General features: G+C 69.2%; 53 protein-coding genes and 1 riboswitch (1 of these 54 running past the window's edge). Of the genes, 25 read left to right on the top strand and 28 right to left on the bottom strand.

Annotated features, from left to right (window positions below):
- The 4 genes from recF to dnaA all read right to left on the bottom strand — a co-directional run.
- Positions 1-386, bottom strand: partial view of a DNA replication/repair protein RecF gene (gene recF, locus ACFYZ3_RS35210; protein ID WP_388526543.1) — the 5' end (the start) only. 736 nt of this gene lie to the left of the window's left edge; 386 of the gene's 1,122 nt are visible here — the first part of the coding sequence; the start codon lies at positions 384-386; the stop codon falls past the left edge of the window.
- A 30-nt stretch (positions 387-416) separates the two neighbouring features.
- The gene (gene gnd / locus ACFYZ3_RS35205) at positions 417-1,292 is read right to left on the bottom strand and encodes a phosphogluconate dehydrogenase (NAD(+)-dependent, decarboxylating) (RefSeq protein ID WP_388526540.1); all 876 of its coding nucleotides are present in this window, start codon (positions 1,290-1,292) and stop codon (positions 417-419) included.
- Positions 1,293-1,502: 210 nt separating this feature from the next.
- Entirely contained in the window at positions 1,503-2,633 is a 1,131-nt protein-coding gene (gene dnaN, locus ACFYZ3_RS35200; protein ID WP_003975054.1) for a DNA polymerase III subunit beta, read from the bottom strand.
- Positions 2,634-3,513: 880 nt separating this feature from the next.
- On the bottom strand, positions 3,514-5,523 hold the full coding sequence (gene dnaA / locus ACFYZ3_RS35195) for a chromosomal replication initiator protein DnaA (protein WP_388526537.1): 2,010 nt from the start codon (positions 5,521-5,523) through the stop codon (positions 3,514-3,516).
- A gap of 377 nt (positions 5,524-5,900) precedes the next feature.
- Between dnaA and rpmH the strand changes: the two genes are divergently transcribed.
- From rpmH to ACFYZ3_RS35150, 9 genes are all read left to right on the top strand, one after another.
- The gene (gene rpmH / locus ACFYZ3_RS35190) at positions 5,901-6,038 is read left to right on the top strand and encodes a 50S ribosomal protein L34 (protein ID WP_003975051.1); all 138 of its coding nucleotides are present in this window, start codon (positions 5,901-5,903) and stop codon (positions 6,036-6,038) included.
- Between the two features lie 21 nt (positions 6,039-6,059).
- The gene (gene rnpA / locus ACFYZ3_RS35185; protein WP_388526534.1) at positions 6,060-6,431 is read left to right on the top strand and encodes a ribonuclease P protein component; all 372 of its coding nucleotides are present in this window, start codon (positions 6,060-6,062) and stop codon (positions 6,429-6,431) included.
- Positions 6,428-6,802 (top strand): membrane protein insertion efficiency factor YidD, encoded by a 375-nt coding sequence (gene yidD, locus ACFYZ3_RS35180; protein ID WP_003975049.1) that lies wholly within the window; start codon positions 6,428-6,430, stop codon positions 6,800-6,802. Before rnpA ends, yidD begins: the two co-directional genes overlap by 4 nt.
- A 3-nt stretch (positions 6,803-6,805) precedes the next feature.
- Positions 6,806-8,101, top strand: a complete 1,296-nt coding sequence (yidC, locus tag ACFYZ3_RS35175) for a membrane protein insertase YidC (protein WP_388526531.1) — start codon at positions 6,806-6,808, stop codon at positions 8,099-8,101.
- A 15-nt stretch (positions 8,102-8,116) separates the two neighbouring features.
- Complete coding sequence (locus tag ACFYZ3_RS35170; protein WP_003975047.1) at positions 8,117-8,629, top strand: R3H domain-containing nucleic acid-binding protein; 513 nt, start codon at positions 8,117-8,119, stop codon at positions 8,627-8,629.
- A gap of 124 nt (positions 8,630-8,753) precedes the next feature.
- Positions 8,754-9,473, top strand: coding sequence for a 16S rRNA (guanine(527)-N(7))-methyltransferase RsmG (rsmG, locus tag ACFYZ3_RS35165; protein ID WP_115743095.1), 720 nt, complete (start codon positions 8,754-8,756; stop codon positions 9,471-9,473).
- 273 nt (positions 9,474-9,746) lie between these two features.
- Complete coding sequence (locus tag ACFYZ3_RS35160; protein WP_388526661.1) at positions 9,747-10,820, top strand: ParA family protein; 1,074 nt, start codon at positions 9,747-9,749, stop codon at positions 10,818-10,820.
- Positions 10,817-11,917: a ParB/RepB/Spo0J family partition protein gene (locus ACFYZ3_RS35155; protein ID WP_388526527.1), complete on the top strand. Its 1,101-nt coding sequence runs from the start codon at positions 10,817-10,819 to the stop codon at positions 11,915-11,917. Before ACFYZ3_RS35160 ends, ACFYZ3_RS35155 begins: the two co-directional genes overlap by 4 nt.
- 298 nt (positions 11,918-12,215) lie before the next feature.
- Positions 12,216-12,833 (top strand): GNAT family N-acetyltransferase, encoded by a 618-nt coding sequence (locus tag ACFYZ3_RS35150; RefSeq protein WP_361013814.1) that lies wholly within the window; start codon positions 12,216-12,218, stop codon positions 12,831-12,833.
- Positions 12,834-12,922: 89 nt separating this feature from the next.
- Here ACFYZ3_RS35150 and trxA read toward each other — a convergent pair whose 3' ends face one another.
- The 7 genes from trxA to ACFYZ3_RS35115 all read right to left on the bottom strand — a co-directional run bounded on the left by trxA (position 12,923) and on the right by ACFYZ3_RS35115 (position 22,731).
- Positions 12,923-13,255 carry a thioredoxin gene (trxA, locus tag ACFYZ3_RS35145; protein ID WP_003975042.1) on the bottom strand — a complete coding sequence of 111 codons (333 nt, stop codon included), beginning with the start codon at positions 13,253-13,255 and terminating at the stop codon, positions 12,923-12,925.
- Positions 13,256-13,293: 38 nt separating this feature from the next.
- The gene (trxB, locus tag ACFYZ3_RS35140; protein ID WP_109029157.1) at positions 13,294-14,262 is read right to left on the bottom strand and encodes a thioredoxin-disulfide reductase; all 969 of its coding nucleotides are present in this window, start codon (positions 14,260-14,262) and stop codon (positions 13,294-13,296) included.
- 159 nt (positions 14,263-14,421) lie between these two features.
- Entirely contained in the window at positions 14,422-15,273 is an 852-nt protein-coding gene (locus ACFYZ3_RS35135) for an anti-sigma factor family protein (RefSeq protein ID WP_388526658.1), read from the bottom strand.
- A 17-nt stretch (positions 15,274-15,290) separates the two neighbouring features.
- Positions 15,291-16,016 (bottom strand): RNA polymerase sigma factor SigM, encoded by a 726-nt coding sequence (gene sigM, locus ACFYZ3_RS35130; protein ID WP_388526523.1) that lies wholly within the window; start codon positions 16,014-16,016, stop codon positions 15,291-15,293.
- A gap of 28 nt (positions 16,017-16,044) precedes the next feature.
- Complete coding sequence (locus ACFYZ3_RS35125; RefSeq protein ID WP_388526520.1) at positions 16,045-17,736, bottom strand: protein kinase family protein; 1,692 nt, start codon at positions 17,734-17,736, stop codon at positions 16,045-16,047.
- Between the two features lie 139 nt (positions 17,737-17,875).
- Positions 17,876-20,305: a murein biosynthesis integral membrane protein MurJ gene (gene murJ / locus ACFYZ3_RS35120; protein WP_388526517.1), complete on the bottom strand. Its 2,430-nt coding sequence runs from the start codon at positions 20,303-20,305 to the stop codon at positions 17,876-17,878.
- Between the two features lie 44 nt (positions 20,306-20,349).
- Entirely contained in the window at positions 20,350-22,731 is a 2,382-nt protein-coding gene (locus ACFYZ3_RS35115; RefSeq protein WP_388526514.1) for a DUF6049 family protein, read from the bottom strand.
- Between the two features lie 224 nt (positions 22,732-22,955).
- Here ACFYZ3_RS35115 and ACFYZ3_RS35110 point away from each other — a divergent pair, with 224 nt between their 5' ends.
- Entirely contained in the window at positions 22,956-24,407 is a 1,452-nt protein-coding gene (locus tag ACFYZ3_RS35110) for a CCA tRNA nucleotidyltransferase (RefSeq protein ID WP_388526511.1), read from the top strand.
- Between the two features lie 102 nt (positions 24,408-24,509).
- Here ACFYZ3_RS35110 and ACFYZ3_RS35105 read toward each other — a convergent pair whose 3' ends face one another.
- The 4 genes from ACFYZ3_RS35105 to ACFYZ3_RS35090 all read right to left on the bottom strand — a co-directional run bounded on the left by ACFYZ3_RS35105 (position 24,510) and on the right by ACFYZ3_RS35090 (position 28,296).
- Entirely contained in the window at positions 24,510-25,103 is a 594-nt protein-coding gene (locus ACFYZ3_RS35105; protein WP_388526508.1) for a hypothetical protein, read from the bottom strand.
- Positions 25,104-25,134: 31 nt separating this feature from the next.
- Positions 25,135-26,412: an MFS transporter gene (locus tag ACFYZ3_RS35100; RefSeq protein ID WP_388526505.1), complete on the bottom strand. Its 1,278-nt coding sequence runs from the start codon at positions 26,410-26,412 to the stop codon at positions 25,135-25,137.
- Positions 26,413-26,491: 79 nt separating this feature from the next.
- On the bottom strand, positions 26,492-27,574 hold the full coding sequence (locus tag ACFYZ3_RS35095; RefSeq protein ID WP_361013789.1) for an inositol-3-phosphate synthase: 1,083 nt from the start codon (positions 27,572-27,574) through the stop codon (positions 26,492-26,494).
- Between the two features lie 44 nt (positions 27,575-27,618).
- Complete coding sequence (locus ACFYZ3_RS35090; protein WP_361013786.1) at positions 27,619-28,296, bottom strand: helix-turn-helix transcriptional regulator; 678 nt, start codon at positions 28,294-28,296, stop codon at positions 27,619-27,621.
- A 664-nt stretch (positions 28,297-28,960) separates the two neighbouring features.
- On the opposite strand from ACFYZ3_RS35090, the gene ACFYZ3_RS35085 reads away from it, so the two are divergent.
- Positions 28,961-31,348: a transglycosylase domain-containing protein gene (locus tag ACFYZ3_RS35085; RefSeq protein WP_388526501.1), complete on the top strand. Its 2,388-nt coding sequence runs from the start codon at positions 28,961-28,963 to the stop codon at positions 31,346-31,348.
- Between the two features lie 120 nt (positions 31,349-31,468).
- Positions 31,469-32,977: a glycosyltransferase family 87 protein gene (locus ACFYZ3_RS35080; protein ID WP_388526655.1), complete on the top strand. Its 1,509-nt coding sequence runs from the start codon at positions 31,469-31,471 to the stop codon at positions 32,975-32,977.
- Between the two features lie 74 nt (positions 32,978-33,051).
- On the opposite strand, the gene ACFYZ3_RS35075 is transcribed toward ACFYZ3_RS35080, so the two are convergent.
- The 3 genes from ACFYZ3_RS35075 to ACFYZ3_RS35065 form a co-directional block, all read right to left on the bottom strand.
- On the bottom strand, positions 33,052-34,083 hold the full coding sequence (locus tag ACFYZ3_RS35075; RefSeq protein WP_003975028.1) for an alanine racemase: 1,032 nt from the start codon (positions 34,081-34,083) through the stop codon (positions 33,052-33,054).
- A gap of 61 nt (positions 34,084-34,144) precedes the next feature.
- Positions 34,145-35,266, bottom strand: coding sequence for a peptidoglycan bridge formation glycyltransferase FemX (gene femX, locus ACFYZ3_RS35070; RefSeq protein ID WP_003975027.1), 1,122 nt, complete (start codon positions 35,264-35,266; stop codon positions 34,145-34,147).
- A gap of 137 nt (positions 35,267-35,403) precedes the next feature.
- Positions 35,404-35,709, bottom strand: coding sequence for a hypothetical protein (locus tag ACFYZ3_RS35065; protein WP_388526497.1), 306 nt, complete (start codon positions 35,707-35,709; stop codon positions 35,404-35,406).
- A 275-nt stretch (positions 35,710-35,984) separates the two neighbouring features.
- Between ACFYZ3_RS35065 and rpsF the strand changes: the two genes are divergently transcribed.
- From rpsF to rplI, 4 genes are all read left to right on the top strand, one after another.
- Positions 35,985-36,275 carry a 30S ribosomal protein S6 gene (gene rpsF / locus ACFYZ3_RS35060; RefSeq protein WP_003975025.1) on the top strand — a complete coding sequence of 97 codons (291 nt, stop codon included), beginning with the start codon at positions 35,985-35,987 and terminating at the stop codon, positions 36,273-36,275.
- A gap of 77 nt (positions 36,276-36,352) precedes the next feature.
- Positions 36,353-36,949, top strand: coding sequence for a single-stranded DNA-binding protein (locus ACFYZ3_RS35055; protein ID WP_109029143.1), 597 nt, complete (start codon positions 36,353-36,355; stop codon positions 36,947-36,949).
- Between the two features lie 46 nt (positions 36,950-36,995).
- Positions 36,996-37,232: a 30S ribosomal protein S18 gene (gene rpsR / locus ACFYZ3_RS35050; protein ID WP_003949403.1), complete on the top strand. Its 237-nt coding sequence runs from the start codon at positions 36,996-36,998 to the stop codon at positions 37,230-37,232.
- An 18-nt stretch (positions 37,233-37,250) separates the two neighbouring features.
- Complete coding sequence (gene rplI / locus ACFYZ3_RS35045; RefSeq protein ID WP_388526493.1) at positions 37,251-37,697, top strand: 50S ribosomal protein L9; 447 nt, start codon at positions 37,251-37,253, stop codon at positions 37,695-37,697.
- A 101-nt stretch (positions 37,698-37,798) separates the two neighbouring features.
- Here rplI and ACFYZ3_RS35040 read toward each other — a convergent pair whose 3' ends face one another.
- The gene (locus tag ACFYZ3_RS35040; RefSeq protein ID WP_388526490.1) at positions 37,799-39,136 is read right to left on the bottom strand and encodes an MATE family efflux transporter; all 1,338 of its coding nucleotides are present in this window, start codon (positions 39,134-39,136) and stop codon (positions 37,799-37,801) included.
- Positions 39,137-39,595: 459 nt separating this feature from the next.
- On the opposite strand from ACFYZ3_RS35040, the gene dnaB reads away from it, so the two are divergent.
- Both dnaB and ACFYZ3_RS35030 read left to right on the top strand, forming a co-directional pair.
- Complete coding sequence (dnaB, locus tag ACFYZ3_RS35035) at positions 39,596-41,071, top strand: replicative DNA helicase (RefSeq protein ID WP_388526487.1); 1,476 nt, start codon at positions 39,596-39,598, stop codon at positions 41,069-41,071.
- Positions 41,072-41,123: 52 nt separating this feature from the next.
- On the top strand, positions 41,124-42,509 hold the full coding sequence (locus tag ACFYZ3_RS35030; protein ID WP_388526484.1) for a serine hydrolase domain-containing protein: 1,386 nt from the start codon (positions 41,124-41,126) through the stop codon (positions 42,507-42,509).
- Positions 42,510-42,590: 81 nt separating this feature from the next.
- Here ACFYZ3_RS35030 and ACFYZ3_RS35025 read toward each other — a convergent pair whose 3' ends face one another.
- Both ACFYZ3_RS35025 and ACFYZ3_RS35020 read right to left on the bottom strand, forming a co-directional pair.
- On the bottom strand, positions 42,591-43,043 hold the full coding sequence (locus ACFYZ3_RS35025) for a GNAT family N-acetyltransferase (protein ID WP_388526481.1): 453 nt from the start codon (positions 43,041-43,043) through the stop codon (positions 42,591-42,593).
- A gap of 58 nt (positions 43,044-43,101) precedes the next feature.
- A complete protein-coding gene (locus ACFYZ3_RS35020; protein ID WP_388526478.1) occupies positions 43,102-43,566 on the bottom strand; it encodes a MarR family winged helix-turn-helix transcriptional regulator in 465 nt (154 codons plus the stop codon).
- Positions 43,567-43,704: 138 nt separating this feature from the next.
- Between ACFYZ3_RS35020 and ACFYZ3_RS35015 the strand changes: the two genes are divergently transcribed.
- Both ACFYZ3_RS35015 and ACFYZ3_RS35010 read left to right on the top strand, forming a co-directional pair.
- Positions 43,705-44,919 carry an MFS transporter gene (locus ACFYZ3_RS35015; protein ID WP_388526475.1) on the top strand — a complete coding sequence of 405 codons (1,215 nt, stop codon included), beginning with the start codon at positions 43,705-43,707 and terminating at the stop codon, positions 44,917-44,919.
- A 119-nt stretch (positions 44,920-45,038) separates the two neighbouring features.
- A complete protein-coding gene (locus tag ACFYZ3_RS35010) occupies positions 45,039-45,458 on the top strand; it encodes a heme-binding protein (protein WP_003975016.1) in 420 nt (139 codons plus the stop codon).
- 55 nt (positions 45,459-45,513) lie between these two features.
- Here the strand turns inward: ACFYZ3_RS35010 and ACFYZ3_RS35005 are convergent, their stop codons facing one another.
- The 6 genes from ACFYZ3_RS35005 to ACFYZ3_RS34980 form a co-directional block, all read right to left on the bottom strand.
- Positions 45,514-46,380, bottom strand: coding sequence for a GNAT family N-acetyltransferase (locus tag ACFYZ3_RS35005; protein WP_388526472.1), 867 nt, complete (start codon positions 46,378-46,380; stop codon positions 45,514-45,516).
- A gap of 78 nt (positions 46,381-46,458) precedes the next feature.
- Positions 46,459-46,941 carry an NUDIX domain-containing protein gene (locus ACFYZ3_RS35000; protein WP_388526469.1) on the bottom strand — a complete coding sequence of 161 codons (483 nt, stop codon included), beginning with the start codon at positions 46,939-46,941 and terminating at the stop codon, positions 46,459-46,461.
- A 71-nt stretch (positions 46,942-47,012) separates the two neighbouring features.
- Positions 47,013-47,918 (bottom strand): LysR family transcriptional regulator, encoded by a 906-nt coding sequence (locus tag ACFYZ3_RS34995; protein ID WP_388526466.1) that lies wholly within the window; start codon positions 47,916-47,918, stop codon positions 47,013-47,015.
- A 218-nt stretch (positions 47,919-48,136) separates the two neighbouring features.
- Positions 48,137-49,315, bottom strand: a complete 1,179-nt coding sequence (locus tag ACFYZ3_RS34990) for a cystathionine gamma-lyase (protein WP_388526463.1) — start codon at positions 49,313-49,315, stop codon at positions 48,137-48,139.
- Positions 49,312-49,806: a low molecular weight protein-tyrosine-phosphatase gene (locus ACFYZ3_RS34985; RefSeq protein ID WP_388526459.1), complete on the bottom strand. Its 495-nt coding sequence runs from the start codon at positions 49,804-49,806 to the stop codon at positions 49,312-49,314. Before ACFYZ3_RS34985 ends, ACFYZ3_RS34990 begins: the two co-directional genes overlap by 4 nt.
- 5 nt (positions 49,807-49,811) lie before the next feature.
- Positions 49,812-50,189 (bottom strand): phage holin family protein, encoded by a 378-nt coding sequence (locus ACFYZ3_RS34980; RefSeq protein WP_127891969.1) that lies wholly within the window; start codon positions 50,187-50,189, stop codon positions 49,812-49,814.
- Positions 50,190-50,248: 59 nt separating this feature from the next.
- Between ACFYZ3_RS34980 and ACFYZ3_RS34975 the strand changes: the two genes are divergently transcribed.
- The 4 genes from ACFYZ3_RS34975 (at position 50,249) to ACFYZ3_RS34960 (ending at position 52,514) form a co-directional block, all read left to right on the top strand.
- Complete coding sequence (locus ACFYZ3_RS34975) at positions 50,249-50,566, top strand: cupin domain-containing protein (RefSeq protein ID WP_003975009.1); 318 nt, start codon at positions 50,249-50,251, stop codon at positions 50,564-50,566.
- A 153-nt stretch (positions 50,567-50,719) separates the two neighbouring features.
- Positions 50,720-50,932 carry a DUF5326 family protein gene (locus tag ACFYZ3_RS34970; RefSeq protein ID WP_003975008.1) on the top strand — a complete coding sequence of 71 codons (213 nt, stop codon included), beginning with the start codon at positions 50,720-50,722 and terminating at the stop codon, positions 50,930-50,932.
- Between the two features lie 318 nt (positions 50,933-51,250).
- On the top strand, positions 51,251-51,976 hold the full coding sequence (locus ACFYZ3_RS34965) for an IclR family transcriptional regulator (protein WP_388526454.1): 726 nt from the start codon (positions 51,251-51,253) through the stop codon (positions 51,974-51,976).
- A gap of 100 nt (positions 51,977-52,076) precedes the next feature.
- Entirely contained in the window at positions 52,077-52,514 is a 438-nt protein-coding gene (locus ACFYZ3_RS34960) for an SsgA family sporulation/cell division regulator (RefSeq protein ID WP_003975006.1), read from the top strand.
- A 49-nt stretch (positions 52,515-52,563) separates the two neighbouring features.
- Here the strand turns inward: ACFYZ3_RS34960 and ACFYZ3_RS34955 are convergent, their stop codons facing one another.
- Positions 52,564-54,117 (bottom strand): YibE/F family protein, encoded by a 1,554-nt coding sequence (locus ACFYZ3_RS34955; RefSeq protein ID WP_388526451.1) that lies wholly within the window; start codon positions 54,115-54,117, stop codon positions 52,564-52,566.
- Between the two features lie 71 nt (positions 54,118-54,188).
- Positions 54,189-54,378: riboswitch (TPP riboswitch) on the top strand.
- On the opposite strand from ACFYZ3_RS34955, the gene thiC reads away from it, so the two are divergent.
- Positions 54,371-56,144, top strand: a 1,774-nt coding sequence (gene thiC / locus ACFYZ3_RS34950) for a phosphomethylpyrimidine synthase ThiC (protein WP_388526448.1), incomplete at its 3' end; no start/stop codon positions are given. Its footprint overlaps the riboswitch before it by 8 nt.

The following is a 56,144-nucleotide window of genomic DNA, read 5'->3' as shown; positions in this document are numbered from 1 at the left end:
GGGTCGCCCTTGACCAGGGCGAGGTCCTCCGGCGCGAACAGCACGGTGCGTACGATGCCGAGCACGTCACGCGGTCTGACCTGCGTGGACCTGTTGATGCGGGCGCGGTTGGCCCGGCCCGGGTTCAGCTCCAGCTCGATCAGCTGCTGCCGCTCGCCCTGCCGGACCTGAGCCCGGATAACGGCACGCTCGGCGCCCATGCGCACCAGGGGGGCGTCGGAGGAGACCCGGTGGCTGCCGAGGGTGGCGAGGTAGCCGACCGCCTCGACCAGGTTCGTCTTGCCCTGCCCGTTCGGGCCGACGAATGCGGTGACGCCCGGGTCCAGGGGCACCTCGACCCGGGCGTACGAACGGAAGTCGGCCAGCGACAGATGCGTGACGTGCATGGTCGTGCGCCGACCTCCCCAGCCTTCCGGTTACTTCTTCTCGACCGCGTGGCCGCCGAACTGGTTGCGCAGCGCCGCGATCATCTTCATCTGCGGCGAGTCCTCCTGCCGGGACGCGAACCGCGCGAAGAGGGAGGCCGTGATCGCGGGCAGCGGCACCGCGTTGTCGATCGCCGCCTCCACCGTCCAGCGTCCCTCACCGGAGTCCTGTGCATAACCCCGGAGGCCGTCCAGGTGCTCGTCGTCGTCGAGCGCGTTGACGGCCAGGTCGAGCAGCCAGGAACGGATCACCGTGCCTTCCTGCCAGGAGCGGAAGACCTCGCGGACGTTCTCCACGGAGTCGACCTTCTCCAGCAGCTCCCAGCCCTCGGCATAGGCCTGCATCATCGCGTACTCGATGCCGTTGTGGACCATCTTCGCGAAGTGGCCCGCGCCCACCTTGCCGGCGTGCACGGCACCGAAGTCGCCCTCCGGCTTGAGGGCGTCGAAGACCGGCTGCACCTTGGCGACGTTCTCCGCGTCGCCGCCGTACATCAGCGCGTAGCCGTTCTCCAGGCCCCAGACGCCTCCGGAGACGCCGCAGTCGACGAAGCCTATGCCCTTGGCCGCCAGCTCCTCGGCGTGCCTCTCGTCGTCCGTCCAGCGGCTGTTGCCGCCGTCCACGACGACGTCGCCGGGCTCCAGCAGCTCGCCCAGCCGGTCGACGGTGGCCTGGGTGGCCTCGCCGGCCGGGACCATCACCCACACCACGCGCGGCGCGCTGAGCTTGCCCACAAGCTCTTCCAGGCTGTGGACGTCGGCGAGGTCCGGATTGCGGTCGTATCCGACGACGGTGTGGCCCGCGCGGCGGATCCGCTCGCGCATGTTGCCGCCCATCTTGCCGAGGCCGACGAGACCGAGCTCCATCAGTTGCGTTCCTTAGGTGTGCGAGGTGGCAAGGCGGCACCTCCGAACCCGCCGGACGGGTGCCGCGGCACTTTCGTACCCGCGTCGAGCCTAAACCCGCACGCCCGTGCACAGCTGTGGGCATACGCGCTCAGACGTACGCCCCCACCTGCGGGTTCGTCCCCACCTGTGGACAGCCACCTGCGGCGCACCACCGGCCGGACGCACGGCTCAGCCGCTCAGCCGCACCGGCATGATCAGGTACTTGTAGGCCTCGTCCGCCTCGGCGTCCACCGCGGGCCTGCCGCTGAGCAGCGCAGGCTTCGTGGAGGTCGTGAAGGACAGCTGGGCGACCGGGGAGTCGATGGCGCTCAGACCGTCCAGCAGGAAGGTCGGGTTGAAGGCGATCGAGATGTCGTCGCCCTCCAGCTGGGCGTCAACCCTTTCCACAGCCTGTGCGTCGTCGCTGGAGCCGGCCTCCAGGATGAGCACGCCCTGCTCGAAGCTGAGCCGCACCGGCGTGTTGCGCTCGGCGACCAGGGCCACGCGCTTGACGGCCTCCACGAAGGGGGCGGTCTCGATCACGGCGACGCTGTTGAACTCGGTCGGGAACAGCGTCTTGTACTTCGGGAGGTCGCCCTCCAGCAGACGCGTCGTCGTCCGGCGGCCCGCGCCCTCGAAACCGATCAGTCCCTCGCCCGCGCCCGAACCGGACAGCGCCAGGATCACCTGGTCACCGCTGGTCAGCGCCTTGGCAGTGTCCTGGAGCGTCTTGGCGGGCACCAGGGCGACCGCGGAGATGTCCGGGTTCTCCGGCTTCCACAGGAACTCGCGGACCGCGAAGCGGTAGCGGTCGGTGGAGGCCAGCGTCACCGAGTCGCCCTCGATCTCGATGCGCACACCGGTCAGGACGGGGAGCGTGTCGTCGCGGCCGGCGGCGATCGCCACCTGCTGCACGGCCGAGGCGAAGACCTCGCCGGGGACCGTGCCCGTCGCCTCCGGCATCTGCGGCAGCGCCGGATACTCCTCCACCGGCAGGGTGTGGAGGGTGAACCGCGAGGAGCCGCAGACCACCGTCGCCCGTACACCGTCTGTGGAAATCTCCACCGGCCGGTTGGGCAGGGCGCGGGAGATGTCGGCGAGCAGACGGCCGGAGACGAGGACCGTGCCCTCCTCCTCGATCTCGGCCTCCACCGACACCCGCGCCGAGACCTCGTAGTCGAAGCTGGACAGGCTCAGCTGCCCCTCCTCGGCCTTCAGCAGCAGGCCCGCGAGGACCGGCGCCGGCGGACGGGCCGGGAGGCTGCGAGCCGCCCAGGCCACTGCCTCCGCGAGTACGTCGCGTTCCACCCGGATCTTCACTGTTGCCGCCTCCTGCTGTTGCCGGCGCTGCTCGCCCTGCTTCGCCTTCGTCGTCTGACCGGTGTCGCCCGCCGCTGTGAGGGGCAGAACACCGGGGACCAGTCTGACGCACCCCACTGACAGTAGGTGCCGTTCGGGGTCAAGTCGTGACGAGGCGCGGTCGGGCCCGAGAGGCCGAGTTGTGCACAGGACCCGCTTCGAAACGAATTCCGCTCTCTCTCTAGTCGTCAGTAGTAGTAGGGCCTGTGGATACCGTGGATAACCTCGTTTGCCCAGGTCAGAGCAGGAATTTTGTCCACGGGGCCTGTGGGCGGAGCCGGTGGACAACTCGCCGTTTCTGTGGAGAACAGAAAGTTCTGCACACACCGTGCACAGGGAGGGGCGACTTCTCCCCAGCGCCGTCCCCAGCTTTACCGACGTTTCCCACAGCCCAGCCAGGCAGCCTGGTGTGACGGCTTTCACTCGACGCGGTGACAGGGCGCGTCACGTTGCCGAACAGTGGACAGGCTTGTGGAGAAGCCAGCGATCGCTGGGGACAACACTGTCCAGCCTGTGGGTTGCCCGTGGACAACTGAATGCACAGCCTGTGGATCATTTCTTCGTCCACAGCCTGTGGAGATCCTTCGTCCACGAATCCACAGGCACCTGACCTGCCCTGATGATCCCTCACCAGCCTGGCCTGTGGACAGGATCGGGACAACTTCCCAGTCCCCAAGGTGTGGACGGAAAAAACTGGCCGAATCTGTGGAGGACGGCCGTAACCCGGCGGGGATTCGAACAGCGGACAGGACAGCCGTACGAAGGCCTGGGCGGGCGGCGAGCATGCGAAAGGCGCCCCCAGGGGTCCCGGAGGCGCCTTCGTGACCGGTGGCGGCGGTCGTCAGCCGTTCTTGATGCGGTTGGTCAGCTCGGTCACCTGGTTGTAGATCGAGCGCCGCTCCGCCATGAGATTGCGGATCTTGCGGTCCGCGTGCATCACCGTGGTGTGGTCCCGGCCGCCGAACAGCGCGCCGATCTTCGGCAGCGAGAGGTCCGTCAGCTCGCGGCACAGGTACATGGCGATCTGCCGGGCCGTCACGAGCGCGCGTCCGCGCGAGGTGCCGCACAGGTCCTCGACGGTGAGGCCGAAGTAGTCGGCGGTGGCGCCCATGATGGCCGTGGAGGTGATCTCGGGGGCCGAGTCCTCGCCGCCGGGGATCAGGTCCTTGAGGACGATCTCGGTGAGGCCCAGGTCCACCGGCTGCCGGTTGAGCGACGCGAACGCCGTCACCCGGATCAGCGCGCCCTCCAGCTCGCGGATGTTGCGCGAGATCCGGGAGGCGATGAACTCCAGCACCTCCGGCGGGGCGTTGAGCTGCTCCTGGACCGCCTTCTTGCGCAGGATCGCGATGCGCGTCTCCAGCTCCGGCGGCTGGACGTCGGTGATCAGGCCCCACTCGAAGCGGTTGCGGAGCCGGTCCTCCAGCGTCACCAGCTGCTTGGGCGGCCGGTCGCTGGAGAGCACGATCTGCTTGTTGGCGTTGTGGAGGGTGTTGAAGGTGTGGAAGAACTCCTCCTGCGTCGACTCCTTGTCCGCGAGGAACTGGATGTCGTCGACGAGCAGGATGTCCATCTCGCGGTAGCGCTTGCGGAAGCTGTCGCCCTTGCCGTCGCGGATGGAGTTGATGAACTCGTTGGTGAACTCCTCCGAGCTCACGTACCGCACGCGCGTGCCGGGGTAGAGGCTGCGCGCGTAGTGCCCGATGGCGTGCAGGAGGTGGGTCTTGCCGAGTCCCGACTCCCCGTAGATGAACAGGGGGTTGTAGGCCTTGGCGGGTGCCTCGGCGACGGCGACGGCCGCCGCGTGGGCGAAGCGGTTGGAGGCGCCGATGACGAAGGTGTCGAAGAGGTACTTCGGGTTCAGTCGCGCGGTCGGCTCGCCCGGGCCGGTGGCCGGCGCGGGCTGTGCCGCGAGCGGTCCGGGTGCCCCGGTGGCGGGCCCGGGGCCGACGGGGCCGCCGCGGTGGACGTGGCCGGATCCCGTCGGCGGCTCGGGCAGGTCGCGGCGCGGACCGCGCTGCTCGTAGTCACCCCGCTGCTGGTCGTAGTCGCCGCGCGGTTTGTCGTACTCGCCGCGGGACTTTTCGTAGTCGCCACGGGTTTTTTCGTAGTCGCTGCGGGCCTGGTCGTAGTCGCCGCGCTGGGCGTCGTACGACGGGCGTTCCGGGGGCTGCGGCCGGTAGTCCTGCTGGTACGGGGTGTGGGACTCGTGGGAGTACGGCGGTGGCGGCGGCTCCTGGCCGTACGGCTCCTGCGACGGGGACGCGTAGGGGTCCCGTTCCGGGAAGCCGAGGCGCTGCTGCTGCCAGCCGTAGTCGTCCTGCTGCGCGGGGCGGGGCCAGGAGCCGGGCTCGGGGCGCTGGTACTCCTGCGGATAGGCGGGCCGGGCGGTGGGGAGCTGGTCGGCGCGGTTGCGGCCGTATCCCTCGTACTCGTCGCGGTCGCGGTCGCGGTATTCCTCGCGGCTCCCCTGGCCGGGGGCGGGGAGCTCGGGCTCCTCGTAGCGGTGCTGGGGGCGGGCGGGCGGCGCCTGGGGTGCCTGGGGCGCCTGTGGAGCGGCGCCGGCGGGTTCGCCCGCGGTGTCGTCGACGGTGATCGCGATGCGGATCGGGCGCCCGCACTCGCGGCTCAGGGTCTCGCTGACGATCGGCGCGAGGCGGCCCTCCAGTACGCCCTTCGCAAATTCGTTCGGTACGGCGAGCAGGGCGGTGTCGGCGACCAGCGCAAGCGGCTGGCAGCGGCGGATCCAGTGCTCGTCCTTCGACTCGACGCCCTGCCCGCGGCCCTCTCCGAGAAGTTGCTCCAATACGCGTGGCCACACTGCGGCAAGATCGGCAGGTACGTCAGCCACAGGGCACGCTCTCTCACGAGTCCCTCGAAGGTGTGATTCGGGGACGGGTCGGGATGAAACTCGGGTGGGGCAGGGATAAGGGAACGAATCGGAGTCCAGTCACGGTAGTCAGCGCGACGGGTAGGGTTCAAGTTGTTGTCCCCAGCCTGTGGACAAGTGTCTCCCGGTCACCGCTGGTTTGACCGAATGGCGCAGTCGCACGTACCGTAACCAGGTCGAGTTGTCGATGGCTGCTGCCGCCTGCCTCCGATGGGCACAGGTCACGTCCAAGGTGATCGAAAAGCGGTGCACTCGGGCGTAACGCGAGCTACTCGTGGGCGCACGGTGACAGCCAGGACGGCACCCCGCCACCACCCGATTCTTTCTGGAGCCCCCGAGTGAGCAAGCGCACCTTCCAGCCGAACAACCGTCGCCGCGCGAAGACCCACGGCTTCCGGCTGCGTATGCGTACCCGTGCCGGCCGCGCGATTCTCGCGACCCGCCGCAGCAAGGGTCGCGCCCGTCTGTCCGCCTGATCCCGGTCAGGTCATGACATCGTGCTGCCCACCGAGAACCGGCTGAGGCGGCGCGAGGACTTCGCGACCGCGGTACGACGAGGTCGCCGGGCCAGCCGCCCGGCCCTCGTCGTCCACCTTCGAAGCGGTGCCACGGACCCGCACGCGCCTGGGGAGAGCGCTCCCCGGACACGTGCGGGTTTCGTCGTGAGCAAAGCCGTGGGTGTCGCGGTCGTGCGCAACAAGGTGAAGCGCAGGCTTCGCCATCTGATGCGCGACCGGATCGACCTGTTGCCCCCCGGTAGCCTGGTAGTCGTACGAGCGCTGCCCGGTGCGGGTGACGCCGACCATGCACAGCTGGCCCGAGACCTGGACGCCGCCCTGGCGCGGCTACTGGGAGGGGGCGCGCGATGAAGTACCCGCTGCTGGCTCTGATCAAGCTCTACCAGTGGACGATCAGTCCGCTGCTGGGGCCGGTGTGCAAGTACTACCCGTCGTGTTCCCACTACGGCTACACGGCCATCGACCGGCACGGAGCCGTCAAGGGCACGGCACTCACCGCCTGGCGCATTCTGCGGTGCAATCCGTGGTCGCTGGGCGGCGTGGACCATGTTCCGCCGCGCAAGCGCCCGCGGTGGCACGAAATGCTGCGTGCCGCCTGGCGGGCACGCAAGGGCGGGACCTCCGCCGCCGAACCGGCCACCGAAGGAAGGCCTGCTCATCCGAGCTCGTCCGATCCTTCGAGCCCGGCCGCAGAGACCTCGCCCCATGCCCAAGGAGCATGATTAGTGGACACGATTGCCAGCCTCTTCAGCTTTATCACCTGGCCCGTCTCCTGGGTCATCGTCCAGTTCCACACGGTGTACGGGGCGATCTTCGGACCTGACACCGGATGGGCCTGGGGCCTGTCCATCGTGTCCCTGGTGGTCCTCATCCGCATCTGCCTGATCCCGCTCTTCGTGAAGCAGATCAAGGCGACGCGCGGCATGCAGACGCTCCAGCCGGAGATGAAGAAGATCCAGGAGCGCTACAAGAACGACAAGCAGCGTCAGTCCGAAGAGATGATGAAGCTGTACAAGGAGACGGGCACCAACCCGCTCTCCTCGTGCCTTCCCATCCTGGCGCAGTCCCCGTTCTTCTTCGCCCTGTACCACGTGCTCAACGGCATCGCGTCCGGCGACACCATCGGCGCCGTCAACCAGGACCTGCTGGAGAGCGCGCAGAAGGCGCACATCTTCGGAGCCCCGCTCGCCTCCAAGTTCTTCAGCAGCGAGAGCGACGTCGCCGCCCTCAGCGCCTCCCTGACCGACGTCCGCGTCGTGACCGCGATCATGATCGTGCTGATGTCGGCCTCGCAGTTCTTCACCCAGCGCCAGCTGATGACGAAGAACGTCGACACCACGGTGAAGACGCCGTTCATGCAGCAGCAGAAGATGCTGATGTACGTCTTCCCCGTCATGTTCGCCGTCTTCGGTGTCAACTTCCCCGTCGGTGTCCTCGTCTACTGGCTGACCACGAACGTGTGGACCATGGGCCAGCAGATGTACGTCATCCGCAACAACCCGACGCCGGGCTCCAAGGCGCAGGCCTCCTACCTGGAGCGGCTGCACAAGAGCGTCACCGAGCACGGCAGGACCCGTCGCCGGGGCGAGAAGGCCATCGTGAAGGCCATCGTCGCCAAGGGCCGGGACCGCAACGAGGCCGAGCGGAAGTTCATCAACGGTCTGAACAAGGCGGGCCTGGCGGCTCAGGCCGACGGCACCGTGGTGAAGAGCGACACCGCTGTGGCCGCCCAGAGCGCGGACGGCTCGACCGTGGCCACTGCGGCTCAGCCCAAGCGCCAGCAGCCCAAGCGGCAGAGCAAGTCCCAGCGCCAGGCCAAGCCCGCCGGTGAGGCCGAGCCGAAGACATCGCTGACCAAGTCGGACGAGCCGCAGGACGCCAAGCCGGCCGGTAAGCAGGACGCCAAGCCTGCCGCCGGTGCCAAGAAGCCGGCTCAGAAGTCCGGCGGCGGTGGCCGCAGCAAGGCCCAGTCCGGTCAGCGCAAGGGCCCGCAGCGGCCCAAGTCCCCGTCGAAGAAGTAAGAAGGAGTCCATCCCGTGACGGAAGGCACCACCTCCGCCGCTGCCGAGGGTGCAGACACCCTCACCCGCCTCGAGCAGGAGGGCGAGATCGCCGCGGACTACCTGGAGGGTCTGCTCGACATCGCCGACCTCGACGGTGACATCGACATGGACGTCGAGGCCGACCGTGCCTCCGTCTCGATCATCAGCGACAGCAAGAGCAGGGACCTGGAGAAGCTGGTCGGCCGGGACGGTGAGGTGCTGGAGGCTCTGCAGGAGCTCACGCGCCTGGCCGTGCACCGGGAGACCGGTGACCGCAGCCGCCTGATGCTCGACATCGCGGGCTACCGCGCGGACAAGCGCGCCGAGCTGTCCGAGCTGGGTGCCAAGGCCGCCGCCGAGGTCAGGAGCAGCGGCGAGTCCGTACGGCTGAAGCCGATGACGCCCTTCGAGCGCAAGGTCGTGCACGACGCGGTCAAGGCCGCGGGACTGCGCAGCGAGTCCGAGGGCGAGGAGCCGGAGCGCTTCGTCGTCGTGCTTCCCGCCTGATCGGTTCTCTCGTTCTCCGGCCCCGTCTGTTGCGCAGGCGGGGCCGAATTTTGTCAGCCTGATAGTTCTGGTGGTTCTGGTATCGGCGCCCGGTGCGCCGGTGCCGTACGGAAGGACGGTCCCCGTGTCGGAGGCAGCGGAACTCCCCCCTGTACCCGAGCAGGCACGTGATGTGTTCGGTGATCGCTACGCGGACGCGGTCCGCTACGCGGAACTGCTTGCCGAGGCGGGGGTGAAGCGTGGTCTGATCGGCCCGCGCGAAGTACCCCGGCTTTGGGAGCGGCATCTGCTGAACTGCGCGGTGCTCTCGGAGGTCGTACCCGAGGGAGTGACGGTGTGCGACGTCGGCTCGGGAGCCGGCCTGCCCGGTATCCCGCTGGCGCTGGTGCGGGAAGACCTGAAGATCACCCTTCTTGAGCCGCTGCTGCGCCGCACGAACTTCCTGACCGAGGTCGTGGAGCTGCTGGGCCTGGACCATGTCACCGTGGTGCGGGGCCGGGCCGAGGAGGTCATGGGCAAGCTGCCGCCGGTGCATGTGGTGACGGCCCGTGCCGTAGCTCCGCTGGACCGCCTCGCCACCTGGGGCATTCCCCTGCTGCGCCCCTACGGGGAGATGCTCGCCCTGAAGGGCGACACGGCTGAGGAGGAGCTGAAGGCGGCGACCGCGGCGCTGAGCAAACTCGGTGCGGAGCAGACGTCCATCCTCCACGTGGGAGAGGGCGTCGTGGATCCCCTGTCCACCGTGGTGCGGGTAGAGGTGGGTGAGAGCCCCGGTGGTGTGCGCTTCGCCGCCAAGCGGGCCAAGGCCGCTCGGACCGGTCGGACGCGCCGACGTCGCGGATAGTGTCCGACTTCGCTCGGATGGTCAGCCGTACTCCACACAAGCTGCCCTGCTCACGCATGCCGGAGTGTCGCGGCAGTTCGGCATCAGCTGCTGTGCATCGTGTTTCACGTGAAACGTCGCTCACTGCTGCACGGCATCATCAGCCGCGGCCGCGCCGCGGCCGATCCCCGCGACCGGAAGCCTCTCGGGTCGCTCGGAGAGGGCACGGAGTTGTCCACAGAGGTGGATTTCTCCACAGAAGACCAGGCCTCACTGGTTCATGACCCCGGAGGCATGGGAGGCTCTGTTCATTGCGAGCCTGAAGTCGAGGAGAGTGAATCCTTGCGGTCCGACGCCAATATCGCGGGACCGATGACCGATCCGGTCCCCGGTCCCCGTACCGAGTCGATGGGGGCGGATGTTTCACGTGAAACACCGCCTCCGATGGACGACACACCGATCGGTCGTGCTGCCCAACTGGCGGTGGAGGCTCTGGGCCGCGCCGGCGAGGGGCTGCCGCGACCCGAGCAGACCCGGGTCATGGTCGTAGCGAACCAGAAGGGCGGTGTGGGCAAGACGACGACGACCGTCAATCTTGCCGCGTCACTCGCCCTGCACGGTGCGAGAGTCCTGGTTGTCGACCTCGACCCGCAGGGCAACGCCTCCACCGCGCTGGGGATCGACCATCACGCCGATGTGCCCTCCATCTACGACGTGCTGGTCGAGAGCCGTCCGCTCTCGGAAGTGGTCCAGCCGGTTCCCGATGTCGAGGGTCTGTTCTGCGCTCCCGCCACGATCGATCTCGCCGGTGCGGAGATCGAACTGGTCTCACTGGTGGCACGCGAGAGCCGGCTCCAGCGAGCGATCACGGCGTACGAGCAGCCGCTGGACTACATCCTCATCGACTGCCCGCCCTCCCTCGGTCTGCTGACCGTCAATGCTCTCGTCGCGGGCCAGGAGGTGCTGATTCCCATCCAGTGCGAGTACTACGCCCTGGAAGGGCTGGGGCAGCTGCTGCGCAACGTCGACCTGGTGCGGGGCCATCTCAATCCCACACTGCATGTGTCGACGATCCTCCTCACCATGTACGACGGCCGGACGCGGCTCGCGTCGCAGGTCGCGGACGAAGTGCGCAGCCACTTCGGTGAGGAGGTGTTGCGGACGAGCATTCCCCGCTCGGTCCGTATCTCCGAGGCCCCGAGTTACGGGCAGACGGTACTGACCTACGATCCAGGATCAAGTGGAGCCCTCTCCTATCTGGAGGCGGCCCGTGAGATCGCGCTGAGGGGTGTGGGCGTCGCCTATGACGCGACCCACGCCCACCTCGGCGCTCAGAACGATCCGAGCATGGTGGAGGGGACCCAGTGAGTGAGCGACGGAGGGGGTTGGGCCGTGGCCTCGGTGCACTGATCCCCAACGCCCCGACCGAGAAGTCGGTTGCCTCGGCGGCCTTGGGAAGCGCGGCTTCTGCGGCCCCTGGGGCGATGCCTCTGCTGCCGCACGAGCGTGGGGTGGCCGCGGCGAAGGTGGCCACGCTGCCGCATGTTTCACGTGAAACCGAAGAGCCGACGGCACCGCAGGGTGTGGAAGGGCTTCGGCCGCCCATGGGGGCGCACTTCGCCGAGGTTCCGCTCGACGCCATCACGCCGAACCCGAAGCAGCCGCGCAAGGACTTCGACGACGACGCGCTGGCCGAGCTCGTCACCTCCATCCGCGAGGTCGGTCTCCTCCAGCCGGTTGTCGTTCGGCCGACGGAGCCCGGACGCTATGAGCTCATCATGGGTGAGCGCCGCTTCCGCGCCTGCCGAGAGCTGGAGCTGGACGCCATCCCGGCGATCGTGCGGGCGACGGAGGACGAGAAGCTCCTCTTGGACGCGCTCTTGGAGAACCTGCACCGCGCTCAGCTGAATCCGCTGGAGGAGGCCTTCGCCTACGACCAGTTGCTGAAGGACTTCAACTGCACGCATGACCAGCTGGCGGACCGCATCGGCCGCTCCCGCCCGCAGGTGTCCAACACCTTGCGCCTGCTGAAGCTCTCCCCGAAGGTGCAGAACCGGGTGGCGGCAGGTGTGCTCTCCGCGGGACACGCGCGAGCCCTGCTGTCCGTCGACGACCCGGAGGAGCAGGATCGGCTGGCGCACCGCATCGTGGCCGAAGGGCTCTCGGTGCGGTCGGTCGAAGAGATCGTGACCCTGATGGGTTCCCGGCCGCAGAAGCCGCAGCGAGCCAAGGGCCCGCGCGCCGGCTCTCTGGTCTCCCCAGCGCTGTCGGACCTCGCGACGCGGCTCTCGGACCGCTTCGAGACGCGGGTGAAGGTCGACCTGGGACAGAAGAAAGGCAAGATCACCGTGGAGTTCGCCTCCATGGACGACCTTGAGCGGATCCTCGGCAGTCTCGCTCCCGGCGAAGGCCCCGTCCTGCAGAAGGGCCTCCTGGAGGACGAGGACGGGGACGCCGAGTCCTGATCGGCTGTCTTGAGGGCGGGCCGCGTCCGGTGCATACCGGAACACGGTCCGCCCTTTGCTTTGCGTCGGTGTCGGGTCCACCGCATCGTGGATACGATGCGAGCGAGAGAGCGTTGTCACCCGGCGGTACCTCTGAGAGGAAGGCAGGGGCCATGCGAACGATGAGCCGCACCGAGTGGGTGAGCGCGGGCTTGGGGCTGGGCGCGGTCGGTGGGTTCGTCGGCAGCCTGCTCAGGGAACGGAGCGCTCTGACAGCCGCCCGCGACGCGGCAGGGGAAGGAAGCGAGGAACAGCCTTCATGGGGCGCCGGCTCGTACCGCTCACGCTGGACAACCTTCAGGACCTTCCCCAGCGCTGTCGCTCGTGCGTCTTCTGGGAACTGGACCCCGTCAGCGGCGAGGCCGCGGTAGAGGCCGGTACGCCGGCCCTGGAGAAGGAGTCCTGGATTTCCGCCGTGCTGCTGGACTGGGGATCCTGCGGCCGGGTGGTCTACGTCGATGACGTACCGGTGGGCTTCGTTCTCTACGCCCCGCCCGCGTATGTGCCGCGCTCGACGGCGTTCCCCACCAGTCCGGTCTCTTCCGACGCGGTTCAGTTGATGACCGCGTTCGTGATGCCGGGGTACCAGGGCCAGGGACTGGGCCGGGTGATGGTCCAGACGGTCGCCAAGGATCTCCTGCGTCGTGGCTTCAAGGCCATAGAGGCGTTCGGGGATGCCCGCTGGAAGGAGCCCGCCTGCGTCCTGCCGGCGGAGCATCTCCTGGCGGTGGGCTTCAAGACGGTCCGACCGCACCCCCGGAATCCACGGCTGCGGCTGGATCTCCGCTCCACGCTGTCCTGGAAGGAAGACGTGGAGATGGCACTGGACCGCCTGCTCGGCGCCGTGCAGAAGGAACCGGCACTGCGTCCGCTGTAGCTACGCACGGGAGACTGCTGTACACCGAATGGGCCGACCCGTTCGGGTCGGCCCATTCGTGTTTCACGTGAAACGTCAGTCGACGATCGTCAGTCGGCGATGAAGTCCTCGAGGTCGCGGACGATCGCGGCCTTCGGCTTCGCACCGACGATGGTCTTGGCGACCTCGCCACCCTGGTAGACGTTCAGGGTCGGGATGGACATGACGCCGTACTTGGCGGCCGTACCCGGGTTCTCGTCGATGTTCAGCTTGACGATCTCGATCTTGTCGCCGTACTCGGCGGCGATGGCCTCGAGAGACGGCGCGATCTGGCGGCACGGACCGCACCAGGCGGCCCAGAAGTCCACCAGGACGGGCTTGTCGTTCTTGAGGACGTCCTGCTCGAAGGAGTCGTCGGTCACATGCTTCAGGGTGCCGGCCACGGCGGGCTCCTAACTGGTTGGTGCGGGGGATGGGGTGGTCAGACGGCGGTCTTCTCGGGCTCCGCCTTGTCCTCGTCGCTGAGGGCGGCGAGGAAGCGCTCGGCGTCGAGCGCGGCGGAGCATCCGGTGCCCGCGGCGGTGATCGCCTGGCGGTAGGTGTGGTCGACCACGTCACCGGCTCCGAAGACACCCGTCAGGTTGGTGCGCGTCGAGGGCGCGTCGACCTTCAGGTAGCCCTCCGGGTCCAGGTCGAGCTGGCCCTTGAAGAGCTCGGTGCGCGGGTCGTGGCCGATCGCAATGAACAGGCCGGTCACCGGCAGATCGGAGAGCTCGCCGGTCTTGACGTTGCGCAGCTTCAGGCCCGCCAGCTTCTGGTCGCCCTGGACCTCGGCGACCTCGCTGTCCCAGACGAACGTGATCTTGGGGTCGGCGAAGGCGCGCTCCTGCATCGCCTTGGACGCGCGCAGAGTGTCCCGGCGGTGGACGATCGTCACGGACTTCGCGAAGCGGGAGAGGAAAGTGGCCTCCTCCATCGCGGTGTCCCCACCGCCGATCACGGCGATGTCCTGGTCCTTGAAGAAGAAGCCGTCACAGGTCGCGCACCAGGAGACACCACGACCGGACAGCGCGTCCTCGTTCGGCAGGCCGAGCTTGCGGTGCTGGGAGCCAGTGGTGACGATGACGGCCTTGGCCCGGTGGACCGTGCCCGCGGTGTCGGTGACGGTCTTGATCTCACCGCTGAGGTCGACGGCCACGACGTCGTCGGGGATCAGCTCGGCCCCGAAGCGCTCCGCCTGGGCCCGCATGTTGTCCATGAGCTCGGGGCCCATGATGCCGTCCTGGAAGCCGGGGAAGTTCTCCACCTCGGTGGTGTTCATCAGCGCTCCGCCCGCGGTGACGGCACCCTCGAACACCAGCGGCTTCAGGGACGCTCGCGCGGTGTAGAGCGCCGCCGTGTAGCCGGCGGGCCCGGAGCCGATGATGATCACGTTTCGGACGTCGCTCACGGCTTCATTCCTCGTCTCTGGACTGCGTCTTCAGGGCCGGGTGGAGCTGCACTCGGAACTCTCACCCCACCTAACGGATCCTACGGGGCGCGCATTCCCGCTGTGCCCGGGCACACGGCGGCAGGGCCCCGCCCGTCTGGCGAGGGGCAGGAAGGACCGCTACGAACGCGCGTAGGAGTGCTCGAGAAGGATCTTTGCCTTGCCTACCGCGGGCTGATCCACGCACGTCGTCTCAACGATGTAGGCGGTGACCCGGGTGTCATTGGTGGCGTCGGGCAGTACCACCAGCAGGGCTTCCCTGCCCTTGTAGACGCCCGGCTCCGTGGCGATCACAGCGTCGTCGCGACCGATGCCCATGCGGATGCACTCAGGGACGGTGGGCTGCTTGAAGACATGGTTCTCGGCGGTCTCGCCACCGTTCTCGGACTCCATGCCGAAACTGCGCGGCGTACGTGATCCGCCGCTGTCGGTGCTCCCGGCCGCGAGCAGGCCGGAGACCTTGTCCTGGAGCCGGCCCTCGGCGAAGGTGTCCGCGAGCGCGGTCTGCTGTTCGTGGGCGGTGTCGTGGGAGGGGCTCTCTCCGGTGAGGGAGGACACGATGACCGAGCCGAGCCCGATTGCGGCAGCGGCGGCCACGGCGCCGAGTACGACGATCCTTCGCCGACCGCTTCGGCGGCGGTCCTTGCGGCCGGGGCCGGTGGAGGAGGGTCGCGCGTGCCCGGCGGGCCGGTCGGCCGGTGCCGAAGTTTCACGTGAAACACGTGGGTCGTCGTCGCCCCCCGGCAGGGGCTCGTTCGCCAGGGCGGCGTCGATACGGGCGGCCACGTCGTCGGGCATGGGCGGTGGGGAAGGCAGGGTGCCGAGCAGCCCCTGGATCTCTTCCAGCGACGCGTAGACGTCCGCGCAGAGCTCGCAGCCTTCCAGGTGACGCCGTACGTCGGTGGTCCGAGTGCTCGGGAGGAGGCCTTCGGCGAGGTCGGAGATCTCCGCGACGTCCGGGTGCCCGGTCATGTCTGTCGTCGACGACGTCACGCTCGTCCACCTCCGCCCTTCACTGCGGCTGAATCACTCGGCCCTGCTTCCGGCGGATCCGCACGCCGCGGTCCCGCTGCCGGTGGGACGGATGCCCCCGGCGTCCGGTTCCGCTCCGGGCCGGGCTTCCTGCCGTCTCCGCTGCCGTCCGGACGCAGGTGGGTGATCAGTGGCAGGAGCCGGGCTCTGCCCCGGGCACACCGGCTCTTGATCGTGCCACTCGGTACGTCGAGGATGCGGGCTGCCTCCGCGACCGGATAGCCCTGCATGTCGACCAGGACGAGAGCGGCCCGCTGGTCGGCGGGCAGGGTGCCCAGGGCCTCCAGCAGCTGGCGGTGCAGGTCGTTGCGCTCCGCGGGAGCGGAGGCCGACTCGTGCGGTTCCAGCAGCTGCTCCAGGCGTTCGGTGTCATCGACGGGCGCGGTCTTCCGCGAGGCGGCCTTGCGGACACGGTCCAGACAGGCGTTCACCGTGATCCGGTGCAGCCAGGTGGTGACGGCCGCCTGTCCACGGAAGGTGTGGGCGGCCCGGTAGGCGGAGACGAGCGCGTCCTGGACGGCGTCGGCGGCCTCCTCACGGTCCCCCAGCGTCCGCAGGGCCACCGCCCAGAGCCGGTCGCGGTGACGGCGCACGAGCTCACCGAAGGCGTCGGGGTCGCCCTCGACGTGGCGGGCGAGCAGTTCCTGGTCGGTCACTCCGTCATGACTCGCGCCGCCCGCCATCACACCCCTCTCCCCGCGGTAGGTGCCGTCAGCTGGTCACCTTGATGTCGGCGACACGGCCCCGGAACTGCCCGTCCGTCACGGGCAGCTTGGTCAGCCAGACCAGAAGGTAGCGGGTCTTCACCGCCTTGTCCGGCTTGAGGTCCACCGTCGTACCGTTTCCGCCGGCAACCTTCTCGTACCCTTCGAAGGACTGCGGTTCCGAGTCCGTGTCCCCGGCGGAACGGAGCTCCACCGAAGTGTCGCCACCGAACGTCAGAGCCACCTTGCCGACCTGCTGCACCTTGCCGAGGTCGACCACGATGCCCACACCCGGCTTCAACCGCCCGAAGTCGGCGCTCGCGTAGTGGCTCGTCTGCCAATAGCTTCCGGGGTCGCCGTCGTAGGCCTTGCCGACGTTCTCCGGGTACTCGGACCCGTCTGATCCGAACGGGTCGTAGTCGTGCGCCCCCGCGATGGTGATCGGTCGGCTGACCGGCTCCTTCGGACTCTTGTCGTTGTCGCCGTCCACCGTCTGCGTCTGGTTCGGGTCGTCGGCCTTGCCGCCCCGCTCCATCAGGGCGTCCGCGAGCTGCCAGCTGCCGAGTCCGAGTGCGGCGATCAGCAGAGCCGACACGCCCCACTTCAGGGCCTTGCCGGTGCGGCTCTGCAGCGGGGGCGGTGGCGCGGGCACGGGCTGGGTGGCACCGGGGCGCGGCGCCGGACGGCCGTACCCACCCTGCTGGTAGGCCGTGCGCTGGTACTGGGGCGGTGCGGTGTACGCCGGCTCCGGCGGGCGGATGCGGGGCATCTCGCCGATCGCCTTCACCAGTTCCTCCGGCGTGGTGCACGGGGACTCGTGCCGGGAAGCGGTGGCACCGTCGTTGGCGAGCGCCCGCATCGCCAGTTCGGACAGGCCGCGGTGGACGCCGGCGCGTACCTGGTCCGGCGGGATCAGCCCGATGTCCTTGGGCAGACCCGCCAGACCGTGCGCGTCGCTCTCGTAGGGCCAGCGCTGGGTGAGCGTGGCGTACAGCAGGGCTCCGATGGCCTCGGTGTCGGTGCGCTGCGGGGTGTCGGAACTGATGCCGCGCAGTGCGGCGTTGACGGCCAGCCCGCGGATCCGCCACTGGCCCGTCGACGTACGCAGCACCGCGTTGGGGCTCAGACGCAGATGGGCGAGGCCCTCCCGGTGCGCGGCCGCCATGGCCGACGCGATCTGACTGACCATCTGGTAGGCGTCGTACACCTCCAGCGGCCCGGCGGCGAGGAGAGCGGTCAGCTCGGTGGCATCGGGGAGCCACTCGTGCACGACGTAGACGAGGTCGTTGTCCTCGACGGCGTCCAGTACCTGGACGAAACGGGGATCGCCGAGCAGTGCGGACGAGCGTGCCGCGGCCAGCACGGACCGGGCGCGCGGGTGGTCCGCGGGGAGCAGGTGAACTCCGACGGCGCGGCGCAGCTTCTCGTCGACGGCCCGCCAACTGCTGAAGCCGTCCAGACGGGTGACGCATTCCTCGAGGCGGTAGCGTCTGGCGAGCTTGTGCCCGCTGTGCAGTTCGGGCGGCGAGGCCTTGCCGGGCTCCTCGCTCGTGGGGTTCCCCTGTGCCTCGTCGCTGTCCGTGTCCCGCTCCCGGTTGTTGGCCACCCCGTCGGCCGTGGACTGGTCCGCCTGTGCGGTCAGCGGCTCATCGCCGCTGTTGTCTGCCACGTCGACGGCAGCTGTGCTCCGTTCCGCCACCGTCGTTCCTGCCTCCCCATTCCGTGCGCGTCGGCCGACTTCCGATCCGCGCGTCCGACGCCGAACCCAATTGTGCCCACAGTCCGCCGCTAAGCACGACACACAGCGGCGAGCGATGGTTGTGCGCCTACCCCGGGTCTCAGCGTCCCAGGCGTCCGCGCACCATGCCGACCAGCGAGTTGACCTCTTCGATGCGCATGCGGCGGGCGGCGACGAAGAAGACACCGAACAGGAGCACTCCGCCGGCCAGCAGTGCGGCGAATGATCCCACGGCGCCCTGGCCGAGCGAGCGGCTGATCGCGTAGCAGGCGGCGCCACCGACCAGGGCGGCCGGGACGGACGCGATGCACAGCCGGGCGTACGTGCGCAGCACGCGTGCGCCGTCCAGGTCCCCGCCGAGCCGCTTGCGCAGCCTGCGCCAGGCGACGCCCACGCCGATCACGTAGGCCAGGCCGTAGGAGGCGGCCATGCCGACGACGGCCCAGCGCGAGGGCAGCAGGAGGAAACACAGGCCCGAGGCGGCGGCGTTGACCACGGCCACGATGACGGTGTTGTAGAAGGGCGTCCGGGTGTCCTCGTAGGCGTAGAAGGCACGCAGGACGACGTACTGCACGGAGTACGGGATGAGGCCAAGCCCGAAGGCCATCAGCATGTAGCCCATGTTGGTGGCTTCGCTGGTGCCCGAGGAGCCGAACATGAGCGTGCACATCGGGATGCCGAGCGCGACGAAACCGAAGGAGACCGGCACGATGGCCACGGCTGTCGTGCGCAGGCCCTGGGAGATGTCGTCCCGGACCGCTCCCCCGTCCTCCTCGGAAGCCGAGCGGGAGATGCGGGGCAGCAGGGCGGCCATCAGCGAAACGGTGATGATGGCCTGCGGCAGGCCCCAGATCAGCTGTGCGTTGGCGTAGGCCGCGAAACCGGTGCCGTCGACGGGCGAGGCCTTGCCCGCAGCGGTGGAGAGCTGGATGACGATCATGGCGCCCGCCTGGTTGGCCAGGACGAACAGGACCGTCCACTTGGCGAGGGTGATGGCCTTGCCCAGCCCGTGGCCCCTCCAGTCGAAGCGCAGCCGGAGCCGGAAACCCGTCTCCCGCAGGTACGGGATCATGGCCAGGGACTGCACGATGAGTCCCAGCAACACCCCGATGCCGAGCAGACGCTCGCCCTCCGGCGGGATGCTCGTCACCTTCATGCCCGAGGTTTCCGCGGTGCCGTAGACCCAGATGAACAGGCCGAGGGTCACGATGATGACGATGTTGTTCAGGACCGGGGTCCACATCATCGCGCCGAACCTGCCGCGGGCGTTGAGGACCTGCCCCATCACCACATGCAGGCCCATGAAGAAGATGGACGGCAGGAAATAGCGGACGAAGGTGATACCGACCTCGTTGGCGGCCGGGTCACTGGCGACGGGGTTGGACAGGAGCCGGATCAGCAGGGGCGCGGCCAAGACCGTGATCACTGTCAGCGCGCCCAGCGCGACCATGACGAGGGTCAGGAGGCGGTTGGCGAAGGCCTCGCCCCCGTCCTCGTCGTCCTTCATGGCTCGTACGAGCTGCGGAACGAAGACCGAGTTGAGACCGCCGCCGACGGTGAGGATGTAGATCATCGTGGGCAGCTGGTAGGCGACCTGGAACGTGTCGCCGAGCAGACCGACACCCAGAGCAGAGACGATCAGCGCCGACCGGACGAACCCGGTCAGTCGCGACACCATCGTGCCGGCCGCCATCACGGCGCTCGACTTCAGCAGGCCCCCCGCGCGCCCGCCCTTCTTGGGCGCGGCCCGGGTGGCCGCGGGCTCGGGCTCCTGGAGGGGAGCCTCGGCCGCCTCGGGGGTGGGGGCCACCGCGTACTGGCCGGGTGCGGGTGCCGCGTGGTGCCCGGGCGTCGGAGCGGGGTTCCCGTACTGAGCGGGGCCCCCGTACTGGCCGTGTGTCTGAGCGTTCCCGTACGGATCGGGCCCCTGGTGCCCGCCGTACTGGCCCGGCGGCGGTGGCGGTGGCGCGCCGTACTGGCCCGGCCCAGCCGCCCCGCCGTACGGCCCCGGCGCGGGTGCGGGGGCCGGTACGGCGGCCTGGTCGTCGTACGAGGGGTGGCCGCCGCCCTGCTGCTGGTCGCGGAACAGGTGCGCGAAGGCGTCCGGCTCGTGACGCTGGTCTCCGGCCTGGCCGACCAGGTCGTCCACGCCCACGAACTGCGTGGTCCGAGGGTCGTCGCCGTACGGCAGGTACTGCGTCGGCCCCTCCGGCTCCGGGGCCGGAGTCTGGGCCCACACGCGGGGATCGGGCGCGTAGGGCGACTGGGCGGGCTGGGAGTACAGCGGCTGCTGCGGCGGGTACGTGCCCGGGGGCGGCGGGGGGTGCGCGGCGCGGTCGTAGAGCGCCTCGGAGACCGGGTCCTGGGCGGAGAGGTCCTGGGCCCGGTAGGGATCCTGGTCGTAGGCGTCCTGGAGGTACATGTCCGCGGGCGGCTGCGGCGGCGTCTGGCCGGTGTCCGGCTGCGGGCCCTGGGGGTGACCCGAGCCGTCCGCGGCCTGACCGCGGTCACCGTCGTACGGCGCGTTCATGGTTACCCCACCTCATCGTCCCGGGCCGACCGGCCACGACATCCTCAACGGTCCACTCTCTCACCCGTGCCGGACGGGTCGTCGCTTTCCGCTGCGGTGTCCGGTGTCGGGTCACTCGGCTGCTCCGGATCGTCCTCGGCGTTCTCCGAAGCCTCCGACGGTCCGGAATCACCCTCCGCGGCCTCCTCGCCGTCCTCGCCCGCCTCGGCCTTCTCGGCCTTCTCGGCCTTCTCGGCGGCACGGGCCGCGGCGCGCTTGCGCTGCGTGTACATCCGGAAGCCGGCGAGGACGAGCAGCAGGACGCCGCCTCCGATGACGAGCATCACGGTGGCCGTGATCTCGGTGACCTTCACGTCGAAGGTGACCGGCTTGCCGTACGGCCGCCCGTCCGTCGTGTACAGCTGGGCGATCACCGTCGCCCGGCCGTTGGCGTTGGCCGACGTGGTGAACTTCACCGACTGGCTGTGGCCGCCGGAGACCGAGATCGGCTGCTCCTCGTAGCGGGCGCCGTCGATCTCGAGGCGGGTCGGGTTCGTCGAGGTGAGCCGCAGGACCAGCGGGCCGACGTCCTGCACCAGGTTGTTCTGCACGGTCACCGGGATGGTGGCGCTGCGGCCGGAGAGCTTCGTCTCCGACTTGTCGATCAGTCTGACCCGGCCGGTCAGCCCGTCGAGGTACCTCTTCACTCCGGCGCGGAACGACTCGGCCTCGGCGGCCCGGCCGCGCCACGACACGGACAGCTCCCGGTTCAGGGCGCGTCCGAAGGGGGTCACCACCCGGGACGGGTCCGAGAGCACGACCTTGAAGCTGTCCAACGCGTCCTGCGTTCGCGCGCTCTCCACGAACGCCGACCGGGGCAGCTCCTTCTTGCGCAGCGCCGACGGGTAGGAGGAGGTGCCCGGAACCTTGGTGGCGGCGTCCGGATCCGGCTTGGCCGCGGCGGCCGCCGCCAGCTTCTGGGACTGGGACCATGTGCCGCTCTGGAGGGCCCGCAGCCCTTCGGCCATGGCGCGCGCCTGGCTTCCGGAGGGCGTGCGCTGCGGGGCGATGACCACGCTGCGCTGCTTGTCGGTCTGGAGGCCCAGCCCCAGGCTCTGGGCGAGGAAGCGCTGCACGGCGAGCGTAGACGCGGACGCCGTCGTCAGGTCGCCCTCGAACGCCGTGGACATCCGGGCGTCCGCCACCACGGCCGTGGTGCCGCCGCCGATGGGGCGGGCGGCGGACGGTGTGTACGGCAGGGCGTCGGTCTCCTGGAGGCTGTCGCTGCGCGCGATCACCTTGTCGGCGCCCGCGGAGGTGGCGACCTTGACGATCGACCGGTCGACGGCGCCTTCCACGGGCCAGGCGAACTCGGTGTTCGGCTTCACATGGAGGATCGGCTCGACGGTGTTGGCGACGACGTCCGTCGCGTCCTTGAGCTGACTCAGCGAGCCGGTGACGTCCGTGCCGTTGTGGGCGAGGGACGCCAGGTCGGGGTCGGCGAAGGGGAGGGCGACGACCTCCTCGTCGGCCACCGCGTCCTGCAGGTCGGCGAGCCACTGCTTGGCGATCGTCTGGTGGGTGCCGGCGGTGGTCTGGTCCCCGTCCCGGACGCGATAGCTGCCCGTCATCGCGTCGACGGAGGCCAGCAGGTCCGGGTCGACCACCCAGGTGACGTCGAGATCCTTGCCCAGCGTCACCATCTGGTTCAAGCGGCCGCCGGGGGAGATCTCCTTGGCCAGGTCGTCATTGAGGAAGACCGGGGTCTGCTCCTCGTTCGGTCCCGTTTCGGCGGCCATGTGCGTCGTCGAGACGAGTGGCCACAGCGCCGTGGTCTTGGTCTTGGTGTCGGCCTGGTCGGGCTGCCAGGGCAGGAAGGTCCGCTGGATGCCGAGGATCTGCTCCCACGGCTGCGTGGAGGTCTCTCCGGACAGCGAGACCGCGAATTCGTAGACGCCGTCGCTGCCGAGGTTCAGCTCGTCGACCGGCACCGAGATGTTGAAGTGCTCCGCCACTCCGGGAGTGAGCTTGGAGAACTTCTCGGTGTACTTGTTGTCGATCTCCGGGGAGATGGAGCCCTGGAGATCGTCGCTGTCCTTGGCGATCGCGTCGACGGACGAGCGGGTGTCGAGCGGTGGGCCCACGCGCAGGCCCACATGGGCGTCGGTGACGGTCCGCTTGCCGTGATTGGTCACGGTGCCCGACACGGTCACCGTGTCCCCGTCCGTGGGCGCGGAGGGGGTGAGCGAGTCGACGGCCACGGCCACCGAGCCCGAGTCGGAGTCGGCCAGGGCAGCGGCCGCCTCCTCGGCGTGCGCCGAGCCGGCGGCGGGCAGCTGGACCAGACCGGCCAGCAGCGGCGCACCGGCGATCAGCGCCGTGGTGCGCCGGAGCCACCGGCGGGCAGGTGAGGCACTGGTCCCCTGGAAGTCTGCCGCCTCGGCCACGCGCTCGCCCGTCCCTCGTCGTGATCAGTGGTCGTCGGAATGTGCGTCCACGCATGGTAACGAGGTGCGCCGAGGGGAAGTGCCGCGGACTACGTCACAAGATCCGCTGCCGACCCGGGCTTCCCTCTATGTGCGCCTATAAAGGGAGCGGTACGAAAGCGGGGGATTCGGTGCGCGCTCCATGGGGCGCCCGTCTCCGCCGAGGCCACGTACCCTGTTTTGTTGTGCCGAACGCCAACGAAGTCAGCCCCAGTGTCCTGAGCCAGGAGCAGCACCGCGCGGCGGGTGAGCCGCTGCGGGTCGCCCCCGTCGCCGACGATCTCGCCCGCCGATTTCAGGAGGCCGGGTTCTCACTCGCCCTGGTCGGCGGCTCGGTCCGGGACGCCCTGCTCGGGCGGCTCGGCAACGATCTGGACTTCACCACCGACGCCCGGCCCCAGGACGTACTGAAGATCATGCGTCCGTGGGCGGACGCGGTCTGGGAGGTCGGGATCGCCTTCGGCACGGTCGGGGGGCAGAAGGACGGCTGGCAGATCGAGGTGACCACCTACCGCTCGGAGGCGTACGACCGCACCTCGCGCAAGCCCGAGGTGTCCTACGGCGACTCCATCGAGGAGGACCTCGTCCGGCGTGACTTCACGGTGAACGCGATGGCCGTCGCGCTTCCCGAGCAGGTGTTCATCGACCCGCACGGCGGACTCGACGACCTCGCGGCCCGGGTGCTGCGCACTCCGGGTACGCCCGAGGACTCCTTCTCGGACGACCCGCTGCGGATGATGCGGGCCGCGCGCTTCGCCGCGCAGCTCGACTTCGAGGTGGCGCCGGAGGTGGTCAAGGCCATGCACGACATGGCCGGGCGCATCGACATCGTCTCCGCCGAGCGGGTCCGGGAGGAGCTGAACAAGCTCATCCTCTCCCCTCACCCGCGCAAGGGACTGAGTCTGCTCGTGGAGACGGGCCTCGCCGAACGGGTCCTGCCCGAGCTGCCGGCCCTGCGGCTGGAGCGGGACGAGCACCACCGGCACAAGGACGTCTACGACCACACCCTCATCGTCCTGGAGCAGGCGATGGCCCTGGAGAGCGAGGGACCCGACCTGACCCTTCGTCTGGCCGCCCTGCTGCACGACATCGGCAAGCCGCGCACCCGCCGCTTCGAGAAGGACGGCAGGGTCTCGTTCCATCACCACGAGGTGGTCGGGGCCAAGATGACGAAGAAGCGCATGGTCGCGCTCAAGTACTCCAACGACCTGGTGAGGGACGTCTCACGCCTCGTCGAGCTGCATCTGCGCTTCCACGGCTACGGCACGGGCGAGTGGACGGACTCCGCGGTCCGCCGCTACGTCCGGGACGCCGGGCCGCTGCTCGACCGACTCCACAAGCTGACGCGGTCGGACTGCACGACGCGCAACAAGCGCAAGGCTGCGGCCCTCTCCCGCGCGTACGACGGTCTGGAGGAACGGATCGCGCAGCTTCAGGAGCAGGAGGAGCTCGACGCGATCCGCCCGGACCTGGACGGCAACCAGATCATGGAGATCCTCGGAGTCCGCCCTGGACCGGCCGTCGGGCAGGCGTACAAGCACCTGCTGGAGCTTCGCCTGGAGAACGGGCCGATGGAGCACGACGCGGCGGTCGCGGCGCTGAAGGAGTGGTGGGCTCAGCACCCGGACAACGCATGAGAACGGGCGGCACGTTTCACGTGAAACGTGCCGCCCGCCGGGTCATGTTTCACGTGAAACATGACCGTGAAGCAGGAGGGGAGAGGACTCTCTCCCCTCAGGTCAGGCGTCGCCGAGGCAGAGCAGGAACTCTTCACCGTCGCCGGTCTCGGCGTAGAAGCCGGTGGCTCCCTCGACCTTCCGGCACTCAGTCTCGGCGGTCAGCGACGTGAAGTGGCCCTTCACCTTCGACAGCACCTTGCCCTCGGCCTCCGAGGAGGAGCAGTCCACGACCTCCATGCGGTCCGAGGAGGACGACGCGGACTTCAGGCAGTCACCTACGCCGGCCTGGTCGGCGTCGTCCCGGCTGGCGATGTAACCGCCGACCGCGACACCCACGACGACCACCGCGATGACGATGTTCTTGATCGTCTTGAAGCTCGGCTTGCGGCGGGCCGGCTGCGGCGGCACCGGGGCGTACGGCGCGCCCTGCTGCGGGAAGCCGGGCTGACCGGGCTGGCCGGCCTGCTGCGGGAAGCCCGGCTGCCCCTGGGCGTAGGGGTTCTGACCCTGAGGCTGCTGCGGAGCCTGCGGCTGGTTCTGCGCGAACGGGTTGCCCTGGGGCGGCGGCTGGGTGGTCACTGGGGGTCCCCCTGAAATAGGTGCGTGTCGCGGACATGCCGCGAGATAAGACGCACGTAAGCTACCGGGTCCCACTGACAACTCTGTAGTCCGGTGGGGCTCTGTGTCACTGATGTGACACTTGCCGGCTCTCAAACCGGGCCATAGCTGCCGCAACCCCTCCGTAGATCACGGCGACCGTCACGACCAGCGTCACCGACCGGCCGTCCGGCGGCAGCATGAGCGCGGCCACCCCGGCCGCGCCGACGAAGGCCACGTTGAACAGCACGTCGTAGACGGAGAAGATCCGGCCCCGGAAGGTGTCGTCGACCGAGGACTGCACGACCGTGTCGGTCGCGATCTTCGCCCCCTGTGTCGTCAGGCCCAGCACGAACGCGGCGGCGAGCAGGGGCGCCGTTGCGAACGGCAGGCCCAGTGCCGGCACCAGCACGGTGGCGACCGCCGCGCACACGGCCATCCAGCGGCCGGGCCCCAGTCGCCCCGCCGCCCAGGGGGTGACCACCGCCGCCGCGAAGAAGCCCGCCCCGGAAACCCCCAGCGCCAGCCCCAGCAGGGCGAGTCCCTCGTCCGTGTCCGAGGCCAGGGAGTACCGGCACAGCATCAGCAGCATGACCAGCAGGGCGCCGTAGCAGAACCGCATCAGCGTCATGCCCGCGAGAGCCCAGGCCGCTTCCCGGCGGGCGGGGGCGGCTAGGTGACGCACGCCCGCCGCCAGGTCGCGGACGGTGCTGTTGAGTGCCGAGGTCAGCCTGGGCGGTACGAGTGCCGGGTCGGGGCCCAGCAGTTCCACGGCGATCCGCAGCGAGGCCAGGGCTCCGCACAGATAGAGGCCGGCGCCGAGCAGTACCACGGCGGCGTCGGAGTCCGAGACCACGAGGCGTACGACGAAGGCGAGGCCGCCGCCCGCCGTGGCGGCCAGCGTGCCGGCCGTCGGGGAGAGCGAGTTGGCGATCACCAGTCGTTCGGCGTCGACCACCCGGGGCAGCGCGGCGGACAGGCCCGCGAGCACGAAGCGGTTGACGGCCGTGACACAGAGGGCGGAGACGTAGAAGAGCCAGTCGGGGACGGAGGCGATCATCAAAGCCGCCGTCACCGTGGCCAGCACGGCGCGCAGCAGGTTGCCGTACAGGAAGACCTGGCGGCGGCGCCACCGGTCCAGCAGGACACCGGCGAACGGGCCCACCAGGGAGTAAGGGAGCAGCAGGACCGCCATCGCGGAGGCGATCGCGGCGGGCGAGGTCTGCTTCTCCGGGGAGAACACGACGTAGGTGGCGAGCGCGACCTGGTAGACGCCGTCGGCGCCCTGGGAGAGCAGGCGAACGGCGAGCAGGCGCCGAAACCCCTTCAGGCGCAGCAGGACGCGCAGGTCACGGACGACGGCCATGGGGCACAGCCTCACATACGGGAAGGGTCCCCGGGTCATGCGACCCGGGGACCCTCGGCAGACCGGGGTCAGCGGCTGATCAGCGCTCGACCTCGCCCGCGATGAACTTCTCGACGTTGGCGCGGGCCTCGTCGTCGAAGTACTGGACCGGCGGGGACTTCATGAAGTAGCTCGACGCGGACAGGATCGGGCCGCCGATGCCGCGGTCCTTGGCGATCTTCGCGGCGCGCAGGGCGTCGATGATGACACCGGCCGAGTTCGGGGAGTCCCAGACCTCGAGCTTGTACTCCAGGTTCAACGGGACGTCGCCGAAGGCGCGGCCCTCGAGGCGGACGTAGGCCCACTTGCGGTCGTCCAGCCAGGCGACGTAGTCGGACGGGCCGATGTGGACGTTGTCCGCACCCAGGTCGCGGTCGGGGATCTGGGAGGTGACGGCCTGCGTCTTGGAGATCTTCTTGGACTCCAGGCGCTCGCGCTCGAGCATGTTCTTGAAGTCCATGTTGCCGCCGACGTTCAGCTGCATCGTGCGGTCCAGGACGACGCCCCGGTCCTCGAACAGCTTCGCCATGACGCGGTGCGTGATGGTGGCGCCGACCTGCGACTTGATGTCGTCGCCGACGATCGGGACGCCCGCCTCGGTGAACTTGTCCGCCCACTCCTTGGTGCCGGCGATGAAGACCGGGAGGGCGTTGACGAAGGCGACCTTGGCGTCGATGGCGCACTGGGCGTAGTACTTCGCCGCGACCTCGGAACCGACGGGCAGGTAGCAGACCAGAACGTCGACCTGCTTGTCCTTGAGGATCTGGACGACGTCGACCGGCGCCTCGGCGGACTCCTCGATGGTCTGGCGGTAGTACTTGCCGAGACCGTCGTGGGTGTGGCCGCGCTGGACCTGGACGCCGCTGTTCGGCACGTCGCAGATCTTGATGGTGTTGTTCTCGGAGGCGCCGATGGCGTCCGCGAGATCCAGGCCGACCTTCTTGGCGTCCACGTCGAAGGCGGCGACGAACTCGATGTCACTGACGTGGTAGTCGCCGAACTGGACGTGCATCAGGCCGGGGACCTTGGCCGCCGGGTCGGCGTCCTTGTAGTACTCGACGCCCTGCACCAGCGATGCGGCGCAGTTGCCCACACCGACGATGGCTACGCGAACCGAACCCATTCCGGTTGCTCCCTGTGTGTACGAGTGAGGCCCTGACTGGGCGCTCACGTGGCGGTGTCGCCGGGCGTATCCGGCCGGGGATCGTTCCCCGGCCGGGGCAGGCCGCCCGTCGCTCCAGATGTCGTGTCCTGTTGAGCGGTCCCCTCGGTGGCGGAACCCCTGAGGTCCCGCCCCGCCCGCTCGCTCTCGATGAGCTCGTTCAGCCAGCGCACTTCGCGCTCCACGGACTCCATTCCGTGGCGCTGCAGCTCAAGCGTGTAGTCGTCGAGTCGCTCCCGGGTGCGGGCCAGTGCGGCCCGCATCTTCTCCAGGCGCTCCTCCAGCCGGCTGCGCCGGCCCTCGAGCACGCGCATGCGTACGTCTCGCGACGTCTGCCCGAAGAACGCGAAGCGGGCGGCGAAGGTCTCGTCGTCGTACGCGTCCGGGCCCGTCTGGGAGAGGAGCTGCTCGAAATGTTCCTTACCGTCGGCCGTCAACCGGTAGACGATCTTGGCGCGGCGTCCCGTGAGGGAAGCGGCGGCCTCACCGACGTTCCCCGGTTCCTCGATCAACCAGCCGTTGGCGACCAGCGTCTTGAGGCAGGGGTAGAGCGTCCCGTAGCTGAACGCCCGGAACACACCCAGTGACGTGTTGAGCCGTTTACGCAGCTCGTAGCCGTGCATCGGGGACTCGCGGAGCAGGCCGAGTACGGCGAACTCGAGGATGCCGGATCTCCGGCTCATCGTCGCCTCCTCTCGCCCTTATGCCGCGCTGATGTATCGAGTCGATACATCAGCACGATAGAACGAGCTTCTGCGTGCGACAAGAGGGGAACTGGTGAACGGGATCACATCAGGGTTTCATCGCGAGCAAGTTGCCTGATTTGAGGTGAACTTCGGGCCTCGGGGGTTTTGACGGTGCGTAGTGTGTGCGCCATGCAAACCACCGGGAACCGAGTGACGTCTGGGGGCGTCCCTGTCCCCGGTGCAGTACGGGTGAATGCGGAAGGGGCCGCATCCGTACTTCGGGGGGACCGGAAACCAGCCGCCTTTACCAGGCGCGCAAAGGTGCGCCTGCCCGAGGAGTAGTCGTTCGATGAGCGAGCACCGTCGCAAACCGCCGCAGCCGCAGGGAGGCGGACGTGCCGCGGCCCGACGCGGTCAGTCCGGCTCGTCCTCCGGCCGCCGTGCGGCACCGCGAGGCGCCACAGGGTCTCCGTCCGGCTCGTACGGTCCGGAGAACGAGGAGCGTGTGTACGGGAGCCGCGCCGAAGCCCGGCGCGCGGCACAGCGGAACGGGGGCGGCCGTCGCAGAGCGGCCGAGCCGGGCCGCGGCGGCCGGCGCGGGGCACCCGGCGGCCCGGCAGGGCCCGGGCGAGGCCGGGCCGCGGCGCCCGGCAAGAAGCGCATGATCGACTACCCGCGCCACGACAGGGACGGGTGGCAGCGCTGGGTGCCCTCCTGGAGGCTCGTCTCCGGGCTGTGCATCGCGTTCTTCGGCTGCCTGGTCGGCGCCGCCGGCCTTGCCTACGCCATGGTGAGCGTCCCCGTCATCGACGAGAGTGCCACGGCGCAGAACAACGTCTACTACTGGGCCGACAACACCCAGATGGTGGCCACGGGCGGCGACCGCAACCGCCAGAGCGTCGATCTCTCGCAGATTCCCAAGGCGATGCGCAATGCCGTCATCTCGCAGGAGAACAAGACGTTCTACTCCGACAGCGGCATCGACCCCAAGGGCATCGCCCGCGCCGTGTTCAACATGGCCAAGGGTGGTGAGACGCAGGGTGGCTCCACCATCACCCAGCAGTACGTGAAGAACGCGATGCTGAACGACCAGTCGCAGACGGTCTCCCGGAAGGTCAAGGAGATCTTCGTCTCGATCAAGGTCGGCGCCGAGGAGCCGAAGGACAAGATCCTCGAGGGCTACCTGAACTCCGCCTACTACGGCCGCGGCGCCTACGGCATCCAGGCGGCCGCACGGGCGTACTTCAACGTCGACGCCGTCGACCTCAACCCGGGGCAGTGCGCCTTCCTGTCGGCGGTGCTCAAGGGCGCCACGTACTACGACCCGGCGGGCTCGATCGCGATCGACCCGGCGGCCACGCCGGAGGCGAACAAGAAGCGGGCCCAGTCCCAGATGCAGGACACCCTCGACAAGATGGTGGAGTACGGGCATCTGAGCCAGGCGGAGCGGGCCAAGTACACCGAACTCCCCACCACGCGGAACCCGCAGTCGAACGCGAACCTGGGCGGCCAGATCGGCTACCTCGTCAGGCTCGCCAAGGCCTCCGTGGTCAGGAGCGGCGCGGTGACGGAGCAGCAGCTGGAGAAGGGCGGCTACTCGATCTACACGACCTTCGACAAGAAGAAGGTCAACGAGATGGAGAAGGCCGTCCAGAAGGTCTACAAGGAGAAGATCGACCCCAAGAAGCGGCCCGAGAAGGACACGCACGTCCAGTTCGGCGGGGCGTCCATCGACACCAGGACCGGGGCCATCAAGGCCATCTACGGTGGCCAGGACGCCACCAAGCACTTCACCAACAACGCCGACGTGACCGGTGCCCAGGTCGGTTCGACGTTCAAGCCGTTCGTGCTCGCGGCTGCGATGAAGTGGGGCGTGCGCGACCCGGACCTCGGTCCGGTCCAGGCCCAGGACGAGCGCACCGTCGTCTCCCCCAAGAGCCTCTACAGCGGCAAGAACGACCTGAAGATCAATAACTATGACGGGTCGATCTGGGAGAACGAGAAGGGCGAGCAGTGGCGTCAGGAGAACGACGGTCAGGACGACGTCGGCAGCCCGCCGGACTACAAGATCGACCTCCGTGAGGCGATGCGGGAGTCGGTGAACTCCGCCTTCGTGCAGCTCGGCATGGATGTCGGTCTGGACAAGGTGAAGGAGTCCGCCGAAGACGCGGGACTCCTGGAGGACAGCCTGGCCGGCGCCGGCTACCCGTCCTTCTCCATCGGTGTCTCGGACCCCAGCGCCATCCGCATGGCCGGCGCGTACGCCACCTTCGCCGACAGCGGCAAGCAGCGCGAGCCGTACTCCGTCACGAAGGTGACGAACAAGGACGGCACGCTCTACACGCACAAGGTCGAGGAGAAGCAGGCGTTCACGGCGAAGGTCGCGGACAATGTGACGGACGTCCTGAAGACCGTCGTCGAGAAGGGAACGGGCTCCAACGCCCAGTTGCCCGGACGTGAGGTGGCCGGCAAGACCGGTACCACCGACGGCAACAAGTCCGCGTGGTTCGTCGGCTACACCCCGCAGCTGTCGACCGCGATCAGCATGTACCGCTACCCGGACGACGAGACCATCAAGGACCGCACGTTCCTGGAGATGTTCGGGACCGGTGGCGAGAAGAAGATCCACGGTGCCTCCTTCCCGTCCACGATCTGGCAGGACTACATGTCCGACGCGGTCAAGGGCATGAAGGTGGAGAGGTTCCCGAAGCCGGAGCCCATCGGCGAGGTCATCAACGACACCCCGTCGCCCACTCCGACTCCCTCCCCCTCTCCTTCCGCGTCCGAGACCGAGGAAGTGAGCCCGTCGCCGAGTCCGTCGCCCAGCGACACGCAGAACAGTCCCTCCCCTCCCGCGCCGACTGAGACGTGCGATTTCTGGGACATCAACTGCGGCAACGGGAACAACGGCGGCAACGACAACGGAGGCAATGGACCGGGCGGCTCCGAGGGGAGTCAATCGCCTTCTCCCTCGGCCACCGAGACAGAGGGAGAAGGCGACAGCAGCGGAAACAGTCGTGGAAACACCATCTGGGGTGCGAACGGCTAGCCGAAGAGTCCCGAGCAGGGGTGTTTCACGTGAAACACCCGCACGTTCCACGTGAAACAGGGGCCGCCGCATCCACGAGGGTGCGGCGGCCCCGTCGTGTTCTCAGCCTCGTACGGCAGGATGTGCCCCATGCCCAGTGCAGAATCGACGCCAGCGAGCGTGCACGAGCCGGACCCGGTGCGGCCGACCACGGAGGACACGGTCGCCGCAGCCGGCAGCGAGCTGATCGGCGGCCCGCTGGGACGACGTGCCCTGCTCGGTACGTCCTGGTGGACCCCCGTGCGGGTGATCGCGCTCGTGGCGATCGGCATGTTCGCCCTAGGACTGGTCCAGAAGGCGCCCTGCTACAACGGGGCCTGGTTCTTCGGAGCCAGCTCCCAGTACACGCACGCCTGCTACTCGGACATCCCGCACCTCTACCAGGGCCGCGGCTTCGTCGACGGGCTCGTGCCGTACTTCGACAAGCTCCCCGGCGACATGGAGTACCTGGAGTACCCCGTGCTGACCGGCCTGTTCATGGAGGTCGCGTCCTGGCTCACGCCGGGCAGCGGCAGCATCCAGCACCAGGAACAGTGGTACTGGATGGTCAACGCCGGGATGCTCATGGTCTGTGCGGCCGTGATCGCCGTCTGCGTGACCCGCACGCACACCCGGCGCCCCTGGGACGGGCTGCTGGTCGCCCTGGCCCCCGCCTTCGCGCTGACCGCCACCGTCAACTGGGACCTGCTGGCCGTCGCCCTGACGGCCGCCGCCGTCCTCATGTGGTCCCGGCAGCGTCCGCTGGCCTTCGGCGTGCTGCTGGGCCTGGCCACGGCCGCCAAGCTCTACCCCTTCCTCATCCTCGGGCCCCTGCTCGTCCTGTGCTGGCGTGCGGGCAAATGGCGGGCGTTCGGAACGGCGCTGGGGGGTGCGGCCGTCGCCTGGCTCGTGGTGAACCTGCCGGTGATGCTCTACGCCTTCGACGGCTGGTCGAAGTTCTACACGTTCAGCCAGGAACGGGGCGTGGACTTCGGGTCCTTCTGGCTGATCCTCGTCCAGAACTCCGACAACCCGCCCAGCACCGAGACCGTCAACACCCTCGCCACGCTTCTGATGCTGCTGTGCTGCGGCGCCGTCGCGGCGCTCACGCTGACCGCCCCCCGACGCCCGCGGTTCGCCCAGCTCGCCTTCCTGATCGTCGCGGCGTTCATCCTCACCAACAAGGTCTACTCACCGCAGTACGTGCTCTGGCTGGTGCCGCTGGCCGCACTGGCCCGGCCGAAGTGGCGGGACTTCCTGATCTGGCAGGCGTGCGAGGTCGCCTACTTCCTCGGTATCTGGATGTACCTCGCGTACACGACCAGCGGCGACGCCCACAAGGGATTGCCGACGGACGGCTACCACTGGGCCATCGGCCTGCACCTGTTGGGAACGCTGTTCCTCTGCGCCATGGTCGTGCGCGACATCCTGATGCCGGACCGGGACCCGGTCCGGCGGACGGGTGACGACGACCCGTCGGGCGGTGTGCTGGACGGTGCGGAGGACGTCTTCGTCCTGGGCCCCGCGGCTCGGACCGAGCGGCCCACGGCCCACTTCGAGGGGCCCCAGGTGCACTGGGGCAAGGGCCGGCAGCCGAACGGTTCGCTCTGAGCGAGCGTGTGAAGGGCCGTACACGAGGATCACGAAGACGTCGTGTACGGCCCTCTCGGCGGCGGAGCCGCTCGCTAGCGATCGAGGATGCGGTCGAACTGCGTGGTGGTGTGCCGAAGATGGGCCACCAGCTCGTCACCCACCTGGGGCTCCGACGCGTCCGAGGGCACGAAAAGGATCGACACCTGCATGTGCGGCGGCTCCGCGAACCAACGCTGCTTGCCGCTCCAGACGAACGGCGAGAGATTCCGGTTGACCGTGGCGAGACCGGCCCGGGCGACACCCTTGGCGCGCGGCATGACGCCGTGCAGCGCCTTCGGGGCCTCCAGCCCCACCCCGTGGGACGTACCGCCCGCCACGACGACCAGGAAGCCGTCCGAGGCGGCCTTCTGCTGCCGGTAGCCGAAACGCTCGCCCTTGGCGACGCGCGTGACGTCCAGGACGGCGCCGCGGTACTCGGTTGCCTCGTGGTCCCCCAGCCACAGCCGGGTGCCGATCCGGGCGCGGAAGCGGGTCTGCGGGAACTGCTGCTGGAGCCGGGCCAGCTCGTCGGCCTTGAGATGGCTGACGAACATGGTGTGCAGCGGCAGCCGGGCCGCCCGCAGCCGGTCCATCCAGCCGATGACCTCCTCGACGGCGTCCGAGCCGTCGGTACGGTCCAGCGGCAGGTGGATGGCGAAGCCCTCCAGCCGGACGTTCTCTATGGCGGCGTGCAGCTGCGGCAGGTCCTGCTCGCTGATGCCGTGCCGCTTCATCGAGGACATCACCTCGATGACCACGCGCGCGCCCACCAGGCCGTACACGCCGTCGATGGACGACACCGAGCGCACGACCCGGTCGGGCAGCGGAACGGGCTCCTCACCGCGCCGGTACGGCGTGAGGACCAGCAGGTCGCCGCCGAAGAAGTCCTTGATCCGGGCGGCCTCGTAGGTGGTGCCGACGGCCAGCACGTCCGAGCCCAGCCGCGTGGCCTCCTCCGCCAGCCGCTCGTGACCGAATCCGTAGCCGTTGCCCTTGCAGACCGGGACCAGTCCGGGGAACTGCTCCTGCACGTGCTTGTGGTGCGCCCGCCAGCGCGCGGTGTCGACGTAGAGCGTGAGCGCCATGGCCGGACCTGGAACCTTTCTCGTGGCTGTCAGAGGTGCGGATCGGGGATGGGCTGTGCGGTCAGCGGCGCGACATGTAGATGTCGAGCGCCTTGTGGAGCAGCTTGTTCAGCGGGAAGTCCCACTCGCCGAGGTACTCGGCCGCCTGACCGCCCGTACCCACCTTGAACTGGATCAGGCCGAAGAGGTGGTCGCTCTCGTCCAGCGAGTCGGAGATGCCGCGCAGGTCGTAGACGGTGGCACCCAGCGCGTAGGAGTCGCGGAGCATGGCCCACTGCATGGCGTTCGACGGACGGACCTCGCGGCCGATGTTGTCGGAGGCGCCGTAGGAGTACCAGACGTGTCCGCCGACGACCAGCATGGTCGCCGCCGACAGGTTGACCCCGTTGTGCCGGGCGAAGTACAGCCGCATGCGGTTGGGGTCCTCGTTGTTGAGGGCCGCCCACATGCGCTGGAAGTACGACAGCGGACGCGGCCGGAAGTGGTCGCGCACGGCCGTGATCTCGTACAGGCGCTGCCACTCCTCGAGGTCGTGGTAGCCGCCCTGGACCACCTCGACACCGGCCTTCTCGGCCTTCTTGATGTTGCGGCGCCACAGCTGGTTGAAGTTCTTGTGGACCTCTTCCAGGGAGCGGTTGGCCAGCGGCACCTGGAAGACGTAGCGGGGCTGCACGTCACCGAAGCCGGCGCCGCCGTCCTCGCCCTGCTGCCAGCCCATGCGGCGCAGCTTGTCGGCCACTTCGAACGCGCGCGGCTCGATGTGGTCCGCCTCTATGTCCCGCAGTCGCTTGACGTCGGGGTCCTGGATGCCCTTCTTGATGGACGTCGCGTCCCAGCGCCGGATGATCACCGGCGGGCCCATCTTCACGGAGAAGGCGCCCTGCTGCTTGAGGTGCGCCAGCATCGGCTCCATCCAGTCCTGGAGGTTCGGCGCGAACCAGTTGATGACCGGGCCCTCGGGGAGGTAGGCGAGGTAGCGCTTGATCTTGGGCAGCTGCCGGTACAGGACGAGACCCACACCGACCAGCTCACCGGTCCGGTCGTCGAACCAGCCGAGGTTCTCCGAGCGCCATTCCGCCTTGACGTCCGCCCATGCCGGGACCTGCATGTGACTCGCCGCCGGCAGGCTCTGGATGTAGGCCAGATGCTGCTCGCGGCTGATGGTCCTCAGGGTCAGACTCATTCGGGGCGCTCCTCGGGCTGGTGTGTCCCCATGGGTACAGGGGCTCCGGCTCTCGCGCGAAGCCTACTGCGCCCTGTGAGCGCCCCGTCCGGCGTACGGCTGGAAGGGCTTGTGCGGCGGGCGGCCGCCGACCGGGATCAGGGGACGAGCCCGCCGTGGTAGATGCCGAAGAACAGACCGAGTGCGGAGGCGCCGAGCCCGAGTACCAGGCCGAAGCGCTCCCGTGTCGTCTCGGACACGTACTGGCCGTACCCGCCGGTCAGGACACCGAGCAGCCCTGCCCAGGAGGTCAGGACGTGCAGTCCCCGAAAGCTCGCGGTGGCCAGAGCGAGCACCCCGAGAACCAGGGTCACGGCCAGCAGTGAGTCCTGGAGGGGGTGTCGTTTGCCGTCGGTGGCCAGCAGGCCGGTCCGGGGCCTGGCGGGTCGCATGATCTGTGCCATGGAGAACCTCCTGCCGAAGGCAGTGTGTTTTAGCCCTCACATCCCTGACTACCGATTGTGTCCCCTCGGGGCCGGATTTCAACCGCAAGGCGGCGGCCGGGTACGCTGTACCTTCCGCACCGGTGTCTGTTGCCGGCCCCGGCCGGGCCACCTCCTCGGAGGAGGCCCGATTGTCAGTGGGTCCTGGTTTACTCGTTGATGCCGGTGCGAACGCATCGCAACCCTCCTGCCACGGAACGACCGTGGCCGCTGAGTCCAAAGGAGGTGGGTTCCACATGCGTCACTACGAGGTGATGGTCATCCTCGACCCCGATCTCGAGGAGCGCTCTGTCTCCCCGCTGATCGAGAACTTCCTCTCTGTCGTCCGTGACGGCGGCGGAAAGGTCGAGAAGGTCGACACCTGGGGCCGTCGTCGTCTCTCGTACGAGATCAAGAAGAAGCCCGAGGGCATCTACTCGGTCATCGACCTGCAGGCCGAGCCTGCGGTCGTCAAGGAGCTCGACCGCCAGATGAACCTGAACGAGTCGGTCCTCCGGACCAAGGTCCTCCGTCCCGAGATGCACTGAGCCTTCCCGCTCAGCTGATCCCGGGATTCGAGTAGCAGCAACCAAGCAGCCAGAGCAAACCCGCCGAGAGGTTCCCCATGGCAGGCGAGACCGTCATCACGGTCGTCGGCAATCTTGTCGACGACCCCGAGCTGCGCTTCACCCCGTCCGGTGCGGCCGTCGCGAAGTTCCGCGTCGCGTCGACTCCCCGCACCTTCGACCGCCAGACGAACGAGTGGAAGGACGGCGAGAGCCTGTTCCTGACCTGCTCGGTCTGGCGTCAGGCGGCGGAGAACGTCGCCGAGTCGCTCCAGCGAGGCATGCGCGTCATCGTGCAGGGCCGGCTGAAGCAGCGGTCCTACGAGGACCGTGAGGGCGTCAAGCGCACGGTCTACGAGCTGGACGTCGACGAGGTCGGCGCCAGCCTGCGCAGCGCCACGGCCAAGGTCACCAAGACCTCGGGCCAGGGCCGCGGAGGCCAGGGCGGTTACGGCGGCGGTGGCGGCCAGGGTGGCGGCGGCTGGGGCGGCGGCCCCGGTGGCGGCCAGCAGGGCGGCGGCGCGCCGGCCGACGACCCCTGGGCGACCGGTGGTGCTCCCGCCGGTGGCCAGCAGGGCGGTGGCGGCCAGGGTGGCGGCGGCTGGGGCGGTGGCTCCGGCGGCGGTGGCGGCTACTCGGACGAGCCCCCCTTCTAAGGGGACGGGCTCTACCCACACTTCTTGATCACACAGGAGAAACATCATGGCTAAGCCGCCTGTGCGCAAGCCGAAGAAGAAGGTCTGCGCGTTCTGCAAGGACAAGGTCACGTACGTGGACTACAAGGACACGAACATGCTGCGGAAGTTCATTTCCGACCGTGGCAAGATCCGTGCCCGCCGCGTGACCGGCAACTGCACCCAGCACCAGCGTGACGTCGCCACGGCCGTGAAGAACAGCCGTGAGATGGCGCTGCTGCCCTACACCTCCACCGCGCGATAAGGGAAGGGTGACCGAAACATGAAGATCATCCTCACCCACGAGGTCACCGGCCTCGGTGCCGCGGGCGACGTCGTCGACGTCAAGGACGGTTACGCTCGCAACTACCTGATCCCGCGGAAGTTCGCGATCCGCTGGACCAAGGGTGGCGAGAAGGACGTCGAGCAGATCCGTCGTGCTCGCAAGATCCACGAGATCCAGACCATCGAGCAGGCCAACCAGGTGAAGGCCCAGCTCGAGGGCGTGAAGGTCCGTCTGGCCGTCCGCTCCGGCGACGCCGGTCGTCTCTTCGGCTCCGTCACCCCGGCCGACGTCGCTTCGGCGATCAAGGCCGCCGGTGGCCCCGAGGTCGACAAGCGCCGCATCGAGCTGGGCGCGCCGATCAAGACCCTGGGCGCCCACGAGACGTCCGTGCGTCTGCACCCCGAGGTTGACGCCAAGGTCAGCGTCGAGGTTGTCGCTGCCTGAGCACTGCTCTCGCTGAAGCGATGAGAGGGGCCGCATCTCCCGTCGGGGATGCGGCCCCTCTTCGTGACCGTGCTCGCAGCTGACCGTTTCACGTGAAACGGTCAGCGCGTCGCCCCGGTGACGATCCAGCGCCCCGATCGGGTACGCAGCCACAGCGTCACCAGACGCATCGCCATCATCAGCGTCATGGCCGCCCACAGGGCGGTGAGCCCACCGCCGAGTGTCGGGACGAGAAGCGCCGCGGGAGTGAAGACCGCCAGAGTGAGCAGCATGGCCCAGGCAAGGTAGGGCCCGTCGCCCGCGCCCATGAGGACCCCGTCCAGGACGTAGACCACACCACAGACCGGCTGTGCGACGGCCACGATCACCAGCGCGGGCAGCGCGGCGTCCTTGACCATGGAGTCGCCGGTGAACAGGGGCAGGAACGCCGGGCGGGACAGCACCACGAGCAGACCCAGTACGACCCCGACCGCGACGCCCCACTCCACCATCCTGCGACAGGCGTCGCGCGCACCCTGGGCATCGTTCGCGCCCAGATAGCGCCCGATGATGGCCTGCCCCGCGATGGCGATGGCGTCGAGGGCGAACGCGAGCAGGCTCCACAGGGACAGGACGATCTGATGTGCCGCGATGTCGGCGTCGCCGAGACGGGCCGCCACCGCCGTCGCGATCATGAGAATCGCCCGCAGGGAAAGCGTGCGCACGAGCAGCGGCATCCCGGCTTGGGCGGAAGCCCTGATACCGGCCAGGTCCGGGCGCAAGGAGGCACCGTGTCGTCGGGCTCCGCGGACGACCACCCACAGGTAGACCGCGGCCATGCCGCACTGGGCGATGACGGTGCCCCAGGCGGAGCCCGCGATGCCGAGTCCGGCGCCGTAGACGAGCAGGACGTTGAGGACGGCGTTGGCTATGAAGCCGGCCACGGCCACATAAAGAGGGGTCCGGGTGTTCTGCAGTCCCCTCAGGACACCGGTCGAAGCCAGCACGACGAGCATGGCGGGGATGCCGAGGGAGGAAATCCGCAGATAGGTGGTGGCATAGGGGGCCGCGGTGTCGGAAGCGCCGAAAAGTTCCACGAGGGAGGGGGCCGCGGGCAGGAAGACCGCGATGACGGCGGCGCCGAGCAGCAGGGCCAGCCAGATGCCGTCCATGCCCTGACGGATCGCTGCTTGCAGGTCGCCCGCGCCGACGCGGCGCGAGACGGCCGCGGTGGTGGCGTAGGCGAGGAAGACGAAGACGCTGACGGCCGTGGTGAGCAGGGCCGAGGCGATGCCGAGGCCGGCGAGCTGAGCGGTTCCGAGATGGCCGACGATGGCACTGTCGGCCATGACGAAGAGGGGCTCGGCGACGAGCGCGCCGAAGGCCGGAACGGCCAGCGCGACGATCTCTCGGTCGTGCCGGCGCCGGACGGACCGGGTACGCGCGGGGGCCTGTGTCATGAGCACCAATCTAATCGTCCACAGGTAAGAGATGCAAAGCTTTGATGACCCTTACGCCCGATCTCGAACCGTGTACTTCTGGGTACCGTTCGAAGTGATCTTGGTCCGACTGGGAAAGTTTTTCTTCTGCACAGGCGGTGGACGGTAAAGGTGCAGGTCAAGGTGCATCATCGGGTCGGGGTGCGGGCTTGTTCACAGGGCTGTCCACCGGGTCGTGCACAGGTTTCGCGGAGTTCTCCACAGCATCTGGCCGGTCGTCCACATGGCCTGTGGATAACCAGATTGGCTGACGGTGCCCGCAGGCCTACGGTTATCCGGCGCCCGCTCCGTCCGTCGGCCGGTGAACCCTCACAAAACCGACGCGCCAGAACCGGAGTTGGGCGTCTTATTTGTCAGTGCCGTGCCGTAGAAATGAGGGGCACGGCGAGGTCCGCTCGGCGGACGGGAGGAGGTGGCTCGGTGAGCATTTCCGAGCCCTTGGACGACCCGTGGGCCGACAGCGGCCCCAGTGATCGTCTTCCTGCTTCCCGCCGCCGCAGTGAGGGCGGCCGCAGCCGGGACGACCAGCACGAGCGCGGCCCGGACAGCGGGTGGGACGGCGGTGGCGCGTCCTTCGAGCGGGTGCCGCCGCAGGACCTGGACGCCGAGCAGTCGGTCCTCGGCGGGATGCTCCTGTCCAAGGACGCCATCGCCGACGTCGTCGAGATCCTCAAGGGCCACGACTTCTACAAGCCGGCCCACGAGACGGTCTACCAGGCCATCCTCGACGTCTACGCCAAGGGCGAGCCTGCCGACCCCATTACGATCGCCGCCGAGCTCACCAAGCGCGGGGAGATCAACAAGGTCGGTGGCGCCTCGTACCTGCACACCCTCGTCCAGACGGTGCCGACGGCCGCGAACGCCGCGTACTACGCGGAGATCGTGCACGAGCGGGCGGTGCTGCGCCGCCTGGTCGAGGCCGGTACCCGGATCACGCAGATGGGTTACGCGGCCGACGACGACGTCGACGAGATCGTCAACCGCGCCCAGGCCGAGATCTACGCCGTCACCGAGCAGCGCACCAGCGAGGACTACCTGCCGCTCGGCGACATCATGGAGGGCGCGCTCGACGAGATCGAGGCCATCGGATCGCGCAGCGGCGAGATGACCGGTGTGCCGACGGGTTTCACGGACTTCGATTCGCTGACCAACGGACTTCACCCCGGGCAGATGGTCGTCATCGCCGCACGTCCCGCGATGGGCAAGTCGACCCTGGCGCTGGACTTCGCGCGGGCCGCCTCGATCAAGAACAACCTGCCGAGCGTCATCTTCTCGCTCGAAATGGGGCGCAACGAGATCGCGATGCGACTGCTGTCCGCCGAGGCCCGCGTCGCACTGCACCACATGCGGTCGGGCACGATGACGGACGACGACTGGACCCGGCTGGCGCGCCGGATGCCCGACGTTTCGGCCGCCCCGCTCTACATCGACGACTCCCCGAACCTGTCGATGATGGAGATCCGCGCCAAGTGCCGTCGCCTCAAACAGCGCAACGATCTCAAGCTGGTCGTCATCGACTACCTCCAGCTGATGCAGTCCGGCGGTTCCAAGCGCGCCGAGAGCCGACAGCAGGAGGTCTCGGACATGTCCCGAAACCTCAAGCTGCTGGCGAAGGAGCTGGAGATCCCGGTCATCGCGCTCTCCCAGCTGAACCGTGGTCCGGAGCAGCGCACCGACAAGAAGCCCATGGTCTCCGACCTGCGTGAGTCCGGTTCGATCGAGCAGGACGCCGACATGGTCATCCTGCTGCACCGCGAGGACGCGTATGAGAAGGAGTCACCGCGCGCGGGCGAGGCGGACCTGATCGTGGCCAAGCACCGTAACGGTCCGACGGCGACGATCACCGTCGCCTTCCAGGGCCACTACTCGCGCTTCGTGGACATGGCACAGACCTGACCGGCACGGAAATCGGCTCGACGTGCGGTGTCCCGGCCGGTGGACTGGGCACATGACGACACCTCAGGGAGAGCTGCTCCCCACCACCCGGCGGGCGCTGACGCACCGGATCGCCGTGGCCCAGGCCGAAGGGCGTACGCCGTCGCTCGTCGCGGCGGTGGTCCGGGGCGGGCGGGCCGTGTGGCACGGTGCGCGGACCTCGGTCGACGGGCACGGACCGGACGAGAACGTGCAGTACCGGATCGGCTCGATCACCAAGACGTTCACCGCCGTCCTCGTCCTGCGGCTGCGCGACGAGGGCGTGCTCGACCTCGGGGACCCGCTGGAGAAGCACCTGCCGGGCACCGGGGCGGGAGAGGCCACGATCGCCGAACTGCTCGCGCACACGGGCGGGCTGGCCGCCGAGTCACCGGCGCCCTGGTGGGAGCGGACGCCGGGCTCGCTGCGCCCCGAACTCGCCGATGTGCTGGGCGAGCGGCCGCTCCTGCACCCGGTGGGCCGTCGGCACCACTACTCCAACCCCGGCTACACACTTCTCGGCGCGCTGGTCGAGAAGTTGCGCGGTGCTCCGTGGGAAGAGGTGCTGCAGCGGGAGGTGCTGGACCCGCTGGGTCTGCGGCGTACGGCCAACCGGCCCAGCGCCCCGCATGCGGGTGGCTGGGCGGTGCATCCGTGGGCCGATGTGATGCTTGCCGAGCCTGCCGAGGACCTCGGTCGGATGGCCCCGGCCGGACAGCTCTGGTCCACCACCGGGGACCTGGCGCGGTTCGCCGTCTTTCTGACGCTGGGGGACGACCGGGTGCTCGGGGCGGAGACCGTGCGCGAGATGCGAGTGCCCGCAGCTCCGGCCGAGGCCGCGGATGTGGTGGACGGCGCGACCTACGGACTGGGGCTGCAGATCCAGCACCGGGACGGGCGGCTGCTCGTCGGGCATTCCGGGTCCCTGCCGGGCTTCCTGGCGAACCTCACCATCGGTGTGGAGGACGACGTGGCCGCGGTGGTCCTGACCAACTGCACCTCGGGGCCACTGCTCGCCGGGGTCGGAGCCGACCTCGTACGCATCGTCGCCGAGGCGGAGCCCCGGATTCCCGAACCGTGGCGTCCACTGCGGGAGGTCGACTCCTCCGTACTGGAGTTGGCGGGGCAGTGGTACTGGGGGACGCACGCCTTCGTCCTGCGGCTGTCGCCCGACGGAGGGGTCTCGTTGGGGCCGCTGTCCGGCCAGGGTCGCCGCTCACGCTTCCGGGCGAATGGCGACGGCAGCTGGACGGGGCTGGAGGGGTATTACGCGGGGGAGTCACTGCGTGCGGTGCGGCGCCCGGACGGCACCGTCAGCCATCTGGATCTCGGTTCGTTCGTCTTCACGCGGCAGCCGTACGACGAGGGCGCCTCCGTGCCGGGTGGAGTTCACCCGGAGGGATGGCGGGGGATCGGCTGACAGCCGTCCGTACCGAAGCGGCCCTGTTTCACGTGAAACAGGGCCGCGCGCCGTTGCGGGCAGGTGAAGGGAGCCGTGCACTCAGAGCTGGAGTTTGAAGCCCGTGTGCGAGGCCTCGAAGCCGAGTCGCTCGTAGAAGCGGTGGGCGTCGGTACGGGTCTTGTCGGAGGTGAGCTGCACCAGGTGGCAGCCCTGCCGCCGGGACTCGTCGATCGCCCACTCGATCAGCTGTGTGCCCAGTCCGCTGCCGCGTTCGGCACCGTGGATGCGTACCCCTTCGACGATCGAACGCGTGGCGCCGCGCCGGGACAGTCCGGGGACGATGGTCAGCTGGAGCGTGCCGACGACACGACCGTCGCGGACGGCCACCACCAGATGCTGGTTGGGATCGATTCTGAGGCGTTCGAAGGCGGCCCGGTACGGGCCCAGGTCGTCCGGCGATTCGCGTTGTGCGCCCAGCGGGTCGTCGGCGAGCATCGCGACGACCGCCGGGATGTCCTCGGCGGTGGTGGGGCGTATTTCGAGATCTCCCATGCCCGCACTCTAGAGCCGGGCCGGCGCCCGGTCCGCCGGACGGGACCTGGGACAGGCCCTAGGCGGGCACCGGTGCCTTCAGGGTCTCCACGGCCCGGACCAGCGGGGCCAGATCGGGGTTCGCCGCCGCGTCGTCGAGGGCCTCGCGCAGGGCGGCGTCATTGGTGGGCCGCGCCTCGTCCAGCAGTTGCAGGCCCGCCGCGGTGACGTTGGTGTAGATACCGCGCCGGTCGGTGGGGCACAGGTAGCGCTCGAGCAGGCCCCGGTCCTCGAGCCGGGTGACCAGCCGGGTGGTGGCGCTCTGGCTGAGGACTACCGCGTCCGCGACCTGCTTCATCTGCAGATGTCCGCCGTCGCCGTCGTGCTGGCGGCTGAGCACGTCGAGCAGGGAGTACTCGCGGACGCTCAGGTCGTGCCCGGTCTGCAGAGCGCGCTCGATGTGTGCCTCGATCCTCCCGTGCAGCAGGGAGAGGGCGCACCAGCCCTGGGAGAGGGCGGTGAGCGCGGGGTCCGTCGCTGTCATGTGGATCCTCCGTCCAGGGGCGGCTGAGTCCAGGGTAGACCAGTCGCGCGATTGTCAGCGCTTGCACATTGCCCGCGCGTGCAATTATTGTGGCCGAACGCAAAACGCTCCTGCAATCGTTTGGGAAGGTACCCCTCCATGCCTCTCGCGCTTCTGGCCCTCGCGATCGGGGCCTTCGGGATCGGAACGACCGAGTTCGTGATCATGGGTTTGCTGCCCGAGGTCGCGAGCGACTACGGCGTCTCCATCCCCACCGCCGGCTACCTGGTGACCGGATACGCCCTCGGTGTGATGCTCGGCGCCCCGCTGATGACCGTGCTCGGCACCAGGGTTCCGCGCAAGCGGATGCTGATGCTGCTGATGGGCCTGTTCATCGTCGGCAACCTGCTCTCCGCCCTCGCCCCCGCCTTCTCGGTCATGCTGATCGGCCGCGTGGTCGCCTCGCTCGCCCACGGCGCCTTCTTCGGCATCGGATCGGTCGTCGCGGCCGGTCTGGTCGCCCCGCACAAGAAGGCCGGCGCCATCGCGATGATGTTCACCGGGCTGACCGTCGCCAATGTCGTCGGCGTCCCGCTGGGCACGCTGATCGGACAGACCGTCGGCTGGCGCGTCACCTTCGCCGTCGTCGCCGCGCTCGGCGTCGTCGGCCTGGCCGGAGTCGCCAAGCTGATCCCCGACATGCCCAGGGCCGAGGGCGTGCGGCTGCGCCACGAAATGGCCGCGTTCAAGAACGTGCAGGTCCTGCTCGCGATGGCCATGACCGTGCTCGGCTTCGGCGGGGTCTTCGCGGCGATCACCTACATCGCGCCGATGATGACCCATGTCACGGGCTTCGCCGACGGCTCGGTCACCTGGCTGCTGGTCCTCTTCGGCCTCGGCATGGTCGGCGGGAACCTCGTCGGCGGCCGGTTCGCGGACCGCGCCCTGATGCCCATGCTGTACATCTCCCTGGGCGCCCTGTCCGTCGTACTCGCCCTCTTCACCCTCACCGCGCACGACAAGATCGCGTCCGCCGTGACCATCGTCCTGATCGGGGCCCTGGGCTTCGCCACCGTCCCTCCGCTGCAAAAGCGCGTCCTGGACCACGCACACGGCGCCCCGACGCTGGCCTCCGCGGTGAACATCGGCGCCTTCAATCTCGGCAACGCGCTCTCCGCCTGGCTGGGCGGGGTCGTGATCGCGGCCGGCTTCGGATACACCGCCCCCAACTGGGTCGGCGCCGTGCTGGCCGCCGCCGCGCTGGTCCTCGCCGTACTCTCGGCAGCCCTGGAACGGCGCGGGAGCGCCCCGGGCACGGTCGTCGCGGGTTCCGTGTCTGCCACCGAACAGCGGGCCGCCGCCGTCCACCACTGAACCACCGACCCCGGTCCCGGGGAACGCGGGGCCAGGGCCGTCCCCGCACCCCGCGGCCGCCACCGCCTCGGCGACCACCGAGGCACCGCACCACTCGGCACGACCAAGGAGAAAGACCTATGAGCACCACCGCTGTCACCCCGCTCACGACCCAGGACGCCGAAGCGCTCGTCACCGCGGCCCACCACGCCGCCGAGGCGGCCGGTGTCACGGTCAGCGTCACCGTCCTTGACGCCGGCGGCCACCTGCTCGCCTTCCGGCGCGACGACCGGGCCGTGCTGATCTCCGGAGAGACCAGCACGCGCAAGGCCTACACGGCACTCCAGCTGAACGCTCCCACCGCCGACCTGGTCGACGCCGTGCAGCCCGGAGGCCTGTTCCACACCCTGCCCACCGCCCTCGACCGGCCGCTGCTGTTCCTCGCGGGCGGCGTGCCCGTGCACCGCGAGGGCCGCCTGATCGGAGCGATCGGGGTGGGCGGCGGCGCACCCGACCAGGACCACGGCTTCGCCTCGGCCGCCGTGCGGGCGCTCGCCTGACCCTCCTGAGACGGCAGTGGCCGTCTGTCGAGGCCGGAAGTCCCTCCCACCGGAGTCAGCCCGCCGCCACCGTCAGCGGCGCGAAGCGCCGGGTCCAGTCCCCGGGCAGCTCGGTGATCCCGTAGGTCATGACCGCGTTGGGGGCGATGGTGGAGAGGCCGCGCTCCCTCAGCCACGCCAGCAGCTCCTCGTGCCGTACGTCGATGTCCGTGCGCAGCGGTCGGTCGGTGCGGGCGGCGAGCGAGCCGATCAGGGCCTTGGCCGTCTCGGTGTCGCGGGCGATCAGTGGGCCCACCACGTGGGTGTCCATGTTCGGCCAGGCCGCGGCGTACCCGATGATCCGGCCGTCCTCCTCCGCGACGCGCAACTGGTCGGCGAAGGCGGGCAACCGCGTGACGATCGGGGTGCGGTCCGCACCGAAGACCTCCTCGTCCAGCCGGAGGACCGCGGAGAGGTCCTCGGCGGTGGCAGCGCGGGTGACGGTCTTCGGTTCCGGCCCGCCCGGGGCGAAACGGCCCCGCACCATCTCCGCCCCGCCCGTCACCTTGAAGCCGAGCTCCTCGTAGAGCGGCCGGCCGTACGGCGTCGCGTGCAGGGTCAGCGGAAGGGTGCCCAGCCCGGAGACGATGTGACGCATCAGACGGCGTCCGACGCCCTGGCGGGCGTGCCGCTCGGCGACCAGCACCATGCCGATGGCGGCGAGCGAGGGGCGTTCCTGCGGTCCGTACTCGGTGACGGTGCAGGCGGCGACGAGACCGCCGCCGGGGTCGTCGATGCCGTACCCCTTTCCGGCGGTGAGGAGGAATCCCCACTTGTGCTCCTCACGCGGCCACCCCCGGTCCTCGGACAGGTCGGCGCAGGCGGTCAGATCGCGGAGCGTCAGACGGCGGATCGGAGCAGAGGCGAGGAAAGGTGTCGGCACGCAGGTCAGGCTGTCCGACGCCGGCCTCCCGCGTCCACCTCTTTCCGGTGGAACCTGCGGGCTTTCGGCCAAGTCGGTTCAGCCGAGGTCGGGGGCGTGCAGGGCACGCACACCTTCGATGTTGCCGTCCAGGTAGTGCCGCAGGGACAGCGGTACGAGGTGGACGGAGGCGATCCCGACCCGGGTGAACGGGACCCTGACGATCTCGTACTCACCGGCCGGCTCGTCGACCTCGGGACCGTGGCGCAGGGACGGATCCATGGATTCCAGGTGGCAGACGAAGAAGTGCTGCACCTTCACGCCGGTCGCGCCACCGTCCTCGCCGATGTGTTCGACGGTGTCGACGAAGCAGGGCACCACGTCGCTGACCTTGGCGCCGAGTTCCTCGTACACCTCACGGTGCAGGGCGTCCACGACGGTGGTGTCGTCCGGCTCGACCCCGCCGCCGGGAGTGACCCAGTACGGGTCGACACCGGGTTTGGTCCGCTTGATCAGGATCAGGTGGTCGCCGTCCAGCAGGACGGCGCGAGCGGTGCGCTTGACCACGGGTCGGACGGTCATGGGAGAAATGTGGCCCGGCTGGTTCCACGTGAAACATCGTGGTGCGTGACCGGTTCGCAAGGTCCGCCGGCTCAGTTCCAGTCGGCGGCCGCGCGCAGCAGCCACTCGTGGGCCCGGGCGATGTGCGGCATCGCCAACGTGCCGCTGCGCACCACCAGGAAGTACGTCCGCAGCGGCGGCACCGGCGGATCGTGCAGGGCCACGACGTCACCGCGCTCCAGCGCATCCGCGCACAGATAGCGGGGCAGGACGGCGAGCCCCGCGCCCGCGACCGCGCAGGCGAGAACCGCACGCAGGTCGGGGGCGACGACCGTGGCCGGGGCGGCCGGACGGGCGTCGAAGACGGAGGCCCAGTAACGGGCGACGAAGGGCAGTGACTCGTGCACTTCGACCACGGGGACGTGTTTCAGGGCGGGAGCATCGGTGTCGCGGACCTTTTCGATGCCCGCGCGCTCCGCCCAGTGCGGCGCGGCGACCAGAACGTGCACTTCGTCGCAGAGCGGAGTCGCGGTGAGCAGCGTCCCGCGTGGACGAGCCGTACCCATGGCCAGATCGTGATGCCCGGCCGCCAGGCCCTCCAGGGTCTCCTCGGCGTTCCCGAACGAGGCGCGCAGGGCGAGGGCCCGGCCGTCCTCGCCGGTCAGCTCGCCGAGCGCGGGCAGCGCCCGTTCGGCGGTGAACTCGGGTGGTCCGGCCAGGTGCAGGGTCCGCTGGGAGGAGTCGTCCTCCAGCCCGGTCTCGGTGATCTCCACCAGGGCGTCGAGATGGGGTGCGGCCTTGTGGGCGAGTTCGTCGCCGATGGTCGTCGGGGTCACGCCGCGGGCCTGTCGAAGGAACAGCGGGCGGCCGAGCTGACGCTCCAGCGTGCGGATCTGCGAGGTGACGGCGGGCTGCGAGAGGCCGAGCAGAGCGGCCGCGCGGGTGAAGGAACCGGCCCGGTGCACGGTGACGAAGGTGCGGAGCAAGGCCAGATCCACGGAAAACCCGTCCCCTCTTCTGTTCTTCTCCAGCCCCCGCCCGTGTCCAACTATAAATAAGTCGATAGGTCGCTGTCGCTACGGTGATTGGACACTGACACAGAGTCAACTAGCCTTGTGCGCGCGGTTCTTCGCGCGCGGAACCGGAGGACGGTCCGAGCCACGAGGGGGGAGGCTCGGACCGTCCGTCGAGGCCCGTCGACGTCATCGCGTCGACGTCATTCCGTCGTTTCGTCCAGGGCGCGCAGCAGATCCGCCACCAGGTCGTCGGGGTCCTCCGCGCCGACGGAGAGCCGGATGAAGCCCTCCGGCACCGCGTCGCCGCCCCAGCGCCCGCGCCGCTCCGCGGTGGACCGCACCCCGCCGAAGCTCGTCGCGCCCTCGACGAGACGCAGCGCGTCGAGAAAACGGTCGGCACGCGCGCGCGAGGGCAGCGTGAAGGAGACGACACAGCCGTAGCGCAGCATCTGCTGCGAGGCGACCTTGTGGGACGGGTCGTCGGGCAGCCCGGGATACCGCAGGCCGGTGATCTCGGGCCGGGTGCGGAGGGCTTCGGCCACCCTGAGCGCGGTGGAGTCCTGCCGGTCCACGCGCAGCTGGAGGGTGGCGATCGAGCGGTGTGCGAGCCAGGCCTCCATGGGGCCGGGAATCGCACCGACGATCTTGCGCCAGCGCCGAACGGCGGCCATCGCCCCGGCGTCGCGGCCGGCCACGTAGCCCAGCAGGACGTCTCCGTGGCCGGTGAGCTGCTTGGTTCCGCTGGCCACCGAGAAGTCCGCGCCGAGCTCCAGCGGGCGCTGCCCGAGCGGTGTGGCGAGGGTGTTGTCGACGGCGACCAGGGCACCGCGCGCGTGCGCCGCCTCGACGAGCCGCCGTACGTCGCACACGTCGAGCCCAGGGTTCGACGGCGTCTCGATCCACAGCAGCTTCGCCCCGTCCAGGACGTCGAGCTGGGCGTCCCGGCCGGTCGGCGCGGTGCGCACCTCGATGCCGTACGCCTCCAGCTGCGCGCGGACCAGCGGCAGCGCCTGGTATCCGTCGTCGGGCAGGACGGCCGTGTCCCCGGCGCGCAGCTGCGAGAAGAGCACGGAGGAGATCGCGGCCATGCCGGAGGCGAAGACGATGGTCTCCGTGTCGGACCGGCCGGGAGCCTCCAGCTCGCCGATGGCGCGCTCGAGATGGGTCCAGGTCGGGTTCTCGTCGCGGCCGTAGGTGTACGGCCCGGTCGGATCGCCCGGCAGGTGGAAGTGGGCGGCGAACACCGGGCCGGGCAGGGTGGGCTCGTGCTTGACCGGTTCGGGCAGCCCGGCCCTTACCGCGCGCGTGCCGTCACCGGGGCCGGGAGCGGATCTCTCCGCGCCCGCACCGAGGCTGTCGTTCGTAGCGGAATCGCTCATGCCGCCCGTCCTTCCACTTGCTCGCGTACCGCGGCGAGCAGTCCGGTGCTCGCCGCCTCCACCATCTCAAGGCATTCCTCGAAGCCGTCCCGGCCCCCGTAGTACGGGTCCGGGACGTCCAGGTCGCCGCCCCCGGCGGCGGGGTCGTACGACCGCAGCAGACGCACCTTGGCCGTGTCCCGCTCCGTGGGGGCGAGGCGCCGCAGAGCCCTCAGGTGCCCGGCGTCGAGGGCGACGACCAGGTCGAGACGGGAGAACCAGGACTGCTGGAACTGCCGGGCCGTGTGGTCGAGGTCGTAACCGTGCTCCGCCAGCACGGCCACGGTGCGCGGGTCGGCGCCCTCGCCCTCGTGCCAGCCGCCGGTGCCGGCGCTGTCGGCCTCGACCCGGTCGCCGAGGCCGGCGTCCGCCACGCGCGCGTGGAAGACGGCCTCGGCCATCGGGGAGCGGCAGATGTTTCCCGTGCACACGAAGCAGACGCGGTAGGTCATCGGGATCAGTCCCCGTCGGGCAGGAACGCGTTGAGGGCCCAGGAGACGATCGAGACGATCAGGCCGCCCAGCACGGCGGTCCAGAACCCGTCGACGTGGAAGCTCACGTCGAGCTTGTCGGCCACCCACGACGTGAGCAGCAGCATCAGCGCGTTGACCACCAGCGTGAACAGGCCGAGAGTCAGGATGAACAGCGGGAAGGTCAGCACCTGCACGATCGGCTTCACGACCATGTTGACCAGGCCGAACACCAGGGCGACGACGATCAGCGTGAGGGCCTTCTCCCCCGTGCTGCCTCCGGTCAGAGTGATCTTGTCGAGCAGCCACACGGCGACGGCGAGGGCGCCGGCGTTGGCGATCGTCTTGACTAGGAAATTCTTCATGTGTCTGATCGTGGCAGACGCGATCGGACACGAACGGCGAGGCAGGGGCGGACGAGGCGATGAAGGCATTCCGGCTGGACGAACTGGAGGCGGAACGCGCCGCCAACGACGGTGCCTACCTGCAGTTCCTGCGGGAGCGGAACATGTCGGTCGGTCTGTACGCCCTCGACGCGGGCACGACCGACCCGCAGAAGCCGCACGCGCAGGACGAGGTGTACTTCGTGGTGAGCGGACGGGCCGCGATCACCGTGGGCATGGAGACCACCCAGGTCGCCCGCGGCAGTGTGGTCTACGTGCCGGCCGGCGTCGCCCACAAGTTCCATCACATCAGCGAGGACCTGCGGGTCCTGGTGGTGTTCTCTCCGCCGGAGAGCTGAGACGCGACCCCGGGGTTCCCTAGGGGATCGGTCAGGGGGAGACAAGGGGTGCGGGGCCCCTTCCGTGGCGCTCGCGGCTCTAGCATCGAGTGCAGGACATCAGAGGATTCCCCGGGACTTCCCGGGGCTCCCCGAAAGGTGAGGGCAAGGGCGATGCGAGAGATCTTCACGGGACTGCCGTGGTGGGTGAAGTGGATCGCGGTGCCGGTCATCGCCCTGGTCGTGTTCGGCGGGCTGATCGCCAGCGTGGTCGGGTTCGTGGTCGGACTGCTGTTCAAGCTGCTGGTCTTCGTCGCGCTCGTCGGCGGACTGATCTACGTCGTACGCAAGTTCATGTCGAGCTCGTCGTCGCGCAGCGACTGGTGAGAGACGTGGGGCACCGGTGGCGGTAACAGGAACCACCGGTTCCCTCGGGCGAGGGAAGTTTCCCGGACGGGCCGTCGGTGAGCGGTGACCGACGGTTAGAGTCCGGAACTCCACGCGGGGGCGACTCCGCGAACGGCGCACACCCCCACTCGTGTTCGCCGCACGGGCTGCCACCTCGCGTTCCGGGAGTGACTCTTGGCCACGGCTGACACCGCATTCGCTCAGCTGCACGCCCTTCCCGTGCAGCCCTGCTCGACGCCTCGGACACCCTCCGCGCCTGCCTCTGCCGACCCGCCGTCCGCGACTCTGATCGGCTCCGTGCAGCGGGCGATGCGCCTGCTCGAGCGCGTCGCGGAGCACGAGTACGGATCCCCCGCCAAACAGCTGGCCCGCGAGACGGGGCTGGCACTGCCCACGGCGTACCACCTGCTGCGCACCCTGGTGCACGAGGGCTATCTGCGCCGCGAGAAGGGGCTGTTCTTCCTCGGCGAGGCCGCCGAGCGGCTGAGCAGCAGCGGAGCCGAGCAGAAACGTCGCAGCACGGTGGTCGACACCATGGCGCGCTGGCGCGACGCGATCGGCGTCCCCGTGTACTACGCCACGTACCGGGACGGCGAGATCGAGGTCATGTGCGTCTCCGACACCCCGGGCAATCCGGCGGTCGAGGAATGGGCGGACTTCCGGGAGACGGGACACGCACACGCCATCGGGCAGTGCCTGCTGTCCCAGCTGGACGACGACGCGCGCCGCGACCATCTGGACCGCTACCCGGTGCAGCCCCTCACGCCGTACACGCTGCGTGACGGCCACAGTCTCCTGAAGCGGCTGGAACGCATGCCCCGGATGGCGCCGGTGACCGAGCGCCAGGAGTACGCGCTGGGGACGGTCTGCGCGGCGATCCCGATCACCGTCGGCACCACGGCCGCCACGATGGCCATCTCACTGCCCCTCCATCAGGCGGACCGTTTGCTCCCCGCGGCTCAGCGGTTGCAGAACGAGGTGGGGCGGCGTCTGGGGTCGCTCGCGCTCTCTATCAGTATCTGAAAACTCACTCCTTGTGATCTGGTGTGTACGTTGAGCAAGATGCCACCAGTGTTAGAGGTTTGATTCCCGGACAGTCGACGGCGAATGACGGGGTAGGCGAATGGGCGAGTCCGTACAGGCAGAGGTCATGATGAGCTTTCTCGTGTCCGAGGAGCTCTCTTTCCGTATCCCGGTGGAGCTGCGCTACGAGACCCGGGATCCCTATGCCGTACGCCTGACCTTTCATCTGCCCGGAGACGCGCCGGTGACCTGGGCCTTCGGCCGGGAGCTGCTGGTCGACGGGGTGGGCCGGCCGTGCGGCGACGGTGACGTGCGCATCGCACCGGTGGAGCCCGAGCCGCTGGCCGAGGTGCTGATCCGTCTTCAGGTCGGCAGCGACCAGGCCCTGTTCCGTTCCTCCGCCGCGCCCCTGGTGGCCTTCCTCGACCGCACCGACAAGCTGGTGCCGCTGGGTCAGGAGGGCGCGCTCGCCGACTTCGACAGCCACCTCGACGAGGCCCTGGACCGCATCCTGGCGGAGGAACAGAGCGCGGGCTGAACCGTTCCGGCAGCCATGCGGTCGTTGGCGTAACGCTTCGCCCGACGCGTCAGCGCTTGCGGCGACGGCCTCGCCCGCCACGGGCCGGGGCACTGGCTCCGCCACCCGCTGTCGCCCCCTGGGCCGGTCGTTCGGCCGGCCGGTCCGCCGACACGACCAGGGCGGCGAGGGCCGTGGTGACCGGCACGGAGGCCACCAGACCGATCGAGCCGACCAGCGTCCGCACGATCTCCTCCGCGACCAGCTCGCTGTTGGCGACGGTTCCCACACCGCTCTGCGCGATCGAGAACAGCAGCAGCAGGGGCAGCGCCGCGCCCGCGTAGGCGAGGACGAGCGTGTTCACGACCGAGGCGATGTGGTCGCGGCCGATGCGGATGCCCGCGCGGTACAGGCCGCGCCAGCCCATCGTCGGGTTGGCCTCGTGCAGTTCCCACACCGCCGACGTCTGGGTGACCGTCACGTCGTCGAGGACACCGAGCGAGCCGATGATGACCCCGGCGAGCAGCAGACCGCTCATGTCGATGGACGGGTACAGGCCGTGGATGAGGCCGGTGTTGTCGTCCGTGTTGCCGGTGAGCGCGGCCCAGCCGATGAAGAGCGACCCGAGCACGCCGATCAGCAGCAGCGAGATCAGTGTGCCGAGCACCGCCACGGACGTTCGGGCCGACAGCCCGTGGCACAGGTACAACGCGATCAGCATGATGGCGCTGGACCCGATCACCGCCACGACCAGGGGGTTCGAGCCCTGGAGGATGGCGGGCAGGATGAAGAAGTTCAGCAGCAGGAAGCTGATGGCCAGCGAGACCAGCGCCATGAGTCCGCGCAGCCGTCCGACGACCACGACGGCGAGGGCGAAGATGCCGGCGAGCAGGGCCAGGGGGAGCCTGCGGTTGATGTCGGTCACCGAGTACTGCAGGTCCTTCGGCGCGGAGGGCTCGTAGGCGACCACCACCTTCTGGCCCTCGTGCAGCTGCCGTGACTGGTCCGGCTGCACGATCTCGTCGAACGTGCGGCCCTTGTCGTCGCCGGTGTCGACGCGGATGGTCGCCCGCTTGCAGTCGCCCTTCGCCTGCTGCACCGCGGAGGAACCCTCGGCGGTGGACGTGTCGCCGGTCGGGACACCGCCCGACGCGTTGACGGACTGGCAGCTCAGTTCGACCACCTTGGTGACGGTGGCCTGCTGTGTCTGCCGGTCGAAGCCGACGCCGGTGCGCTCGTGCGGCGGTGCGCCGCCCGGCCACAGCACCGCGAGCCCGACCAGGACGGCCGCGGTGAAGGGGATCAGGATCGCGGCGATGACCTTCCGCAGATGCCGGGAGACGGGAGCCGCCGGTCCGTGCCCGTGCCCGTGCCCGTGCCCGTGCGAGTGCCCGTGCGAGTGCCCGTGCCCGCCCCCCGCACCGTGCCCGTCCCCCGCACCGTGCCCGCCGCCGGCGGCGTGTCCGTGGTCCTCGTCCTGCCCGTAAACCGTCTCCTGTCTGCCGGCGTTCGCCTCGGCAGCGACACCGGGGACGTGGCCGGCTGCCCGGCCGTCGCCCTCTTCGGCGTTCGGTCCGCGGCGGGGCCGGCGCGGTGGGAAGGAGGGGGGCTGCGGTGTGGTCACCGCCCGATCATCGCAAGAACGAGGGGGGCCCTCTGTTCACCGCGCCCGAATGGGCGCTAGCGTGGAGGCACCTTTGTACACGCGGGAGCTCGGAGCACCGGGCTGAGAGGGCGCTGACCTCCGTCCCAGCGATGTTTCACGGGAAACGTCACCGAAGTCGAGTGACGTATCCCACGAAGCGTCGACAGACGGAAGCCGCTGCGTCGACCGCCGAACCTGTTACCGGGTAATGCCGGCGTAGGGAGTAGGTCTCATGACCATCAAGGACGCACGCACGCCTGCCTCCACGCAGAACACCGCCAAGGCGGACACCGCGGCCCCCGCGGAGAACACGGAGGCCGGGAAGTCCATCGGCTGGCACAAGGCGTACGTCGAGGGCTCGCGCCCCGATCTGCGGGTGTCGGTCCGTCAGGTGCACCTCACCAACGGGCAGTCGGTCACGCTGTACGACACCTCGGGCCCGTACACCGATCCACTCGTCGACACCGATGTCCGCAGGGGCCTCGCCCCGCTGCGGGAGAACTGGATCATCGCCCGCGGTGACACCGAGGAGTACGCGGGCCGCCCCGTCCAGCCCGAGGACGACGGAATCAAGCACACCTCGCCGCGCGGCGGCCTGCGCAACCTCGACGCCGTCTTCCCCGGCCGCCCGCGCCAGCCGCGCCGGGGCCGGGACGGCAACGCGGTGACGCAGCTCGCCTACGCGCGACGGGGCGAGATCACTCCCGAGATGGAGTACGTGGCCGTCCGGGAGAACGTCTCCCCGGAGGTGGTCCGCGAGGAGATCGCCGCCGGCCGCGCCGTGCTGCCCGCCAACGTCAACCACCCAGAGATCGAGCCGATGATCATCGGCAAGCGGTTCCTGGTGAAGGTCAACGCCAACATCGGCAACTCGGCGGTGACATCCTCCATCGAGGAGGAGGTGGACAAGATGACCTGGGCGACCCGATGGGGTGCCGACACGGTCATGGACCTCTCCACCGGCCGCAACATCCACACCACCCGCGAATGGGTCCTGCGCAACTCCCCCGTTCCCATCGGAACCGTGCCGCTCTACCAGGCCCTGGAGAAGGTCGACGGCCGCGCCGAGGAACTGACCTGGGAGGTCTACAAGGACACCGTCATCGAACAGGCGGAGCAGGGCGTGGACTACATGACGGTCCACGCCGGCGTGCGCCTGCCGTACGTACCCCTCACCGCGAACCGCAAGACCGGCATCGTCTCGCGCGGCGGCTCGATCATGGCGGCGTGGTGCCTGGCGCACCACAAGGAGTCGTTCCTCTACGAGAACTTCGAGGAACTCTGCGAGATCCTCGCCGCCTACGACGTCACCTACTCCCTCGGCGACGGCCTGCGTCCGGGGTCGATCGCGGACGCCAACGACGAGGCCCAGTTCGCCGAGTTGCGCACCCTCGGGGAACTCAACCGGATCGCCAAGCGTTGCAACGTACAGACCATGATCGAGGGCCCGGGACATGTCCCGATGCACAAGATCAAGGAGAACATCGACCTTCAGCAGGAGATCTGCGATGAAGCTCCGTTCTATACGCTCGGCCCGCTGACGACGGACGTCGCGCCGGCGTACGACCACATCACCTCCGGCATCGGTGCCGCGATGATCGCCTGGTGGGGCACGGCCATGCTCTGCTACGTCACGCCCAAGGAGCACCTGGGCCTGCCCAACCGTGACGACGTCAAGACCGGCGTCATCACCTACAAGATCGCCGCCCATGCCGCCGACCTCGCCAAGGGTCACCCAGGTGCACAGGAGTGGGACGACGCGCTGTCGGACGCCCGGTTCGAGTTCCGGTGGGAGGACCAGTTCAACCTGGCCCTCGACCCGGACACGGCCCGGGAGTTCCACGACGAGACACTGCCGGCCGAGCCCGCCAAGACGGCGCACTTCTGCTCCATGTGCGGGCCCAAGTTCTGCTCGATGAAGATTAGTCAAAGCATCACAGAGCAGTTCGGCGGCACGGCGGCTGCGGGGGCGACGGCTGAGGAGGTCGCTGCGGGGATGCTCCAGA

It is taken from the genome of Streptomyces sp. NPDC001599, assembly GCF_042893535.1.
Taxonomy (GTDB): Bacteria; Actinomycetota; Actinomycetes; order Streptomycetales; family Streptomycetaceae; genus Streptomyces.
Note: the sequence above shows the minus strand (reverse complement) of the source record. Positions and strands in the feature narration are given on the sequence as shown.

What these genes read in the sequence shown, in the direction of transcription:
- ACFYZ3_RS35030 (WP_388526484.1), top strand. Translation starts at nt 41,124, where the DNA reads ATGACGACACCTCAGGGAGAGCTGCTCCCCACCACCCGGCGGGCGCTG.
- murJ (WP_388526517.1), bottom strand. Translation starts at nt 20,305, where the DNA reads ATGAACGCGCCGTACGACGGTGACCGCGGTCAGGCCGCGGACGGCTCG.
- gnd (WP_388526540.1), bottom strand. Translation starts at nt 1,292, where the DNA reads ATGGAGCTCGGTCTCGTCGGCCTCGGCAAGATGGGCGGCAACATGCGC.
- ACFYZ3_RS35015 (WP_388526475.1), top strand. Translation starts at nt 43,705, where the DNA reads ATGCCTCTCGCGCTTCTGGCCCTCGCGATCGGGGCCTTCGGGATCGGA.
- rplI (WP_388526493.1), top strand. Translation starts at nt 37,251, where the DNA reads ATGAAGATCATCCTCACCCACGAGGTCACCGGCCTCGGTGCCGCGGGC.
- ACFYZ3_RS35010 (WP_003975016.1), top strand. Translation starts at nt 45,039, where the DNA reads ATGAGCACCACCGCTGTCACCCCGCTCACGACCCAGGACGCCGAAGCG.
- ACFYZ3_RS35160 (WP_388526661.1), top strand. Translation starts at nt 9,747, where the DNA reads ATGGGAGGCTCTGTTCATTGCGAGCCTGAAGTCGAGGAGAGTGAATCC.
- ACFYZ3_RS34975 (WP_003975009.1), top strand. Translation starts at nt 50,249, where the DNA reads ATGAAGGCATTCCGGCTGGACGAACTGGAGGCGGAACGCGCCGCCAAC.
- ACFYZ3_RS35095 (WP_361013789.1), bottom strand. Translation starts at nt 27,574, where the DNA reads ATGGGTTCGGTTCGCGTAGCCATCGTCGGTGTGGGCAACTGCGCCGCA.
- ACFYZ3_RS34990 (WP_388526463.1), bottom strand. Translation starts at nt 49,315, where the DNA reads ATGAGCGATTCCGCTACGAACGACAGCCTCGGTGCGGGCGCGGAGAGA.
- ACFYZ3_RS35085 (WP_388526501.1), top strand. Translation starts at nt 28,961, where the DNA reads ATGATCGACTACCCGCGCCACGACAGGGACGGGTGGCAGCGCTGGGTG.
- ACFYZ3_RS35075 (WP_003975028.1), bottom strand. Translation starts at nt 34,083, where the DNA reads ATGGCGCTCACGCTCTACGTCGACACCGCGCGCTGGCGGGCGCACCAC.
- ACFYZ3_RS35000 (WP_388526469.1), bottom strand. Translation starts at nt 46,941, where the DNA reads ATGACCGTCCGACCCGTGGTCAAGCGCACCGCTCGCGCCGTCCTGCTG.
- ACFYZ3_RS35090 (WP_361013786.1), bottom strand. Translation starts at nt 28,296, where the DNA reads ATGAGCCGGAGATCCGGCATCCTCGAGTTCGCCGTACTCGGCCTGCTC.
- rpsR (WP_003949403.1), top strand. Translation starts at nt 36,996, where the DNA reads ATGGCTAAGCCGCCTGTGCGCAAGCCGAAGAAGAAGGTCTGCGCGTTC.
- ACFYZ3_RS34980 (WP_127891969.1), bottom strand. Translation starts at nt 50,189, where the DNA reads ATGAAGAATTTCCTAGTCAAGACGATCGCCAACGCCGGCGCCCTCGCC.
- ACFYZ3_RS34960 (WP_003975006.1), top strand. Translation starts at nt 52,077, where the DNA reads ATGGGCGAGTCCGTACAGGCAGAGGTCATGATGAGCTTTCTCGTGTCC.
- femX (WP_003975027.1), bottom strand. Translation starts at nt 35,266, where the DNA reads ATGAGTCTGACCCTGAGGACCATCAGCCGCGAGCAGCATCTGGCCTAC.
- ACFYZ3_RS35100 (WP_388526505.1), bottom strand. Translation starts at nt 26,412, where the DNA reads ATGGCCGTCGTCCGTGACCTGCGCGTCCTGCTGCGCCTGAAGGGGTTT.
- ACFYZ3_RS35040 (WP_388526490.1), bottom strand. Translation starts at nt 39,136, where the DNA reads ATGACACAGGCCCCCGCGCGTACCCGGTCCGTCCGGCGCCGGCACGAC.
- ACFYZ3_RS35065 (WP_388526497.1), bottom strand. Translation starts at nt 35,709, where the DNA reads ATGGCACAGATCATGCGACCCGCCAGGCCCCGGACCGGCCTGCTGGCC.
- ACFYZ3_RS35150 (WP_361013814.1), top strand. Translation starts at nt 12,216, where the DNA reads ATGGGGCGCCGGCTCGTACCGCTCACGCTGGACAACCTTCAGGACCTT.
- ACFYZ3_RS35020 (WP_388526478.1), bottom strand. Translation starts at nt 43,566, where the DNA reads ATGACAGCGACGGACCCCGCGCTCACCGCCCTCTCCCAGGGCTGGTGC.
- ACFYZ3_RS35025 (WP_388526481.1), bottom strand. Translation starts at nt 43,043, where the DNA reads ATGGGAGATCTCGAAATACGCCCCACCACCGCCGAGGACATCCCGGCG.
- yidD (WP_003975049.1), top strand. Translation starts at nt 6,428, where the DNA reads ATGAAGTACCCGCTGCTGGCTCTGATCAAGCTCTACCAGTGGACGATC.
- ACFYZ3_RS35055 (WP_109029143.1), top strand. Translation starts at nt 36,353, where the DNA reads ATGGCAGGCGAGACCGTCATCACGGTCGTCGGCAATCTTGTCGACGAC.
- sigM (WP_388526523.1), bottom strand. Translation starts at nt 16,016, where the DNA reads ATGGCGGGCGGCGCGAGTCATGACGGAGTGACCGACCAGGAACTGCTC.
- ACFYZ3_RS35080 (WP_388526655.1), top strand. Translation starts at nt 31,469, where the DNA reads ATGTGCCCCATGCCCAGTGCAGAATCGACGCCAGCGAGCGTGCACGAG.
- rpsF (WP_003975025.1), top strand. Translation starts at nt 35,985, where the DNA reads ATGCGTCACTACGAGGTGATGGTCATCCTCGACCCCGATCTCGAGGAG.
- ACFYZ3_RS34970 (WP_003975008.1), top strand. Translation starts at nt 50,720, where the DNA reads ATGCGAGAGATCTTCACGGGACTGCCGTGGTGGGTGAAGTGGATCGCG.
- ACFYZ3_RS34985 (WP_388526459.1), bottom strand. Translation starts at nt 49,806, where the DNA reads ATGACCTACCGCGTCTGCTTCGTGTGCACGGGAAACATCTGCCGCTCC.
- ACFYZ3_RS35135 (WP_388526658.1), bottom strand. Translation starts at nt 15,273, where the DNA reads ATGACCGGGCACCCGGACGTCGCGGAGATCTCCGACCTCGCCGAAGGC.